At 72.1% G+C, this 57,353-nt stretch carries 53 protein-coding genes (2 of these 53 cut by a window edge); 37 read left to right on the top strand and 16 right to left on the bottom strand.

All coding sequences use genetic code 11. From position 1 onward, the window contains the following. The 9 genes from P696_RS0128970 to kynU all read left to right on the top strand — a co-directional run. Positions 1 to 802, top strand: partial view of a 2-keto-4-pentenoate hydratase gene (locus P696_RS0128970; RefSeq protein WP_051468312.1) — the 3' portion only. It extends 35 nt beyond the left edge of the window; only the last 802 of its 837 coding nucleotides appear in the window; its start codon lies off the left edge, out of view; it ends in the stop codon at positions 800 to 802. Then, positions 799 to 1,548, top strand: coding sequence for a 2-keto-4-pentenoate hydratase (locus tag P696_RS0128965; RefSeq protein WP_026415065.1), 750 nt, complete (start codon positions 799 to 801; stop codon positions 1,546 to 1,548). Before P696_RS0128970 ends, P696_RS0128965 begins: the two co-directional genes overlap by 4 nt. Beyond that, a complete protein-coding gene (locus P696_RS0128960; RefSeq protein ID WP_051468311.1) occupies positions 1,545 to 1,997 on the top strand; it encodes a RidA family protein in 453 nt (150 codons plus the stop codon). Before P696_RS0128965 ends, P696_RS0128960 begins: the two co-directional genes overlap by 4 nt. Beyond that, positions 1,994 to 2,566, top strand: a complete 573-nt coding sequence (locus tag P696_RS0128955) for a 3-hydroxyanthranilate 3,4-dioxygenase (protein WP_034487514.1) — start codon at positions 1,994 to 1,996, stop codon at positions 2,564 to 2,566. The genes P696_RS0128960 and P696_RS0128955 overlap by 4 nt, the downstream gene beginning before the upstream one ends. 75 nt (positions 2,567 to 2,641) lie before the next feature. Then, positions 2,642 to 3,676, top strand: coding sequence for an amidohydrolase family protein (locus P696_RS56305; protein ID WP_026415062.1), 1,035 nt, complete (start codon positions 2,642 to 2,644; stop codon positions 3,674 to 3,676). Beyond that, a complete protein-coding gene (locus P696_RS54955) occupies positions 3,673 to 4,977 on the top strand; it encodes a carboxylesterase/lipase family protein (RefSeq protein ID WP_051468310.1) in 1,305 nt (434 codons plus the stop codon). The genes P696_RS56305 and P696_RS54955 overlap by 4 nt, the downstream gene beginning before the upstream one ends. Continuing rightward, positions 4,920 to 5,837: an acetaldehyde dehydrogenase (acetylating) gene (locus tag P696_RS0128940; RefSeq protein ID WP_026415061.1), complete on the top strand. Its 918-nt coding sequence runs from the start codon at positions 4,920 to 4,922 to the stop codon at positions 5,835 to 5,837. Before P696_RS54955 ends, P696_RS0128940 begins: the two co-directional genes overlap by 58 nt. Then, on the top strand, positions 5,834 to 6,850 hold the full coding sequence (dmpG, locus tag P696_RS0128935) for a 4-hydroxy-2-oxovalerate aldolase (protein ID WP_026415060.1): 1,017 nt from the start codon (positions 5,834 to 5,836) through the stop codon (positions 6,848 to 6,850). The genes P696_RS0128940 and dmpG overlap by 4 nt, the downstream gene beginning before the upstream one ends. Next, positions 6,847 to 8,145, top strand: coding sequence for a kynureninase (kynU, locus tag P696_RS0128930; RefSeq protein ID WP_084338334.1), 1,299 nt, complete (start codon positions 6,847 to 6,849; stop codon positions 8,143 to 8,145). Before dmpG ends, kynU begins: the two co-directional genes overlap by 4 nt. 94 nt (positions 8,146 to 8,239) lie before the next feature. On the opposite strand, the gene P696_RS48850 is transcribed toward kynU, so the two are convergent. Beyond that, complete coding sequence (locus P696_RS48850; RefSeq protein WP_157429977.1) at positions 8,240 to 8,626, bottom strand: luciferase domain-containing protein; 387 nt, start codon at positions 8,624 to 8,626, stop codon at positions 8,240 to 8,242. Between the two features lie 148 nt (positions 8,627 to 8,774). Then, on the bottom strand, positions 8,775 to 10,217 hold the full coding sequence (locus P696_RS0128920; protein ID WP_245627848.1) for a threonine/serine exporter family protein: 1,443 nt from the start codon (positions 10,215 to 10,217) through the stop codon (positions 8,775 to 8,777). 281 nt (positions 10,218 to 10,498) lie between these two features. Between P696_RS0128920 and P696_RS0128915 the strand changes: the two genes are divergently transcribed. Next, entirely contained in the window at positions 10,499 to 12,001 is a 1,503-nt protein-coding gene (locus tag P696_RS0128915) for a CocE/NonD family hydrolase (protein WP_026415057.1), read from the top strand. Here the strand turns inward: P696_RS0128915 and P696_RS0128910 are convergent. Both P696_RS0128910 and P696_RS0128905 read right to left on the bottom strand, forming a co-directional pair. After that, positions 11,995 to 12,681 carry a TetR/AcrR family transcriptional regulator gene (locus P696_RS0128910; RefSeq protein ID WP_026415056.1) on the bottom strand — a complete coding sequence of 229 codons (687 nt, stop codon included), beginning with the start codon at positions 12,679 to 12,681 and terminating at the stop codon, positions 11,995 to 11,997. The genes P696_RS0128915 and P696_RS0128910 overlap by 7 nt on opposite strands. Beyond that, the gene (locus P696_RS0128905) at positions 12,678 to 13,901 is read right to left on the bottom strand and encodes an acyl-CoA dehydrogenase family protein (protein ID WP_026415055.1); all 1,224 of its coding nucleotides are present in this window, start codon (positions 13,899 to 13,901) and stop codon (positions 12,678 to 12,680) included. The genes P696_RS0128910 and P696_RS0128905 overlap by 4 nt, the downstream gene beginning before the upstream one ends. Before the next feature lie 46 nt (positions 13,902 to 13,947). Between P696_RS0128905 and P696_RS0128900 the strand changes: the two genes are divergently transcribed. Together P696_RS0128900 and P696_RS0128895 are read left to right on the top strand one after the other, a co-directional pair. Beyond that, complete coding sequence (locus tag P696_RS0128900) at positions 13,948 to 14,793, top strand: SDR family oxidoreductase (protein WP_084338330.1); 846 nt, start codon at positions 13,948 to 13,950, stop codon at positions 14,791 to 14,793. 25 nt (positions 14,794 to 14,818) lie between these two features. Beyond that, positions 14,819 to 15,775, top strand: a complete 957-nt coding sequence (locus P696_RS0128895; protein WP_026415053.1) for a quinone oxidoreductase family protein — start codon at positions 14,819 to 14,821, stop codon at positions 15,773 to 15,775. A 9-nt stretch (positions 15,776 to 15,784) separates the two neighbouring features. Here P696_RS0128895 and P696_RS0128890 read toward each other — a convergent pair whose 3' ends face one another. After that, positions 15,785 to 16,453 carry a response regulator gene (locus P696_RS0128890; protein ID WP_026415052.1) on the bottom strand — a complete coding sequence of 223 codons (669 nt, stop codon included), beginning with the start codon at positions 16,451 to 16,453 and terminating at the stop codon, positions 15,785 to 15,787. A gap of 144 nt (positions 16,454 to 16,597) precedes the next feature. Further along, a complete protein-coding gene (locus P696_RS48845) occupies positions 16,598 to 17,203 on the bottom strand; it encodes a TetR/AcrR family transcriptional regulator (RefSeq protein ID WP_051468325.1) in 606 nt (201 codons plus the stop codon). A gap of 62 nt (positions 17,204 to 17,265) precedes the next feature. Between P696_RS48845 and P696_RS48840 the strand changes: the two genes are divergently transcribed. After that, on the top strand, positions 17,266 to 18,411 hold the full coding sequence (locus P696_RS48840; RefSeq protein ID WP_034487512.1) for an FAD-dependent monooxygenase: 1,146 nt from the start codon (positions 17,266 to 17,268) through the stop codon (positions 18,409 to 18,411). 190 nt (positions 18,412 to 18,601) lie between these two features. Here P696_RS48840 and P696_RS0128875 read toward each other — a convergent pair whose 3' ends face one another. The 4 genes from P696_RS0128875 to P696_RS59410 form a co-directional block, all read right to left on the bottom strand. Next, entirely contained in the window at positions 18,602 to 19,345 is a 744-nt protein-coding gene (locus P696_RS0128875) for a response regulator transcription factor (protein WP_051468307.1), read from the bottom strand. Further along, entirely contained in the window at positions 19,342 to 20,490 is a 1,149-nt protein-coding gene (locus tag P696_RS48835) for a sensor histidine kinase (protein ID WP_211245885.1), read from the bottom strand. The genes P696_RS0128875 and P696_RS48835 overlap by 4 nt, the downstream gene beginning before the upstream one ends. Before the next feature lie 150 nt (positions 20,491 to 20,640). Continuing rightward, on the bottom strand, positions 20,641 to 22,740 hold the full coding sequence (locus P696_RS48830) for an MMPL family transporter (RefSeq protein WP_084338326.1): 2,100 nt from the start codon (positions 22,738 to 22,740) through the stop codon (positions 20,641 to 20,643). A 126-nt stretch (positions 22,741 to 22,866) separates the two neighbouring features. After that, positions 22,867 to 23,199, bottom strand: coding sequence for a CPCC family cysteine-rich protein (locus P696_RS59410; RefSeq protein WP_084338324.1), 333 nt, complete (start codon positions 23,197 to 23,199; stop codon positions 22,867 to 22,869). A gap of 468 nt (positions 23,200 to 23,667) precedes the next feature. Here P696_RS59410 and P696_RS56300 point away from each other — a divergent pair, with 468 nt between their 5' ends. Next, a complete protein-coding gene (locus tag P696_RS56300; RefSeq protein ID WP_157429976.1) occupies positions 23,668 to 24,153 on the top strand; it encodes a hypothetical protein in 486 nt (161 codons plus the stop codon). 26 nt (positions 24,154 to 24,179) lie between these two features. Here P696_RS56300 and P696_RS48825 read toward each other — a convergent pair whose 3' ends face one another. Next, a complete protein-coding gene (locus P696_RS48825) occupies positions 24,180 to 25,502 on the bottom strand; it encodes a sensor histidine kinase (protein WP_084338342.1) in 1,323 nt (440 codons plus the stop codon). A 163-nt stretch (positions 25,503 to 25,665) separates the two neighbouring features. Here P696_RS48825 and P696_RS48820 point away from each other — a divergent pair, with 163 nt between their 5' ends. The 4 genes from P696_RS48820 (at position 25,666) to P696_RS0128835 (ending at position 30,990) form a co-directional block, all read left to right on the top strand. Continuing rightward, complete coding sequence (locus P696_RS48820) at positions 25,666 to 27,138, top strand: sugar porter family MFS transporter (protein ID WP_051468306.1); 1,473 nt, start codon at positions 25,666 to 25,668, stop codon at positions 27,136 to 27,138. 360 nt (positions 27,139 to 27,498) lie between these two features. Beyond that, on the top strand, positions 27,499 to 29,466 hold the full coding sequence (thrS, locus tag P696_RS0128845) for a threonine--tRNA ligase (RefSeq protein ID WP_026415049.1): 1,968 nt from the start codon (positions 27,499 to 27,501) through the stop codon (positions 29,464 to 29,466). A 130-nt stretch (positions 29,467 to 29,596) separates the two neighbouring features. After that, positions 29,597 to 30,205, top strand: a complete 609-nt coding sequence (locus tag P696_RS53065) for a hypothetical protein (RefSeq protein ID WP_051468305.1) — start codon at positions 29,597 to 29,599, stop codon at positions 30,203 to 30,205. A 164-nt stretch (positions 30,206 to 30,369) separates the two neighbouring features. Continuing rightward, positions 30,370 to 30,990, top strand: coding sequence for an HIT family protein (locus P696_RS0128835; RefSeq protein WP_245627847.1), 621 nt, complete (start codon positions 30,370 to 30,372; stop codon positions 30,988 to 30,990). 63 nt (positions 30,991 to 31,053) lie between these two features. Here P696_RS0128835 and P696_RS48810 read toward each other — a convergent pair whose 3' ends face one another. Both P696_RS48810 and P696_RS0128825 read right to left on the bottom strand, forming a co-directional pair. Further along, positions 31,054 to 31,920 (bottom strand): polysaccharide deacetylase family protein, encoded by an 867-nt coding sequence (locus P696_RS48810; protein ID WP_051468304.1) that lies wholly within the window; start codon positions 31,918 to 31,920, stop codon positions 31,054 to 31,056. A gap of 134 nt (positions 31,921 to 32,054) precedes the next feature. Beyond that, positions 32,055 to 34,223, bottom strand: coding sequence for an elongation factor G-like protein EF-G2 (locus P696_RS0128825; protein WP_026415047.1), 2,169 nt, complete (start codon positions 34,221 to 34,223; stop codon positions 32,055 to 32,057). 237 nt (positions 34,224 to 34,460) lie between these two features. Between P696_RS0128825 and pgsA the strand changes: the two genes are divergently transcribed. The 18 genes from pgsA (at position 34,461) to P696_RS48795 (ending at position 53,504) form a co-directional block, all read left to right on the top strand. Then, on the top strand, positions 34,461 to 35,204 hold the full coding sequence (pgsA, locus tag P696_RS48805) for a phosphatidylinositol phosphate synthase (protein WP_084338320.1): 744 nt from the start codon (positions 34,461 to 34,463) through the stop codon (positions 35,202 to 35,204). Next, a complete protein-coding gene (locus P696_RS0128815) occupies positions 35,201 to 36,175 on the top strand; it encodes a phosphatidylinositol mannoside acyltransferase (RefSeq protein WP_084338318.1) in 975 nt (324 codons plus the stop codon). Before pgsA ends, P696_RS0128815 begins: the two co-directional genes overlap by 4 nt. Continuing rightward, complete coding sequence (locus tag P696_RS0128810) at positions 36,172 to 37,374, top strand: glycosyltransferase family 4 protein (protein ID WP_026415045.1); 1,203 nt, start codon at positions 36,172 to 36,174, stop codon at positions 37,372 to 37,374. The genes P696_RS0128815 and P696_RS0128810 overlap by 4 nt, the downstream gene beginning before the upstream one ends. A gap of 9 nt (positions 37,375 to 37,383) precedes the next feature. Continuing rightward, a complete protein-coding gene (locus tag P696_RS0128805; protein ID WP_026415044.1) occupies positions 37,384 to 37,920 on the top strand; it encodes a hypothetical protein in 537 nt (178 codons plus the stop codon). Between the two features lie 97 nt (positions 37,921 to 38,017). Next, the gene (locus P696_RS0128800) at positions 38,018 to 39,049 is read left to right on the top strand and encodes a DUF3048 domain-containing protein (protein WP_245627846.1); all 1,032 of its coding nucleotides are present in this window, start codon (positions 38,018 to 38,020) and stop codon (positions 39,047 to 39,049) included. A 149-nt stretch (positions 39,050 to 39,198) separates the two neighbouring features. Then, positions 39,199 to 40,122 (top strand): pyridoxal 5'-phosphate synthase lyase subunit PdxS, encoded by a 924-nt coding sequence (gene pdxS, locus P696_RS0128795; RefSeq protein ID WP_026415042.1) that lies wholly within the window; start codon positions 39,199 to 39,201, stop codon positions 40,120 to 40,122. Positions 40,123 to 40,282: 160 nt separating this feature from the next. Next, positions 40,283 to 40,909 carry a DUF6928 family protein gene (locus P696_RS0128790; RefSeq protein WP_026415041.1) on the top strand — a complete coding sequence of 209 codons (627 nt, stop codon included), beginning with the start codon at positions 40,283 to 40,285 and terminating at the stop codon, positions 40,907 to 40,909. A 94-nt stretch (positions 40,910 to 41,003) separates the two neighbouring features. After that, on the top strand, positions 41,004 to 41,621 hold the full coding sequence (gene pdxT / locus P696_RS0128785) for a pyridoxal 5'-phosphate synthase glutaminase subunit PdxT (protein WP_026415040.1): 618 nt from the start codon (positions 41,004 to 41,006) through the stop codon (positions 41,619 to 41,621). Between the two features lie 2 nt (positions 41,622 to 41,623). After that, positions 41,624 to 42,373 carry a YebC/PmpR family DNA-binding transcriptional regulator gene (locus P696_RS0128780; protein ID WP_026415039.1) on the top strand — a complete coding sequence of 250 codons (750 nt, stop codon included), beginning with the start codon at positions 41,624 to 41,626 and terminating at the stop codon, positions 42,371 to 42,373. Positions 42,374 to 42,534: 161 nt separating this feature from the next. After that, on the top strand, positions 42,535 to 43,692 hold the full coding sequence (locus tag P696_RS0128775) for a GNAT family N-acetyltransferase (RefSeq protein WP_026415038.1): 1,158 nt from the start codon (positions 42,535 to 42,537) through the stop codon (positions 43,690 to 43,692). A gap of 128 nt (positions 43,693 to 43,820) precedes the next feature. After that, positions 43,821 to 44,432, top strand: coding sequence for a crossover junction endodeoxyribonuclease RuvC (ruvC, locus tag P696_RS0128770; protein WP_026415037.1), 612 nt, complete (start codon positions 43,821 to 43,823; stop codon positions 44,430 to 44,432). Then, positions 44,429 to 45,034: a Holliday junction branch migration protein RuvA gene (ruvA, locus tag P696_RS0128765; protein ID WP_026415036.1), complete on the top strand. Its 606-nt coding sequence runs from the start codon at positions 44,429 to 44,431 to the stop codon at positions 45,032 to 45,034. Before ruvC ends, ruvA begins: the two co-directional genes overlap by 4 nt. Next, complete coding sequence (gene ruvB / locus P696_RS0128760; protein WP_026415035.1) at positions 45,031 to 46,101, top strand: Holliday junction branch migration DNA helicase RuvB; 1,071 nt, start codon at positions 45,031 to 45,033, stop codon at positions 46,099 to 46,101. Before ruvA ends, ruvB begins: the two co-directional genes overlap by 4 nt. A gap of 245 nt (positions 46,102 to 46,346) precedes the next feature. Then, the gene (yajC, locus tag P696_RS48800; protein WP_064744143.1) at positions 46,347 to 46,862 is read left to right on the top strand and encodes a preprotein translocase subunit YajC; all 516 of its coding nucleotides are present in this window, start codon (positions 46,347 to 46,349) and stop codon (positions 46,860 to 46,862) included. 104 nt (positions 46,863 to 46,966) lie between these two features. Beyond that, complete coding sequence (gene secD, locus P696_RS0128750) at positions 46,967 to 48,739, top strand: protein translocase subunit SecD (protein ID WP_034487507.1); 1,773 nt, start codon at positions 46,967 to 46,969, stop codon at positions 48,737 to 48,739. Between the two features lie 2 nt (positions 48,740 to 48,741). After that, positions 48,742 to 49,917: a protein translocase subunit SecF gene (gene secF, locus P696_RS0128745; RefSeq protein WP_026415033.1), complete on the top strand. Its 1,176-nt coding sequence runs from the start codon at positions 48,742 to 48,744 to the stop codon at positions 49,915 to 49,917. A gap of 147 nt (positions 49,918 to 50,064) precedes the next feature. Further along, a complete protein-coding gene (locus P696_RS0128740; protein WP_026415032.1) occupies positions 50,065 to 50,589 on the top strand; it encodes an adenine phosphoribosyltransferase in 525 nt (174 codons plus the stop codon). A gap of 740 nt (positions 50,590 to 51,329) precedes the next feature. Beyond that, positions 51,330 to 53,504: a RelA/SpoT family protein gene (locus P696_RS48795; RefSeq protein WP_051468321.1), complete on the top strand. Its 2,175-nt coding sequence runs from the start codon at positions 51,330 to 51,332 to the stop codon at positions 53,502 to 53,504. A 30-nt stretch (positions 53,505 to 53,534) separates the two neighbouring features. Here P696_RS48795 and P696_RS0128730 read toward each other — a convergent pair whose 3' ends face one another. Further along, entirely contained in the window at positions 53,535 to 54,743 is a 1,209-nt protein-coding gene (locus tag P696_RS0128730) for an FAD-dependent monooxygenase (RefSeq protein ID WP_026415031.1), read from the bottom strand. Positions 54,744 to 54,841: 98 nt separating this feature from the next. On the opposite strand from P696_RS0128730, the gene P696_RS0128725 reads away from it, so the two are divergent. After that, complete coding sequence (locus tag P696_RS0128725; protein WP_034487504.1) at positions 54,842 to 55,312, top strand: MarR family winged helix-turn-helix transcriptional regulator; 471 nt, start codon at positions 54,842 to 54,844, stop codon at positions 55,310 to 55,312. An 87-nt stretch (positions 55,313 to 55,399) separates the two neighbouring features. Here P696_RS0128725 and aspS read toward each other — a convergent pair whose 3' ends face one another. Continuing rightward, entirely contained in the window at positions 55,400 to 57,175 is a 1,776-nt protein-coding gene (aspS, locus tag P696_RS0128720; RefSeq protein ID WP_026415029.1) for an aspartate--tRNA ligase, read from the bottom strand. Then, positions 57,172 to 57,353, bottom strand: the end of a protein-coding gene (hisS, locus tag P696_RS0128715; protein WP_026415028.1) for a histidine--tRNA ligase. 1,105 nt of this gene lie beyond the right edge of the window; 182 of the gene's 1,287 nt are visible here — the last part of the coding sequence; its start codon lies off the right edge, out of view; it ends in the stop codon at positions 57,172 to 57,174. Before hisS ends, aspS begins: the two co-directional genes overlap by 4 nt.

Raw genomic sequence — 57,353 nt, 5'->3', positions numbered from 1 at the left:
CGCGGGGTCCGCCGTCGAGCGGGCGGCCGACCGCATCCTCGCGGCGTACGCGAGCGGAACGCCGTGCGAACCCGTCCGTGACCTGGTCGCCACGCCGGACGAGGCGTACGCGGTGCAGGAGCGGCTGACCACGAGGTGGCTCGGCGAGGGCCGCCGCCTGGTCGGCCGGAAGATCGGCCTGACGTCGGAGGCCGTGCAGCGGCAGCTCGGCGTGGACACCCCGGACTTCGGGATGCTGTTCGCCGACATGGCCGTCCCGGACGGCGCGGAGATCCCGGCGGGCGCGGTCATGCAGGCCAGGGCCGAGGCCGAGGTGGCGCTCGTCCTGGAGCACGACCTGACGCACGAGCGGCACACCGTCGCCGACCTGCTCCGCGCGACCGCGTTCGCGCTGCCCGCGATCGAGGTCGTCGGCAGCCGGATCCGCGACTGGGACATCACGCTCGCCGACACCGTCGCCGACAACGCCTCCTGCGGCATGTACGCGCTGGGCAGCCGTCCCGTCCGGCTCGCGGACGTGGACCTGCGGCTGGCCGGGATGGTGCTGGAGCGGCGCGGCGAGCAGGTCTCGACCGGCACCGGGACGGCCTGCCTCGGGCACCCGCTGAACGCGGCGCTGTGGCTCGCCGACATGCTCGTCCGGGTGGGCCGCCCGCTGCGCGCGGGGGACACCGTGCTCACCGGCGCGCTCGGCCCGATGGCGGCGGTCGCGCCCGGCGACGTCCTGGAGGCCCGCATCGACGGACTCGGCGACGTGCGCGTCGCCTTCCAGAAGGAATCGGCGAAGGAGGACGCGTCGTGACCGACGTGAAGGAGCTGGCCGCCCGGCTGGACGAGGCCCGCCGCGACGGCCGCGCGATCGGGATGCTCAGCGCGTCCGAGCCGGGGCTGGACGTGACGACGGCCTACGACGTGCAGCGCGCGGGCATCGAGCTGCGGCGGCGGCGCGGCGAGCGGTTCGCGGGCGTCAAGATGGGCTTCACCAGCCGGGCGAAGATGATCCAGATGGGCGTGGACGACGTCATCTGGGGCCAGCTGACCGACCGGATGCTGGTCGAGTCCACGGCCGAGGTGTCCGGGATGATCCACCCGCGCGTCGAGCCGGAGATCGTCTTCCTGATCGGCCGGGACGTGACCCGCCCCGCCGACGTGGACACCGCCGTCGCGGGGATCGCGGTCGGCTACGAGATCCTCGACTCCCGCTACGCCGACTTCAAGTTCACCCTCACCGACGTGATCGCCGACAACGCCTCGGCGTCCGGGTTCGGCGTCGGTGCCTGGCACAGCCCGCGGGACGTCGCGAACGTCGGCATGGTCCTGGAGATCGACGGACGCCCCGTCCAGACCGGTTCGTCGGCCGCCATCCTCGGCGACCCCGTCCGGGCGCTGCGCGCCGCCGCGCGGCTCGCGACCGAGGCCGGGATCGTCCTGCGCGCGGGCGACATCGTCCTCGCCGGAGCCGCGACCGCCGCCGTCCCGCTGCCCAAGGACGCCCACGTCCGCGTCACCGGCGCGGGCCTCGGCTCCGTGGAGGTGACCACGCGATGAGCGACGCGGTGAACGAGGCGAAGGGCGACGCCATCCTCGTCGAGGGCAAGGCCAGGCCGCGCGGGAGGTTCCCGCACCTGAGGCGGGCCGGGGACCTGGTGTTCGTGTCGGGGACGAGTTCGCGGCGTCCGGACGGCACGTTCGCCGGGGCGAGCGCCGACCCGATGGGCGTCACCGACCTGGACGTCCGCGCGCAGACCCGCGCGGTGATCGAGAACATCCGCGACCTGCTCGAGGCGGCGGGCGGCGGCCTGTCCGACGTGGTGAACGTGACCACCTACCTGGTGAGCATGAACGACTTCGGCGGCTACAACGAGGTCTACGGCGAGTTCTTCGACGAGACCGGCCCCGCCCGCACCACGGTCGCGGTCCACCAGCTGCCGCACCCGCATCTGCTGATCGAGATCTCGTGCGTCGCGCACATCCCCCAGGAGGAGACCGGGACATGACGCTTCCGAAACTGGCGCACGGAACGCCGTTCAACTTCCAGGCGTGGATCGCCGAGCACGAGCACCTGCTGAAGCCGCCGGTCGGCAACAAGCAGGTGTTCGAGGACGCCGGGATGATCGTCATGGTCGTCGGCGGCCCGAACCAGCGCACCGACTTCCACGTCGACCCGCGCGAGGAGTTCTTCTACCAGCTCAAGGGCAACATGGTGCTGCGCGTGATGGAGGAGGAGGGCAGGCCGCCGGTCGACGTGCAGATCAACGAGGGCGACGTGTTCCTGCTGCCCCCGAACGTCCGGCACTCGCCGCAGCGGCCCGAGACCGGATCGGTCGGGCTGGTCGTGGAGATCGCCCGTCCCGAGGGCGAGCTGGAGTCCTTCGAGTGGTACTGCACCGAGTGCCACCACCTGGTGCACCGCGCCGAACTGCAGGTCCGCTCGATCGTGGACGACCTGCCGCCGGTGTTCCAGTCCTTCTACGACGGCGACCGCAAGTGCCCGAACTGCGGCGCCACGCACCCGGGCAGGCAGTGGCCCGATGCGATGGTCCCGACGACGGCGCCCCGCGCCTGACCTGACGAGAACGTCCCTCCCGGCGGCCCGCGCCGCAGGGAGGGGGCGCGAGCACGCCCGGAAACGGAGGTCCCCGTGAGCGTCTTCGATGTCCACGCGCACGTCTTCCCGCGCATCACCCGCGCGGAGGGACGGCTGCTGAGCGACGCGGACGAGCCCTGGCTGCGCGACGACGGCGACGGCACCGGCATGATGATGTGCGGCGGAGCCGAGTACCGACCGGTCGAGGAGGGCCTCTGGGAGCCCGCCCGCCGCCTCGCCGACATGGACGCGTCCGGGGTGGACGTCCAGGCCGTCTCGTCCACGCCCCTGATGTTCGGGTACGAGGCCGACCCGTCCCGCGCCGCCGCGTGGTGCGACCTGGTCAACGACCGCATCATGGGGTACTGCGACGCCGATCCCGCGCGGCTGCTGCCGCTCTGCCAGGTGCCGCTCCAGCACACCCCGACGGCCTGCGAGGTCGCGACGCGCGCCGCCGCGGCCGGGCACCGTGGCGTGCACATCGGCAACCACGTCGGCGAGCGGAACCTGGACGACGGGGCGATCGCCGAGTTCCTGGCGCACTGCGCCGGGCTCGGGCTGCCCGTCCTGGTCCACCCGTGGGACATGATGGCGACCGACCGGATGCGGGGCCACATGCTGCCGTGGCTGGTCGGGATGCCCGCCGAGACGCAGCTCAGCATCCTCGGCATGATGCTCGGCGGCACGTTCGAGCGGCTCCCGGAGACGCTGCGGATGTGCTTCTGCCACGGCGGCGGCAGCTTCGCGTTCCTGCTCGGACGCGCCGACAACGCCTGGCGGAACCGCGACATCGTCCGCGCCGACTCGCCGCGCCCGCCGTCGGAGTACACCGACCGCTTCCACGTGGACTCGGCCGTGTTCGACCCGCGCGCGCTGCGGCTGCTCGTGGACGTCATGGGCGTCGAGCGCGTCATGCTCGGCACCGACTACCCGTTCCCGCTGGGCGAGCAGGAGCCGGGCGCGGCCGTCCGCGCCTGCGCGGACCTCACCGACGCCGACCGCGCGGCGATCCTCGGCGGCAACGCGGAACGGTTCTTCGCGCGCGTGGACGCCCCGGCGGGTCGTCCGGCGGCGGGGCTCGCCTCGTGACGGCGGTCGCGACCGCCACCGGGATCGTGCGCGGTGGCCCGGACGACGGGACCACCCTGTTCGCGGGCATCCCGTACGCCGCCCCGGCCCGCAGGTTCGCGCCGCCGGAGCCGCCCGTCCCGTGGGACGGCGTGCGCGAGGCCCGGACATTCGGCCCGCCCGCCGCGCAGCGCCCCGGCCGGATGGCGTGGGTGCCGGGCCTGGAGATCGACCCGGAGACGGGCCGCGAGAACTGCCTCACCCTGAACGTCTGGACGCCCGGCGCGTCCGGCACGTCTGGTGTGGCCGGTGGGCGGCCGGTGCTGGTGTTCCTGCACGGCGGCGCGTTCGTGTTCGGGTCCGGCGCGCAGCCGATGTACCGCGGGACGGTCCTCGCCCGTGACCACGGCATGGTCGTCGTGACCGTCAACTACCGCCTCGGCGTCCTCGGCTTCGGGTACGACGACGAGATCCCGGCCAACCTCGGGCTGCGCGACCAGGTCGCCGCGCTGGAGTGGGTCCGCGCCAACATCGCCGCGTTCGGCGGCGACCCGGACCGGATCACCCTCGCCGGGCACTCGGCGGGCGGGATGAGCGTGCTCGCGCTGATGGCCGCGCCCAGCGCGCGAGGTCTGTTCCACCGGGCCGCGGTGATGAGCGCCCTGCCCTACGGCTTCGCCACCGAGACGCGCGCCCGCGCGTTCACGACCGCGTTCCGGCGGGCGCTCGGACGGGCGCAGCCGCGGTCGGCGCCGCTGCGGGCCGTCCTCGCGGCCGAGGGGGAGGCGGCGAAGTCGCTTCCGCCCGTCGAGGGCGTCCTGCCCGTGGCGCCCGTGGTGGACGGCTCGTTCCTGCCCCGGCATCCGATGGACGCCGTCCGGTCGGGTGCGGTCCCGGCCGTCCCGCTGCTGGTCACGACCACCGCCGAGGAGATGCGGCTGTTCGCCGCGATCGACCCGGCCACGCTGTCGGCCTCCGACGCCCGCACCGAGCTGGTGTGGCGGCGACCGGCGGACGAGCTGGCCCGCTGGCACGCCGCGCACGGCGGCGAGGTCCACCGGGTCACGTTCACGCACCGCTCGCCCCACGTCCACCGGGGCGTGCCGATCGGTGCCGCGCACCTGGCGGACGTCCCGTTCCACCTCGGCACCCTGCACGACCGGCGCCTGGCCCCCCTCACCGGGGCGGGCCCGGACGTCACCGCGCTCGGCGCCGAGATCACCGCGGCCTTCGCCGATTTCTGTCACGGAAGGGAGACTGTGCCATGCCGGACGCGCAGCGCGTCGCGATCATCGGATCGGGCAACATCGGCACCGATCTGATGATCAAGGTGCTCCGGACGTCGGACCTGCTCGACGTCGCGGTGCTCGCGGGGATCGACCCGGACTCCGACGGGCTCGCCCGGGCGCGCCGGCTCGGCGTCGCCACGACCCACGAGGGCGTCGAGGGCCTGGTCGCGATGCCGGAGTTCGCCGGCGTCACGGTCGTGCTGGACGCCACGTCCGCCAAGGCCCACCGGCACAACGCCGAGGTCCTCGCGCCGTACGGGAAGCGGATCGTCGACCTGACCCCGGCGGCGATCGGCCCCTACGTCGTCCCGCCGGTCAACCTGGACGAGCACCTCGACGCCCCCAACGTCAACATGGTCACCTGCGGCGGCCAGGCGACCGTGCCGATCGTCGCGGCCGTGTCGCGGGTGACGCCCGTCCGGTACGCCGAGATCGTCGCGTCCATCGCCTCGAGGTCGGCCGGGCCCGGGACCCGCGCGAACATCGACGAGTTCACCGAGACCACCTCGCGGGCGCTGGAGGAGGTCGGTGGCGCGGCGAAGGGCAAGGCGATCATCGTGCTGAACCCGGCCGAGCCGCCGTTGATCATGCGGGACACGGTGTACTGCGTGACCGGCGAATGCGACCCCGAGCAGGTCACCGCGTCGATCGAGAAGATGATCGGCGAGGTCGCCGCGTACGTGCCGGGCTACCGGCTCAAGCAGAAGGTGCAGATCCGCCCGCTGGACGCCGCCGACCCCCTCGCCGCGCTCGCCGGGGGCGGGCCCGGGAATCTGGTGTCGGTGTTCCTGGAGGTCGAGGGCGCCGCACACTACCTGCCCGCCTACGCCGGGAACCTCGACATCATGACGTCCGCCGCGCTGCGCGTGGCAGAGAGGCTGGCGACCCGATGACCGTCGAGCTGTACGTCCAGGACGTGACGCTGCGGGACGGCATGCACGCCATCCGGCACCGCTACACCGTCGACCAGGTCCGGGAGATCGCCGCCGCGCTGGACGCGGCGGGCGTCGACGCGATCGAGGTCGCGCACGGCGACGGCCTCGCGGGATCGAGCGTCAACTACGGCCCCGGCGCGCACCTGGACGAGGAGTGGATCGCGGCGGCGGCCGAGGTCATGCCCAACGCGAAGCTCACAACATTGCTGCTGCCCGGCATCGGCACGATCGCCGAGCTGAAGCGCGCGCACGAGCTCGGCGTCCGGTCGGTGCGCGTCGCCACGCACTGCACCGAGGCCGACATCTCCGCCCAGCACATCGCGACGGCCCGCGAGCTCGGCATGGACGTCGCCGGGTTCCTGATGATGTCGCACATGGCCGACGCCGAGACCCTCGCCGGTCAGGCGAGGCTCATGGAGTCCTACGGCGCGCACTGCGTCTACGTGACCGACTCCGGCGGACGCCTGACCATGGACGGCGTCCGCGACCGCGTTCGGGCCTACCGGGACGTCCTGTCCGACGAGACCGAGATCGGCATCCACGCCCACCACAACCTCGGCCTCGGCGTCGCGAACTCGGTCGTCGCCGTCGAGAACGGCGTCCGCCGCGTGGACGCGTCGCTCGCCGGGATGGGCGCGGGCGCGGGGAACTGCCCGCTGGAGGCGTTCGTCGCGGTCGCCGACCTCATGGGCTGGAAGCACGGCTGCGACGTGTTCCGGCTGATGGACGCCGCCGACGACATCGTCCGTCCGCTGCAGGACCGGCCCGTCCAGGTGGACCGGGAGACCCTGACGCTCGGCTACGCGGGCGTCTACTCGTCCTTCCTGCGGCACGCTGAGGACGCCGCCCGCCGCTACGGCCTCGACACCAGGGAGATCCTGGTGGAGGTGGGCCGCCGGGGCATGGTCGGCGGCCAGGAGGACATGATCGTGGACGTGGCGCTCGACCTGATCGAAGGAAAGAAGAAGTGACCGACGAGGCTGTGACCCTTGAGGCTGTGTCTTACGAGGAGACGGCCCTCGAGCTCCGGGCCCGGAGCCTCGACGCGGCCGATCCGCTCCCGACGCTGCGCGCCGAGTTCCTGATCCCGCCCGCGCCCGGCGGCGACCACGAGGAGGCCGCCTACTTCGCGGGCAACTCTCTCGGCCTCCAGCCGAAGGCGACCGCCGCGCGGCTCGCCGAGGAGCTGACCGACTGGTCGCGGCTCGGCGTGGAGGGCCACACGCAGGCCCGGCGTCCGTGGGTGTCGTACCACGAGCTGCTGACCGAGCCCGCCGCGCGGCTGGTCGGCGCGCTCCCGCACGAGGTCGTAGCGATGAACTCGCTGACGGTCAACCTGCACCTGATGATGGCCAGCTTCTACCGTCCGGCGGGGGAGCGGACCCGCATCGTCATCGAGGACTCGGCGTTCCCGTCCGACTCGTACGCGGTCGCGAGCCAGGCCGTCCACCACGGGCTGGACCCGGCCGAGACGGTCGTGCGGCTCAGGCCCCGTCCCGGCGAGGACACCCTGCGCACCGAGGACGTCGCCGACTACCTGCGCCGCGAGGGCCACCGCGTCGCCCTGCTCATGCTCGGCGGCGTGAACTACCTGACCGGCCAGCTCATGGACATGGAGGCGCTCACACGCGCGGGCCACGAGGCGGGCGCGGTCGTCGGCTGGGACCTCGCGCACGCCGCCGGGAACGTCCCGCTGAGCCTGCACGGCTGGGACGTCGACTTCGCCGCCTGGTGCACCTACAAGTACCTGAACAGCGGTCCGGGCGCGGTCGCGGGCGCGTTCGTGCACGAACGGCACGTCCGGGACACCTCGCTGCCCCGCCTGGACGGCTGGTGGAGCACCCGCGCCGACATCCGCTTCCGCATGGACCCGGACGTCGACCACCCGCCCACCGCCGACGCCTGGGCCCTGTCCAACCCGCCGATCATGGCCCTCGCGCCCGTGCTGGTCTCGCTGGAGATCTTCGACCGGGTCGGCATGGCCGCGCTGCGCGCCAAGAGCGAGCGCCTCACGGCCTACCTGGCCGAACGCCTCGCCCCGCTCGGCGGCGTCCAGATCATCACCCCGGACGACCCGGCGCGGCGCGGCACGCAGCTCTCGCTGCGCGTCAAGGACGCGGGCGCCCTGGTGAAGGCCCTCGCGGACGAGGCGGGCGTCATCGCCGACGCCCGCGAGCCCGACGTCGTCCGGTTCGCCCCCGTCCCGCTCTACTGCACCTTCCACGACTGCCACCGCGCCGCCGAGGCCCTGGCGAAGCTCACCTGAGCGGGGCTCACCTGAGCAAGCCCTCACCTGGGCGGGGCTCACCAAGCCCCGCCTCACGCGGTTCGGCCGGGCGGTTCGGCCGAACCGCCGGACCTCAGTAGGGCTGGGACGCCGCGCCGCACGGCGCCGCGTCCCGGACCGTGCCGGTCGCCTTGATCGCCACGCTGGTCAGGGACAACGCCAGAGCGAGGTCGGAGTCGGTGTCCAGGCGGACCGCGGCCCACTCGCCGCCCGGCCGCACCCGCACCCGGCCGGACCCGGCGAGCGCCTCGCCCAGCCGGTCCAGCACCGGACGGGTCAGCCGGAACTCGGCCTCGTCCCCGCCGTGCAGGTGCAGGACCTGCCGTCCGCCCGCCGCCAGCGCCGTGCCGAGCCCGCAGTCGGCCCGCACCACCGCCACGTCGGGCCAGGACCCCACCTGGGCGAGCAGACGGCCGCCGATACCCGCTGTCGTCGTCGCGCCACTCCCGTTGGCTGCCACGCACGCATCGTCCCGCCGCCGCGACGCCGAGGGGAACCGCCCGAGTCGAAATCGTTACGCCCAGACGGCCGTCAGGTGCCTTGTCACGTGCCAGGACACGGCCACGGGACGTCTGTGACGCGAGCGGCCGGGGCAGCCGCGAGGGACGTCAGCGGACGCGTCGCGGCGTCCGCAGCACGCGGCGCGCCGGATGGGCCATCCGGAGCAGTTCCCCGCCGATGTAGACGCCCGCGCCGATCGCGAGGGCCGTCGCGAGCGCCTCGGCGAGCACGATCGCGGCGGGGCCGGTCCGTCCGGCGGTGAGTTCCAGCATGCCCCGGTACATCAGCGTGCCGGGCATCAGCGGCGCGATGCACGGGGTCACGCAGACCAGGGCCGGGACGTGCGTGAGCCGCGCGTAGGCGGTGCCGAGCAGCCCGACGACGGTGGCGGCGATCGCCGTGGCGGGCGCGGGGGGCAGGTCGATCCCGCGCATCTCGACCAGGACGGCCCAGGAGAGCATCCCGCCGACCGCGACCGGCGGCAGGAACCGCCACGACACCAGGTGGTAGACGGCGAACGTCACCGCGATCGCGGCGGCGCCGAGCGTCTGCGGCGCGGCGATCAGCGTCGGGACGGTCGGCAGGTGCGCCAGCGAGATCGCCACCCCGGTGCGGGCGGCGAGATAGGTGACCGCGCCGATGCCGCTCAGGATCGCGACGATCACGAACAGCACCTCCACCAGCCGGGTGGTGCCGGTGACCAGGTCCCCGGCGATGCCGTCCTGCATGGACACCACCAGCGCGCGCCCGGGGATCAGCGCGATGACCACGCCGATGATGACCGTCCCGGCCCGTACCGGCGCGTCCGTCGCGACGAGCAGCACCGTGACCAGCGTCCCGATCGCGGCGGCCACGGTCATCTGGAAGAAGTCGGCGATGCCGCGGCGGCCGAGCCACGCGCCCGTCCGGTCGCCGAGCAGCGTCGCCACGAACGCCGCGAGCGTCGCGTACGGGCCGCCGCCGACCAGCACCGCGCCCGCCCCGCCGAGCACCGACAGCGCCACGGTCTGCGCCCACGGGGGATAGGCGGTCGGCTGCCCGATGATGTCGCTGAGCCGGAACTTGGCCTGCTGGAAGCCGAGCAGCCCGGTGGCGGCCTCGCGGACCATCCGGTCGACGGCGATGAGTCGCGTGTAGTTCGGCGTCCGCCGCCGCACGCGCCGTTCCGCCGTCACCGGAGGACGGTCCCCACGCGGCAGGTAGGACATCCCGACGGCGGCGAGCGTCACGTCGTTCTCGGTGTGCGGCAGCCCGTACGCGCGCGCGATGCGGGCCATGGCCAGGTCCACCGACGCGGCGGTGTCACCGCCCGCGAGCATCAGCTCGCCGATCCGCAGCGCCAGGTCGAGCGTGGCGTAGGCGTCCGCCCCGACGCCGGGCTCGCGCGAGCCGCGCAGCGCCGCCTGCATCGCGGCCAGCGGGTTCTCGCCGGTGGTGGACGAGCCGGACCCGCCGGTCGGGGACGGGTCGGTCCAGGGCGGCTCGGCGTCGCCGTTCCCGGCAGCGGGGGCCTCGGCGGGGTCGCCGGGCTCGCCGTTCTCCTCGTCCACTGACCCTCCGGACTCCGCTGCGACCTGCGGCGACGCTAAGCCGCCGAGCCCCGGCGGAGGCGCCGGGACGCGGGGGAGCGACCGACTCTTTGCCCGCGCATGATCGCCGGTCGGGCCGCGTCACCGCCGCGCCGCGACCGGGAGGGCGAGATGTGGTGGTTGATCCGGTATTGCCGGGCGAGTCGGCGGTGGTGTAGCTACTGGGATCTCCGAATCAGTGACCGATTACCCCCTGGAACACCGGAGTTCCCATGCCACGTGCCTCTCGCCCGCGTTCACCGATGTCACGTGGGCCCCGCCGGTCCGCCGCCGTCGCGGCGACCGCGCTGACCGCGGCCCTGCCCCTCGTGACGGCCGTGCCCGCGCACGCCGACGACGCGCCCGCGTCGCGGACGGTCCAGCTCGCCTCCTTCGACGGCGTGCGCATCACGACCAACTTCTTCCCGGCCAGGGGGCTGGCCGCCGGGGCGAAGGCCCCGACCGTCCTGCTCGGCCACGGCTGGGGCGGACGCGCCGAGAGCGACCCCGCCAAGGGCCAGCTCGCGCTGCTCACCGGAGCCGGGTACAACGTCGTGACCTGGAACGCCCGCGGCTTCGGCTCCGAGGGCGAGGCGAACGTGGACACCCCGGCCGTCGAGGGCCGCGACGTCGTGAAGATCATCGACTGGACGGCCGCGCAGCCCGAGGTCCGGCTCGACCGGCCCGGCGACCCGCGGCTCGGGATGGCCGGCGGCAGCTACGGCGGCGGCATCCAGCTCGTCGTCGCCGGGATGGACCGCCGCGTCGACGTCATCACCCCGACCATCGCGTTCCAGAGCGTCGAGCGCAGCCTCTACCGGGACGAGATCTACCGCGCGGGCTGGGGCTCCCTGCTGTGCCTCGGCGGCGTCGCCAACGGCAACCGGATCGCCGGGAAGGTCCTGGAGGGCTGCGCGTCCGGCGCGCTCAACGGGACGCTGTCACCGGCCGTCCAGAAGTGGTTCATGCAGGCGGGCGCGGGCGACCTGGTCGACCGGATCAGGATCCCGACCCTGGTCATGCAGGGCACCGTCGACACGCTGTTCACCCTGCGCGAGGGCCTGTCGTTCTACAAGCCGATCAAGGCGCACGGCGCGCCGGTGAAGATGATCTGGTTCTGCGGCGGGCACGGCACCTGCTCCACCAAGCCCGGCACGGCCGACCACATGGCCAAGGCCACGCTCGCCTGGTTCGCCCGCTACCTCAAGCGGGACGCCTCGGTGAACACCGGCGCGGGCTTCGAGTACATCGACCAGGACGGCGTCTACCGGACCGCCGCGTCCTACCCGGCTCCGGCGAAGGCGCCGCTGCGCGCGTCCGGCAAGGGCCACCTGAACCTCAGCCCGCTGGACTCCTCCGGCACCCAGACCGTCGCGCAGCCCGCCAAGAACGCCCTGACCGTCACGATCCCGTCGCCGGAGGCGGACGGCCAGGCGGTCGGCGTCCCGCACCTGAAGCTGACCTACCAGGGCCGCGCGCTGCACCCGAGGACCGCCGTCTACGCCCAGATCGTGGACCTCGACACCGGCCTGGTCGTCGGCAACCAGGCCACCCCGGTCCCGATCACTCTGGACGGACGCCGCCACACCGTCGACCGCGACCTGGAGGCCGTGTCCTGGAAGGTCGGCCCCGGCCACCGGCTGGCGCTCCAGATCACCCCGGGCACCGCCCTGTTCACCTCGCAGAAGGCGCTGGGCTGGCTGGACGCCTCGAAGGCGACCCTGACCGTCCCGACCGTCCAGCCGGGCCCCGTCGCCGACTACTGATCCCCGGCGGGTTCCGAAGCCTCGGAGGCGCGCAGGCGCTCACCGGTGCGGAGGCGGTCCAGGCCGAGCCAGATGAACTCGACCGCCATCGCCTCCGCCCGGTCGCGCGGGGTGTCGGGATGCTCCAGCCACCACGACACCATCGACAGCATCGACCCGTACATCAGCGGGACGAGCAGCCGCGCCCGGTGCTCGTTCACCGCGAGCGCGGCGGGGGACAGGGCCGGGTCGACGCGGCGGCGGATCAGCAGCAGGTCGGCGAACGACGCGCCCAGCCGGTCGCGCAGCTCGCGCAGGCCCGGACCGACCTCCGGCTTGTCCAGGTGCCGTATGACCAGCGACCAGGCGTCCGGCTCGTCGGTGGCGTAGTCGAACAGCACCCGCACCATCGCGCGGATCCGGTCGACCGAGTCGTCCTCGGCGCGCACCGCGGCGCCCAGCCGTCCGGTCAGCTCCGCGACGACCGAGCCGACGACCTCGGCGAACAGCTCCTCCTTGGACGCGAAGTGCTGGTACAGCAGCGCCTTGGAGACGTCCGCCGCGGCCGCCACGTGCTCCATCTGGGTCAGGTGGTACCCGCGTCGCCCGAACTCGCGCAGCGCCAGCCCGAGCAACTGCTCCCGCCGCTGCGCCTGGGGCATCCGCCGCCGCGTGCCCGTTTCCCCCGTGGTCCTGTTCATTTCTGAGTGAACTTACCCAACTCCGCGCGCGCGACGGACCGGACGTGCACCTCGTCGGGACCGTCCGCGAGCCGGAGGGTGCGCAGCCCGGCCCACATCGCGGCGAGCGGGGTGTCGTCGGAGACGCCCGCGCCGCCGTGCACCTGGATGGCGCGGTCCACGACCTCCAGGGCGACCCGCGGCGCGATGACCTTGATCGCGGCGACCTCGGACCGGGCGGCCTTCACACCGTGCCTGTCGATCAGCCACGCGGTCTTCAGGGTCAGCAGCCGCGCCTGCTCGATCGCCATCCGGGACTCGGCGATCTGCTGCCGGACGACGCCCTGCGCGGCCAGCGGCCTGCCGAACGCGACGCGGTCCAGCGCGCGGCGGCACATCAGCTCCAGCGCCCGCTCGGCGATGCCGAGCGCCCGCATGCAGTGGTGGATGCGGCCGGGCCCGAGCCGCGCCTGCGCGATGGCGAACCCGCCGCCCTCCTCGCCGACCAGGTTCTCCACCGGGACGCGCACGTCGGTGAGCCGGATCTCGCAGTGCCCCTCCTGGTCGTGGTACCCGAAGACGGGCAGCGCCCGGACGATCTCGACGCCGGGGGTGTCCATCGGCACCAGGACCATGGACTGCTGGAGGTAGGGGTGGCCGTCCGGGTCGGTCTTGCCCATCACGATCATGACCTTGCAGCGCGGGTCGGCCGAGCCGGTGATCCACCACTTGCGGCCGTTGATCACGTAGTGGTCGCCGTCGCGCTCGATCCGGGTGGAGATGTTGGTGGCGTCGGAGCTGGCCACGTCCGGCTCGGTCATCGCGAACGCCGACCGGATCTCCCCGTTCAGCAGCGGCTTGAGCCACCGCTCCTTCTGCTCGGGCGTGCCGAACAGGTGCAGCACCTCCATGTTGCCGGTGTCGGGCGCGGAGCAGTTGATCGCCTCGGGCCCGAGCTGCGGGGACCGTCCGGTCACCTCGGCGAGGCTGGCGTAGTCGGTGTTGGTGAGGCCGTGCGCCGGATCGGTGCTGTCGGGAAGGAACAGGTTCCAGAGGCCACGCCCGCGCGCCTCGGTCTTCAGTTCCTCGACGACGGGCGGCAGGTCGTGCTCCCGCCCGGCGGCGATCAGTTCCCGGCGCTGCGCGGCGTACACCGGCTCGGCGGGGTAGACGTGGGCGTCCATGAAGTCCTGGAGGCGGCCGAGGTACTCCTCGGCGCGGGGGCTCAAACCGAAGTCCATGGAGCTATAGTAACTGACGGGTCAGTTACTTATGGATCGAGGTGCCATGACGGCGTTTCCAGGACCAGCGGACTCCGGCGCGGGCGGGCGCGCGGGCGGGCGCGCGGGCGGGCGCGCGGGCGGGCGCACGGGCGGGCGCACGGGCGGGCGCGCGGGCGGGCGCACGGGCAGGGTCGCGCTCATCACCGGCGGCGCGAACGGCATCGGCGCGGCGGTCGCCCGGCGGCTCGCGGACGAGGGCGTCCACGTCGTCCTGGCCGACGTGGACGAGGACCACGGCCGGGCCCTGGCCGAGGAGCTGGACGGCGCGTTCGTCCGCTGCGACGTGCGCGAGCCCGCCGACAGCGCGCGGGCCGTCCAGACCGCCGTCGACCGCTTCGGCGGCCTCGACCTGGCGTTCCTGAACGCGGGCGTCGCCAGCGGCTTCGGCCTCGGCGACGACTTCGATCCCGAGCGCCACCGCCGCGCGATGTCCATCAACGTGGACGGCGTCGTCTACGGCGTCCACGCGGCCCTGCCCGCCCTGCGCGCACGAGGCGGCGGCGACATCGTCGCGACCGCGAGCATGGCCGGGCTCACCGCGACGCCCTTCGACCCGGTCTACGGAGCGAACAAGGCGGCCGTGGTCGGGCTCGTCCGGGCGCTCGGGCCCGCGCACCTGCCCGACGGCATCCGGGTGAACGCGCTGTGCCCCTCGTTCGCCGAAACCGACATCATCATCCCGATGAGGGACGAGCTGGAACGCCAGGGGTTCCCCGTCCTGCCCCTCGCGGACGTGGTCGAGGCGTTCATGGCAATCTTGGACGGGGACGGCGCCGGGGAGGCCTGGTACGTGGTGCCCGGCCGCCCGTCCGAGCCGTTCCGGTTCCGCGGCGTCCCCGGGCCCCGCTGAGCCCGCCGAAAGGGAGAACGAAGAGATGCGCGCCATCCAGATCAGCGAGTTCGGCGGACCCGAGGTCCTCACGCCGGTCGAGCTGCCCGACCCGGTCCCCGGCGACGGGCAGGTCCTCATCGAGGTCGACCGCGCCGGAATCAACTACGCCGACACCCACCAGACCGAGGACAGCTACCTGTCCAAGCAGGTACTGCCCCTGGTCCCCGGCGGCGAGGTCGTCGGACGCGCCCCCGACGGCCGCCGCGTCGTCGCGCTGCTCGGCACCGGCGGCTACGCCGAGAAGGCCGTCGCGCCGACCGCGACCACCTGGGACGTCCCGGACGACATCGACGACGTCACCGCGCTCGGCATGGTCGTCCAGGGCGTCAGCGCCTGGCTGCTCCTGCGCCGCAGCACCCACCTCGCACCCGGCGAGTCGGTCGTCGTCCACGCGGCGGCGGGCGGCGTCGGCACCCTCGCCGTCCAGCTGGCCAAGGCCTGGGGCGCGGGCCGGGTCATCGCGACCGCCTCGTCCCCGGAGAAGCGCGCCCTCGCGCTCGACCTCGGCGCCGACATCGCCGTGGACCCGAAGGAGCCCGACCTCAAGACCGCGCTGATCGAGGCCAACCACGGCCGCCGCGTGGACGTGGTGCTGGAGATGACCGGCGGACGCGTCACCGACCAGAGCCTCACCGCGCTCGCCCCGTTCGGCCGCCTCGCCTTCTACGGCATGGCGTCCCGGGAGCTGCCCAAGCCCGTCCAGCCCGCCACCCTGATGTCGCACTCGACGACCGTCGCGGGCATGTGGCTGGCGCACGTGTTCCAGCTCCCCGGCGACGTCATGGGCACCGCGCTGGACGAGCTGTTCGGCCTCGTCGCGGCCGGACGGCTCAAGGTCGTCGCGGGCGGCGAGTACGGGCTGTCCGAGGTTCAGCGGGCCCACGAGGACCTGCGTTCCCGCCGCTCGACCGGCAAGCTCGTCCTCGACCCGTCCCGCTGACCCGGCGGATCAGTCGCCGACGAGACCGTTCTCGTAGGCGAACACGACGGCCTGGGTACGGTCGCGCAGACCCAGCTTGGTCAGGACGTGCCCCACGTGCGTCTTGACGGTCTGCTCGGCCAACACCAGCTCGGCGGCGATCTCGGCGTTGGACATGCCGCGCGCGATGAGCCGCAGCACGTCCCGCTCGCGCGGGGTGAGCGCCGCCGACGCCGCCGGGCTCGGCCGCTCGTGCCTGCGCCGCCGCGCGAAGTCGGAGATCAGCCGCCGGGTGATGGACGGCGCGAGCAGCGCGTCCCCGGACGCCACGACCCGCACGCCCTGCACGAGGTCGGCGGCCGGGGCGTCCTTCAGCAGGAACCCGCTGGCCCCCGCGCCGAGCGCCTCGTAGACGTACTCGTCCAGGTCGAAGGTCGTCAGCACCAGCACCTTCGGCGCCTTGGAGTCCTCCTCGGAGGCGTCGCCGACCAGCTCGGCGGTGGCGGCGAGGCCGTCCATCTCGGGCATCCGGATGTCCATGACGACCACGTCCGGGACCAGCTCCCGGGCGAGGTCGACCGCCTCCCGGCCGTTCCCGGCCTGCCCCACCACCTCGATCTCCGGATCCGACGACAGCAGCGCCGCCAGCCCGTCGCGGATCATCACCTGGTCGTCGGCGATCAGCACCCGAATCGTCACGGGATCACCCTAAGCCGTCCCACCCCCAAGATCACCCCACGAACCCGGAACGAGGGAGCTCAAGCGCTGGGGCCGGTCCGCGCGCCGCGCCAGGACTCCCCAAGGCGTGGACATGGTCATCAACGAGCGTTGTGACGAGCGCGTCTACCGAAGCTCCCCGCGCTCGGAAGCCTCTTCGGGCACGTCGCAGCCGTGCACGATGGCCTGGGCCAGGTTCTGGACGGCATCCCTGGTGACGCTCTCCGGCGGGGAGGTGACCAGGGTGTGCAGCGCGCCTCCGTAGAGCGAGATCAGCGTGGCGATCGTCGCGCGGGGGGTGGTGAGGCCGAGTTTGCCGTGGTGTCCGGCGGTGGTCCGCATCGCGGCGTCCTGCAGGTTCGCGAGTACCGAGGCGAGCGCCGGTCGGCGGGTGGCCTCCAGTTGCAGTTCGAAGATCGCCAGGTAGCGGTCGCGCAGCCTTGTCGCCGCCGTGAACAGCGATTCGGCCAGCAGGTCGACCAGGGACGCGGGCTGCCCGGTGGCTTGGTCGGTGGCGCGGTCGGTGTCGGCGTGATGCAACTCGATGATTCGCTCCGCGGCGGCCACCAGCAGTGCTTCCCTGCTGCGGAAGTAGTTCGAGGCCGTTCCCGGCGGAAGGTCCGCCTCCCTCTCCACCGCGCGGTGGGTCACTCCATGCACACCCGAGGACGCCAGTAGCTCGATGGCGGCATCGGCGACTGCCCGGCGACGGGCCTGGTTGAGGGGCGGCATGAACCCCATGATACCAATATTCGTACTAGTACGATCGTAGTGAATGTCGACGAGGAGGTCGCATGAGGATCGTTGTGGTCGGCGCCGGACTCGGGGGAGTGGCGGCCGCGGTGGGGCTGCATCGCACGGGCCACGAGGTCACGCTCTTCGAACGGGCCGCCGAGTTGCGGGAGGCGGGCACCGGCATCGTGGTCATGCCCAACGGGCTTCGCGCGCTGGACACGATGGGACTGGCCGCGGACGTCCGTGGGCGGGATATGCAGGCCGGTCTCTGGGGATTGCGGGACAGGCTCGGACGGCCGCTGCTGGTCACCGACACCGCCCAGGTGCAGCAGGTCGTCGGCACACCGGCCATGATCGACCGGGCGGACCTGCACCGGGCGCTACGAGCCCCGCTGCCCCCTGGCCTGGTACGAACCGGCAGCCCGGTCGAGCGCCTGGAATCCGGCGACACCGAAGTGACCGTGATCAGCGACGGCGAACCCGTCGCGAGAGCGGACGCCGTGATCGTGGCCGACGGCATCGGCAGCACGCTGCGCGCCCAGCTCTTCCCCGATCACCCCGGGCTGCGGCGAACCGGCCGGATGGACCTGCGCGGCATGCTGCCCCGCCCTCCCGGCATGGCCCCGGACCTGCTCGTCAGCCAGCTGGTCGACCGTCGCAGCGGCGCGATGTTCGGCCTGTTCCCCGTCGGCGAGGACCGCCTGTACTGGTTCACCGACTCCCTCCTGGACGGCACGCCACCCGACGCGGACGAGGCACGCGCGCAGATGCTGTCCCTGATGGCCGACTGGCATCCCCTCGTCCCCGAGCTGATCGAGGCCACCCCGCCCGCGGACATCCACGTCGACCCGATCACCCGCCTGGCCGAACCCCTGCCCTCGTTCGCGTCCGGCAGGATCGGGCTCCTCGGCGACGCCGCGCACGCCATGCCACCCGACCTCGGCCAGGGCGCCAGCCAGGCCTTCGAGGACGCCGCCGCGCTGACCCGCCACCTGACGGGCGGGGAACCGGCCGACGTCCCCCAGCGCCTCCTGAGCTACGACGCCGAACGCAGGCCCAGCACCAGCCGCATGATGCGGGCGGCGTCCCGGCAATCGCGCCTGACCTCCCAGACCGGCGTGAGCGCCTGGCTACGTGACACCCTGCTCCGCGCCGTCCCGTCCCGCCTCGCAACCCGCCAACTAGCCACCCTCTGGCAAGCCTGACCCCCACCCCGCCGCCCGACTTGAGAGCCAGCCGCGTCGCCCGAATGTCGCCAAGACCATGACCGGGTACAACTAACCGGAAGTCCGGCCCTATCTGCGATCTCCTTTTGCGGCGTGGCTACCAACGCTGTGCGGCACGCCTCCATGCCAGTCGTCTCCACGTGTGTGGGGCAGCGTTGGATTTCGACCGTCATCCCTCTGAGGGCGCGATCGAGCCGCCATGGCGACCGGGGACGACCAGGCCCGTCTCATAGCCGACGATGACCAGCTGTGGCCGGTCACGGGCATCCAGCCGGTTCATGATCCGGCTCACGTGGGTTTTGGCGGTGAGCGGGCTCAGGTGCAGCGCCTGGGCGATCTCGGTGTTGTTCAGACCTTTGGCTACCAGGGTCAGGACCTCCCGCTCGCGTGGAGACAACACGGCCAGGCGGTCCGAGGCGAGGCGGCTGTTCGGGCGCGGGGCCGTGTCCGGCAGGCGCAGGGCGCGGGCGATGACGCGGGCCGTGGGGCCCGGCGAGAGGAGCGCCTCGCCTGCGGACACGGTGCGCACCGCCCGGAGCAACTCGGCTGGGAGGGCGTCCTTGACGATGAAGCCACTGGCGCCCGCCCGCAGTGCGGCGATGATGTGCTCGTCGGTGTCGTAGGTGGTCAGGACCAGCACCCGGACGCCGGCCAGGTCCTCGTCGGCGGCGATCAGCCTGGTGGCCTCGATGCCGTCCAGGTCGGGCATGCGGACGTCCATGATGACGACATCGGCGCGGGCTTGACGGGCCAGTTCGTAGGCGTCGCGTCCGGTGGCCGCCTCGCCGACCACTTCCATGTCCGGAGCCGAGCCTATGAGCAGTGCGAACGCGCCGCGGACCAGGGCCTGGTCGTCGGCCAGCAGAACGCGGATGGGCGGCTTGTCGTCGTTCGGGTGCTGCTTGTCGGTCATCTGGTGGCCTCCAGCCCCTCGTCGAACGGCAGTTCGGCCTCGATGGCGAATCCGCGTCCGGGCGGACGCGGGCCGGCCGTCAGGGTGCCGCCGACGCTTCGGGCCCGCTCGCGCATCCCGACCAGACCGTAGCCGGTGGGACCGGGCGAGCTCACCGGCGCTCGGCCCGGTGCAGGGCCGTGATCCTCCACAATGACGCGCAGGTGCCTGTCGTCGGTGGTGAGCCGCACCCGGATGCGGCAGCCGGGGGCGTGCCGCACGGCGTTGGTCAGGGCCTCCTGCACGATGCGGTAGGCAGCTACTGCCACCCGCGCCGGCACCTGAGGTAGCTGGGGAGCGTCAAGGTCCACCTGGACACCGGCAGCCTCGGCCGCTCGGGCCAGGGCGGGCAGCCCGGCAAGGCCCGGCACCGGCTCGCGCAGGTCGTCCGGTGCGTCGCCGCGCAGCACGCGAAGGGTGGTGCGCAGTTCGGTGCGTGCGTCTCGGCAGGTGTCGGTGATGGTCGTCAGCGTGCGGGCCAGGGCCTGGCGGTCCAGCAGTTCAGGGTCCTCGACCAGCACGTGTGCGGCGACCGACGCTTGTACGCCGATCAGCGTGATGCTGTGGGCGAGCAGGTCGTGCAGGTCGCGGGCGATGCGCATGCGTTCCTCCGTCACCCGCCTGGCGGCCTCCTCCTCGCGGGTCCTTTCGGCGTGCTCGGCGCGCTGGACGATGGCGGTGATGTACCGGCGATGGATCCGCACCGCGTCCCCGATCACCACGATGGCCAGGACCCAGCCCGCGTTGCGCAGGATGTCCCAGGCCGTGCCGGCGTGGGACCTGGCCGAGAGGATGCCGGTCATGAGCGCGACGACCACGGCGACGATCGGGTACGTCCGCCGTGAGGGGCCGGACAGCGCCAGCCCGTACAGCGCCACCATGCAGGCCGGTACGGAGGCGAGGTGCAGGTAGCCCATGGTGTTGTACGCGGCGAGGATCGTGACGACCGCCAAGACCGTGCTCACAGGGGCCCTCCGCCACCCTGCCAGCATCAGTGCGGCAGAGGTCAGCAACGCCAGGCCGACGGCGTCCGGCCGGGTACCGTCGAACCCGTTCGGCGCGACGACCAGCACCGACTGCACCGCGAGCGTGGAGAGGGGAAGCACGATTTCCGATCGGGTGAGCGGCAGGACACGACGAAGATGCGACGTGGCCAACATGGCGTCACCCCCTTTCTCTCCGCAGAGCGGGTAGACCTGCCGTTGGGATGGATTCTGCTCCGCGCCGGATGCCGTGGTCACCCTCTCGCCGCGGGCTCAGGTCCCGGTACCGGGCATGTTCGCGGAGCCGCCGGCCGCGCCTGTGGTGGCCGGCGCCCCCGGCCACCACAGGTGGCGTCCCAGGAGCAGGGCGCAGGCCGGGACCAGGAACGTCCGCACCAGGAAGGTGTCCAGCAGGACGCCGACCCCGATCACGAAGCCCAGCTCCACCATCGAGACCAGAGGCAGAACGGTCAGGACGGCGAAGGTGGCGGCCAGGACCACACCGGCCGAGGCGATGACGCCGCCGGTGGCGGTGAGGGCGGGCACCACGGCCCGTTCTTCGCGCATCCGGTGGAGCAGGAAGATGCCGTAGTCGACGCCGAGCGCGACCAGGAACACAAAGGCGAGCAAGGGCAGCGTGGGATCGTTTCCCTCGAAGTCGAGCAGCGGGCCGAAGACCAGTCCGCCCAGGCCGAGTGCGGCCGCCCAGACCACCGCCACCGCCGCCAGCAGCAACGCGGCGGCCACCAAACTCCGCAAGAGCGCGGCGAGCAACAGAAGGACTGCGGCCAGCACCAGCGGGATCACCACGACCCGGTCGCGTGCGGTGGTGTGCTCGGTGTCCATGCGCTGGGCGCTCCTGCCACCGACCAGCGCCTGGTCTCCCAGCGCGGCACGCAGTCGCTTGATGCTCGCCGTCTCTGCCCGGCTCTCCGGCTGGCCCATCGTGGTGACGTTCAGCTCGGTCCAGCCGTTCGCCGTGCGACCCCTGCTCACTGCGGCGACACCGGGGATACCCCGGGCCGTCGCGGCCACAGAGTCGACGTCGGGCGTGTGCGCGAGCACCGTGACGGGCTGGCTGCTCCGCCCGGGGAACGCTGCGGCGACCTCCCGCATCGCGATGACGGATTCGGGTCGCCGGGTGAAGGCGTCCTCTTGCCGCAGGTGACCAGAGAGGTTCAGCGTGCCCAGCGTGAGCGCGCCCAGGGCCGCCATGCCGCTCACCAGCGTCACCATTCGGCGACGGGTGACCAGCGCGCCGACGCGGTGGTACATGCCGTGCCGGGCGGACGGCTCGCTCCCGTAAACCGGGACCAGTGGCCAGAACATCCGCCGCCCGAGGAGCACCAGCACCGCAGGCAGCAGGGTCATCATCGCGGCCAGGGCACAGATCACCCCGACCGCGCCGATCGGGCCGATGGCACGGCTGCTGTTCATGTCGGCCAGCAGCAGCACCGTCAGCCCGGCGACCACGGTCCCCGCCGAGGTCACCACGGCCGGTCCCGCGCGCCGCAACGCCCGGACCATCGCATCGCCCGTGGACCGGGCCGTGCGCAGCTCGTCGCGGTAGCGGGCGATGAGCAGCAGCGCGTAGTCGGTGCCCGCACCGAAAATCAGCACGGTCATGACGCCGCTGCTCATCGCGTTGACGGTCAGCCCGGACGCCCGGACCAGCAGATCGGCCACCGCCATCCCGGCGACCGCGGCCACTCCGGTGCACACCAGGGGGACCAGCCACAACAGCGGACTGCGGTAGGTGACGATCAGCAGGACGGCCACCACGGAGACCGTGACGACCAGCAGCAGGCCATTGATCGAACCGTAGGTCCTGTCCATGTCGGCGGCCAGCGCGCCCTGCCCGCCGAGCCTGACGCTGAGCCCGCCATGCCGGTCCTCGGTCGCCTGTGCACGGACCTCGGGGACCACCGTCTTGGCGTCGCCGTCCCGCTGGGCGACCGCCAGGGGGATCATCATGGTCTGCCCGTCCCCCGCCGGGATGGCACGGGGTGGCCCGCCGACCAGTTGGAACTTCTGGCTCAACGCGGCCGCCCGGTTCCGGACCACATGCCAGTCGGCGGCGGTCAGCCCGCTGGGACGTTGGTAGACCAGCACCAGGTCGGTGGTCCCGCCGCCGGGCATGGCGTCCAGGAGCCGGGCCACCTGCGTCGACTGGGCGCTGGCGGGGAGATAGTCGACCTGCCGGTCGGTGGTCGCCCCGTGCAATTTGCTGGCGAACGGCAGGGCGAGCATCAACAGCACCGTCCACAGGCCGAGCACGGCCCACGGAATCCATGCGCGGGGACGCCAAGCCGATGGGTTGGACTCGGCGGGTTCACTCGGCAGCGACCAGGCTGTGGTTCGTATTTTGTCCATGGCAGCAAGGCTTCCGCTCCACCCTCGCTGTTACATCGCGCCGACGTCGTAAAACGCCACTACTCCAGCGGATGCGCCAGCGAGGGATTTACTCCCACGGGAGTACATCGTCCGGGTGAGGCGCGCTCACGACGTGGACGACGTTTTGTCGGGTGGCCGCTGGTTAGGCGCTGAGGCCCTGGAGGGGTATTCCTCTGGCCGCGGGTCCCGGACATGCTGGAGCCATCGGCGGTCCACGACTCCGAACCCTGTGAAGTTGCGTCGTGCGGCGGTGAGGCTGAGTTGGTTGCTCGGAGCGACTCGTACCGTGTCGGCGTCGTCCTCACAGAAACAGACCTGGCAGATCTCGTACGCGCCGTGTTCGGCAAGGGGCAGAAACCCGCAGCAGGGACAAGGACAGGGGCGGTCGCGTGGTCCGAGCCGGACATCGGTTGTCGCCGCAGCACAAGCGACGGGTATATGGAGCGCTTGGGGCGGGGGGAGTTGGCGAAGGGCGTGCTGTCTTGCGCCAGGCAGTGAATGTGATCGCTGCCTCCTTTGGTCAGATCCCTCCCATCGCCGAGTTCGATGAGATCTTCTTGAGCATGGATCGAGAGTTTGTGGAAGATGGTGGCCTTATTGCCAATCGCCCCGGTAGCTGGTCGGACGGGTGAATTCTGAGCAGACTCTGGATGGTGTCGTACGTGACGTTGGCTCATATTGAAAGGTCCGAGAGTCTGGGGCTTGATATGGAGGAGGCGCGGGAATGCCTGAATCAACTTGCTTCGGTGCTGGACAGGATTTGTAACGAGCTGTGTGGCGAAGGCTCCCGTTCTCCCCTGCCGTTCTGAAGGTTGCATGCGCCTGAGCGGCGGGCCGTGAGGGTGTCGCCCTGGCGACGACCAGCGGCTGCACCGGCGTTGACCTTCGCGACCCGACGAAGTCCCTATGACCAGCAGCAACACGAATTATTGCCACGCGGTGTTCCCAGCGCCCGAGCTGGATGAAGCCGCGCCCTGCGGGGTGTGCGGCGGTCACGGCGTCACCAACGAGCGCGTGTCCACCGAGTGGAGCCCCGATCCGCTCACGGGCCGCGCCCGGCTGTTGCTTGCCGCGGTGTTCTGCCCCGCCTGCGGTGGTTGCGGACGAAGCGGGCATGTGGGGTGCACGCTGGCGGCGCGCGGCTATCCGTCCGGGGTCCTTGACGAACTCGGGGACGTCCCGGCGGAAGGGGTTCGGCGGGTGTGGGAGGAGCTTGGTGCCGACCCAGCCGAGGAGGACCCCTCGCGGTGCCCGGCGTGTGATGGTCGCCAATGGGTGCCCATTCAGGCGTTCCGCGACGACCTTCCTCAGCCCGTTCGGATCTTCGCGCGTATGCCGTGCGGCTGCGCCCGGGACCTCGTCCAGCCCGTGCCCGCCGAGGACCTCGAATGACCTCGCTGAGCGGTTGACCCGCCCGATCAGTCGGGGGTGCCGTAGGGGAGTTCGGCTGTGACCGACCAGCCCGGGCGGCCGTCTTCGCGTGGGCCGGTCGTCAGGGAACCGCCCAGCATCGTGGCCCGCTCGCGCATCCCGACCAGGCCGTGGCCGCCGCCGGACGACTCGGGCGTGCCGTCCGGGCCCGGCCCCTCGTCGCGGACGGCCACGCCCAGCGCGTCGTCCCCGTAGCCGATCTCCACCCGGACCGTCCCACGCGGTGCGTACCGGGAGGCGTTACTCAGGGACTCCTGGACGATCCGGAACGCCGACAGGTCCACGCCCGTCGCGAGCGGACGCGGCATTCCGGTCACCGTGCTCGTCACCGTCAGCCCGGATCGCCGCGCCGCCTCCAGCAGCTCGTCCAGCCGGGCGAGGCCGGGCTGCGGGGCGCGCTCGGCGGTCTCGTCCTCGGACCGCAGCAGCCCGACGACCCGCCGGGTCTCGGCCAGGGCCTGGCGGGCCGCGTCGCGCACCACCACGAAGGTCGCGCGGGCCTGGTCCGGCAGCTCCGGGATCTTGTACGGCGCCGCCTCGGCCTGCATCGCGATCACCGACATGTGGTGCGCGACGACGTCGTGCAGCTCCCGCGCGATCCGGGCGCGCTCCTCCAGGACCGCCTGCCGGGCCAGGTCGCGGCGGTGCAGTTCCTCCTGCTCGCGCAGTGCCCGCTCGGCGATCCGGCGACCGCCCACGGCGTCCCCGAACACCAGCGCCAGCAGCGCCACCGTGGACAGGATCACCCCGAACCAGATCGGCATCGCCACCAGCGAGGCCGGGCCGACCACCCCGACCGCGCTGACCAGGCCGACGCCGACCGTGACCGTCCGGTCCCCGGACAACCCGACGCAGAACAGCACGATCGTGAAGGCCAGCCACGCGGTCGGCGACCAGGGCCACCAGGCGGCGTCCCGGATCGCCAGCGCGCCGAGCAGCAGCCCGACCGCCATGATCCGCCACGCCAGCAGCGGCCGGAACAGCGCCACCACCAGCGGAGCCGCCTGGAGCAGGCCGATCGGCACGCTCTCGTCCGCCGACCGGTGCAGCGACGACGACATCGGGATGGCGATGGACCCGGCGCTGAACCCGATCGCCAGGAGCGTCAGGAGCACGATCAACGGCACGCGCACCCACAGCCCCCGGGGCAGCGGCGGACGGACCGCGTTCGGACCGGTCGCGACGCCGGGCAGCACGGCGCGCCGCCACGCCGCGCGCAGGAGGTCGCCGCCGGACGGAGGTTCAGGCGTGGAGCCGGACGAGGCGGCGGGCCCGGAAAGGGGGCCGGGGGAGGAGGACTGGTCGCTCATTTGCCAGGAGAGTATGCCGCCCGCGGCCATGGCCGCCTGCCTCCGCAGAGGGAGATCGGCGCCGCCACCTCCGGTATCGGACGCCGCCCGTTCGGGGGCGGACCCGGCCGAACCTTGATCCTCCCCGGCGAATGACCGATCTTTTCCGGGGAAGGTCCCCGACATGACCAGGGAGGACAGGGACACCGCGACGTCGACCAGCACCGCCGCGCACGGACACTCGGCCGCCGTCGCCGTCATGCTCGCCGGGGCCGCGGCGCTGGGCGGCTTCCTGTTCGGCTACGACTCCTCGGTGATCAACGGGACGGTCGGGGCGCTCAAGGCGCAGTTCCACCTGAACTCGTTCTGGATCGGGTTCGTGGTCTCCTCGGCGCTGCTCGGCTGCGCCGTCGGGGCCTGGTTCGCCGGCCCGATCGCCGACCGCGTCGGCCGGATCAAGGTCATGGTCGGCGCGGCGGTCATCTTCGTGGTGAGCGCGACCGGCTCGGCGCTGTCGCTGAGCGCCTGGGACCTGACGTTCTGGCGGGTGTGCGGCGGCCTGGCCATCGGCACCGCCTCGGTGATCGCCCCCGCCTACATCGCCGAGATCGCCCCGGCGAACCTGCGCGGACGGCTCGGCTCGCTCCAGCAGATGGCGATCGTGCTCGGCATCTTCTCCGCGCTGGTGGTGAACTACATCATCGCCCGGGTGTCGGTGGGCGGCGCGACCGGCCACGTCCCCTGGGGCGGCTCGGCCTGGCGCTGGATGTTCGCCGCCGCGACGGTGCCCGCCATCCTGTACGGCGTGCTCTCGCTGGTCATCCCCGAGTCACCGCGCTACCTGGTCAAGAAGCGGGAGCTCGGCCGGGCCCGGCAGGTGCTGCGGAGGGTCACCGGACGCAGCGACGTGGACGTGAAGATCGGCGAGATCGTCCGGTCGATCGCCTCGGACCGGCCCGTCCACCTGCACGACCTGCGCGGCAACCGGTTCGGGCTGCTGCCGATCGTCTGGGTCGGCATCATGCTGTCGGTGTTCCAGCAGTTCGTCGGCATCAACGTGATCTTCTACTACGGCACCACGCTGTGGCAGGCCGCCGGGTTCGGCGAGAACGACGCGATGCTCACCTCGGTGATCAACTCGCTGGTGAACGTCGGCTCCACGCTCGTCGCGATCGCGCTGGTGGACAGGATCGGCCGCCGTCCGCTGCTGCTGTTCGGCGCCGCCCTGATGGCCGTCACGCTCGGCACGATGGCGGTCTGCTTCGCCACCGCCCCGGTCGTGGACGGCAACCCCAAGCTCGGCGACGTGGCCGGGCCGATCGCGCTGGTCGCCGCCAACCTGTACGTGTTCGGCTTCGCCTCCACCTGGGGCCCGGTCGTCTGGGTGATGCTCGGCGAGATGTTCAACAACTTCATCCGGGCCTCGGCGCTCGCGGTCGCGGCGGCCGCGCAGTGGATCGCCAACTGGCTGATCACCGTGACGTTCCCGGCGCTGTCGGCGCTGTCGCTCGGCGTCGCCTACGGCCTGTACACGCTGTTCGCGGTCCTCGCCTTCATGTTCGTCTGGCGCAGCGTCCCGGAGACCAAGGGCAGGGAGCTGGAGGACATGGACAAGCTCCAGTCGCCGACACGGAGGGCCAGACCGTCCACCACCTAGCGCCCCCGCCCGCCCCCCGGGCGCCCCTCCACCGGACGGCCGCCCCCGCGCGGCCCCTCCACGGCGTAGCCCCCACCGGACGGCCGCGCTCGCACGGCCCTTCCGCCGCGCAGCGCCCCTCCACCGGACGGTCGGGGACCGCGTGGCCTGTCCGGCGCGTAGTACACTCGGCCTCGTGAGAGCCGTGCTCGCCGCCGTGAAGGCGCTGACGACCACGCCGGGCCCGTCCCGGCGTCACGGCCGCACGTCCTGATCTTCGAACTGCGGTGAGGCCCCGGGAGCTCGCTCCCGGGGCCTCACCGCGTTCCGGGGTCCCGCTCGATACCATTCCGAACCCGACCAGAAACGCGAGGAGACACCGTGTCAGAGCTGCGCATCACCCTCGACGGGAGCGAGCGGGTGGTGCCTGCGGGCACGACCGCCGGCCAGGCCCTCGAGGCCGACGGCCGCACCGTGATCGCGGCGCGGGTGAACGGACAGCTGCGCGACCTCGAGCACCGGGTGGCCGACGGCGACCTGGTCGAGCCGGTCGAGATCGGCTCGGTGGACGGCCGCGCGATCATGCGGCACTCCGCCGCGCACGTGATGGCCCAGGCCGTGCAGGAGCTGCACCCCGAGGCCAGGCTGGGCATCGGCCCGCCGGTCGAGAACGGCTTCTACTACGACTTCGACGTCGCCGAGCCGTTCACCCCGGACGACCTGAAGCGCATCGAGAAGCGCATGCGCGAGATCGTCAAGCAGGGCCAGCGGTTCTCCCGCCGGGCCGTCTCCGACGACGAGGCGCGCGCCGAGCTCGCCGCCGAGCCGTACAAGCTGGAGCTGATCGGCCTCAAGGGCTCGGCGTCCGCCGAGGACGGCGCGAACGTCGAGGTCGGCGCGGGCGAGCTGACCATCTACGACAACCTCGACGCCAAGTCCGGCGAGCTGTGCTGGAAGGACCTGTGCCGGGGCCCGCACGTGCCGACCACCCGGGTCATCCCGGCGTTCAAGCTGATGCGGACCGGCGGCGCGTACTGGCGCGGCAGCGAGAAGAACCCGCAGCTCCAGCGCATCTACGGCACCGCGTGGGAGTCCCGCGAGCGGCAGGACGAGTACCTGGCGATGCTCGCCGAGGCCGAGAAGCGCGACCACCGCAAGCTGGGCGCCGAGCTCGACCTGTTCTCCTTCCCGGCCGAGCTGGGCAGCGGCCTGCCGGTCTTCCATCCCAAGGGCGGGATCATCCGCAAGGAGATGGAGGACTACATGCGTCAGCGGCAGATGGAGGCGGGGTACGAGTTCGTCAACACCCCGCACCTCACCAAGTCGTCGCTGTTCGAGATCTCCGGGCACCTGCCCTACTACGGCGAGGACATGTTCCCGGCCTTCGAGCTGGACGGCGTCGACTACCGCGTCAAGCCGATGAACTGCCCGATGCACAACCTGATCTTCCGGGCCCGCGGCCGGTCCTACCGCGAGCTCCCGCTGCGGCTGTGCGAGTTCGGGTCGGTGTACCGGTACGAGAAGTCCGGCGTCGTGCACGGCCTCACCCGCGTCCGCGGGATGACCCAGGACGACTCGCACATCTACGCCACCAAGGAGCAGATGGGCGACGAGATCAAGTCGCTGCTCCAGTTCGTGCTGAGCGTGCTGCGCGACTTCGGCCTCCGCGAGTTCTACCTCGAGCTGTCCACCCGCGACGAGTCCGACAAGTTCATCGGCGACGACGCGGACTGGGCGGAGGCCACCGAGGCGCTCCGCCAGGCCGCCGTCGACTCCGGCCTGGACCTGATGGACGACCCGGGCGGCGCGGCGTTCTACGGCCCGAAGATCTCCGTCCAGGCGCGCGACGCGATCGGCCGCACCTGGCAGCTGTCCACCATCCAGCTCGACTTCAACCAGCCCAAGCGGTTCGGCCTGGAGTACCAGGCGGCCGACGGCACCCGCCAGCAGCCGGTGATGATCCACCGGGCGCTGTTCGGGTCGGTCGAGCGGTTCATGGGCGTGCTGATCGAGCACTACGCGGGCGCGATGCCGCCGTGGCTCGCCCCGGTGCAGGTCGTCGGCGTCCCGATCGGCGACGCGCACGTCCCGCACCTGGAGAAGGTCGCCGCCGCGCTGCGCGAGCACGGCATCCGGATCGAGGTGGACTCCTCGTCCGACCGGATGCAGAAGAAGATCCGCAACGCGCAGAAGCAGAAGATCCCGTTCATGCTGCTCGCGGGCGACGACGACGTGAACGCCGACGCCGTCTCGTTCCGGTACCGCAACGGCGAGCAGAAGAACGGCGTCGCGATCCAGGACGCCGTGGACGAGATCGTCAAGGCCGTGCGCGAGCGCGTCCAGGTCTGATCACGGTGAAGGGGCCTCCACGCGGAGGCCCCTCCGCCGGGCGGTGCTCCGTCCGGCGGAAGCCCGGCCCCGGCCCGGCAGCGGCCTCGGGCGCTCCCCGCACGTCAGCACCCCCCGGAGAGTACGAAGCATGAAGACCAGCAGCCCGCCCTCGGCCGGACCGGGCGTGACGGTGGCCCGGTTCCTCGGGTACGGGGGCGCGGCCCTGCTGGTCTCGGCGGCCCTGGCGGTGTTGGTGTTCCAGGCTTTCGGCGGACGGCACGGATCCGGCGCGTCCGCGTCCGCGTCGGGAGGCCCGGCCTCGTCGGACGGCACGTCCGGCGGCCCGGTCGGCACCGTCTCCTCGGGCCCGGCGCAGCAGCCGCAGACCGGCGGCGGACGCTCGCCGTCCAAGCCCGGGACGTCCCCCGGGACGGGTTCGCAGCCCGGCGACCAGGGCGCGCCCATGCCGGGCACGGGCGGCGGTGTCGGCATCGACTTCTGCCCGGCGGGCACGGCCGTCTACCGCGCCGGACGCACCGCCGGAGTCGAGGTCGCCGTCACCGTCGGCGGCGCGGGCGTGGTGAAGGCCGAGGTCACCGTCGCGGGCCACGGCCCCCTCAGCGACCAGGCGACCGTCCGGAAGGCGGGCACCCAGAACTTCCACTTCGCCGTCGCGCCGACCCTGGTCCGCCGCGTCAAGATCACCACGCTGTCGGTCGGCGTGGACATGCAGACCTGCTACGCCCGCCCTGCCTGACCGCCCGCGCGCCTGACCGCCCGCCCCGCCCCTCCCGGGCGCCGTGCTCGGTGAGGCGGCCGGCCACGCCGCCTGACCTGGGCGGCCGCGACCCGGCGTCGGGCCGTCCGGTGGTCCTCTCTATGCTGGCTGGTCAGGCCGTCAGCACGAAGGAGAGCGCCGCCTTGAGCGTAGAGCCGGAGGGGTTCGTGGTGCCGGAGGTGCGCGGGAACGCGCCCGGGACGGGAGCGGCGGGCCCGCCCGGACCCGAGATCGAGGAGGAGCGCGGCGGCGTCGGCGTGGCCGACGCCTTCCAGCGCCTCTGGACGCCGCACCGGATGGCCTACATCAAGGGTGAGAACAAGCCCGCCGACAAGGCCGGCTGCCCGTTCTGCGACATCCCCCTGATGGACGACGAGGACGGTCTGGTCGTGGCGCGCGGTGAGCGCGTCTACGCGGTGCTGAACCTCTACCCGTACAACTCCGGGCACCTCATGGTCGTCCCGTACCAGCACGTCGCGGACTACACCGGGCTGGACGAGGAGCAGTACACCGAGCTGGCCGTCTTCACCCGCCGAGCGATCACCGCCCTGCGCGCGGCGAGCGGCGCCCAGGGCTTCAACGTCGGCATGAACCTCGGCCAGGTCGCGGGCGCGGGCATCGCCGCCCACCTGCACCAGCACGTCGTGCCGCGGTGGGGCGGGGACACCAACTTCATGCCGGTCGTCGGCCACACCAAGGTGCTGCCGCAGCTGCTCCGCGAGACCCGGCGGCTGATCGCCGACGCCTGGCCGGACAAATCCTGACCGAGCGTCCGAACCGGGGCGTTCCGACCGGACGGGACACCCCCAACCGATGCGCCCCGGGCGTCAGGGGCGGGCGAGCGGGGACGGCGCCCTGGACGGCTCCTGTGACGGCGGCGCGGGCGGCGCGGACGCGGCGACCAGCTCGGAGACCGTGACGAACTCGAAGCCCTTCGCGCGCAGCCCCTGGATCATCTTCGACAGGTTCCGCAGGGCCACGAGCCGGTCGGGGTTGCCGTGGTCGTGCGCGAGGACGATCGTCCCCGGCGTCACGTTGTTCACGATGTAGTCGACCAGGCCCTGCGGGTGGTGCTCGTAGGTCTTCTCGAGCATCTTGATGCTCCAGAGCGTCAGGTCGTAGCCGAGCTGGCCCGCCGCGCTCAGGGTCGTCCCGCCGAGCTGCCCGAACGGGGGCCGCAGGTGCCGGGGCTCCTTGCCGGTGATCTGGGCGATCGCCTTGTGCGCCCGGTGGACGGCGTCCACGGCCTCGGCGTGGGTCAGGCGGGACATGTCCTGGTGCGCCCAGGTGTGGTTGCCCGCCTCGTGCCGGTCCATCCGGCCGTGGATGATCTTCGCGTTGGCGACCGCCCGCTCGCCGACCATGAAGAACGTCGCCTTGGTCTTCTCGGCGTCCAGGATGTCGTGGACCATCCCGGTCCAGTTCGGCATCGGGCCGTCGTCGAAGGTCAGCGCCACCAGCTTCTGCGAGGTGTCGACCGACCAGGTCACGTCCACGTGCCCGTGCGCCGGACGCCACGGCCCCGCCACCGGGATCGCCATGGCCGACTTCGGCGTCCCCTCCGGGACGGCCGCCATGGCGCCGGCCCCGCCCGCCGCCCCCACGGCCAGGCCGCCCACCGCCAGGCCCGCGCTCTTGATGATGTTGCGGCGGTTCGGCCTGGCCGAACCCCGCTCGTCCCCCGTGATTGTCACAGCTGAAAAGAATCTCACAGTTCACCGAGAATCCCCCAGCGGGGTGACCAAGCTGTGAGAAAGCGGGTAAAAGGGGCCGTCCGGACGGTCAGGTGGGGACGGCCCCCTTCACAGGCGACGTCACTGGCCGCCGGTCAGTCCGCCTTCTCCTCCTCGGCGACCTTGCCCGCCAGGTGCGACGGCAGCGGCTCGTACCGCAGGAACGTCCGGTGGAAGCTGCCCGTGCCCTGCGACATCGACCGCAGGTCGATCGCGTACCGCGTGATCTCCAGCTGCGGGACCTCGGCCCGGATCACCGTCCGGCCGCCCGGGGCGAGGGCCTCGGTGCCGAGCACCCGACCGCGCCGGGACGTCAGGTCCGACATCACCACGCCCATGTACTCGTCCGCGATCAGCACGCTGACCTCGTCCACCGGCTCCAGCAGCAGCACCGGCACCTTGCCCGCCGCGTCCTTCAGCGCGAGCGCGCCCGCCGCCTGGAACGCCATGTCGGACGAGTCGACCGAGTGCGCCTTGCCGTCGTGCAGCGTCACCCGGATGTCGACCAGCGGGTACCCCGCCGAGACGCCGCGCTCCATCTGCTGCCGGACGCCCTTCTCCACCGACGGGATGAACTGCCTCGGGACCACGCCGCCGACGATGCGGTCCACGAACTCGAAGCCCTCCCCGGACGGCAGCGGTTCCACCTCGATGTGGCAGATGCCGTACTGGCCGTGCCCGCCGCTCTGCTTGACGTGCCGCCCGAGCCCGTCGGTCTTCCCGCCGAACGTCTCGCGCAGCGGCACCCGCAGGTCGATCCGCTCGACCTCGACGCCGTAGCGGGCCGCCAGGCGGTCGATCAGCACGTCCGCGTGCGCCTCGCCCATGCACCACAGGACGAGCTGCCGGGTCTCGGGGTTGTTCTCCAGCCGGAGCGTCGGGTCCTCGGCGACCAGCCGTGCCAGGGCCTGGGAGAGCTTGTCCTCGTCGGCCTTGGACCGCGCCCGGATCGCGACCGGCAGCAGCGGGTCGGGCATCGACCACGGGGCCATGACCAGCGGGTTCGACGGATCCGACAGGGTGTCGCCGGTCTCCGCGCGCACCAGCTTGGCGACCGCGCACACGTCGCCCGCGCGGCACTCGGTGACCGTCCGGGGGGTCTTGCCGAGCGGCGAGCTGATCGCCCCGACCCGCTCGTCCACGTCGTGGTCCTCGTGGCCCCGGTCGGTCAGGCCGTGCCCGGAGACGTGCACGGTGGTGTCGGGACGCAGCGTCCCGGAGAACACCCGGACCAGCGAGATCCGGCCCACGTAGGGGTCGGACACCGTCTTCACGACCTCCGCGACCAGCGGCCCCTCCGGATCGCACCCGATCCGCCGCGGCGGCCCGCCCGCGACCGGCGCGACCTCCGGGCACGCGTGCTCCAGCGGGGACGGGAACGCCTCGGTGACGACCTCCAGCAGCTCGGTCATCCCGATCACCGGGCCGGGCTGCTGCCCGTGCGGCACCGAGGTCGCCAGCACCGGGTAGAAGCTGCCCCGCGCGACGGCCTTCTCCAGGTCCTCGATGAGGGCCTTGACGTCGATCTCCTCACCGCCGACGTAGCGCTCCATGAGCGACTCGTCCTCGCTCTCCTGGATGACCCCCTCGATCAGCGAGGCCCGCTGTTCGGCGATCCGGTCCAGGTGGGCCGGGTCCGGGGCGCACTCGACCCGCTCCCCGGACGAGTAGTCGAAGCACCGCTGCGTCAGCAGCCCGACCAGCCCGGTCAGCTCCTCGCCCTTGGAGATCGGGAAGTAGCAGGGCAGCACGCCCTCCCCGAACGCCTCCTGGAGGTGCAGGAGCGTGTCGTCGAAGTCGCCGCGCTGCTGGTCGATCTTGGTGACCACGACCGCGCGCGGCATCGACACGGCCGCGCACTCGTCCCACAGCATCCGGGTCAGCCCGTCGACGCCGTCCACGGCCGAGACCACGAACAGGGCGGCGTCGGCGGCGCGCAGCCCGGCCCGCAGGTCCCCGACGAAGTCGGCGTACCCGGGGGTGTCGATGAGATTGACCTTCACGTCGCCGTACTCGAACGGGGCGAGGGCGAGGTTCACCGAGCGCTGCTGGCGCACCTCGACCTCGTCGAAGTCGCTGACCGTGGTCCCGTCCTCGACCTTCCCGGCGCGCTGGACCGTGCCGGTCGCGGCGAGCAGGGCCTCGGTCAGCGTCGTCTTCCCCGCCCCGGAGTGGCCGACCAGCACGACATTGCGCACCCTGTCGGGCCGGTCGGCCTCCGGTGCCCTGCCGTGGCCTCCCGGGTGGCTTGCTCTGTCCGTCATGACACACCTCCTCGGGCGGGCTCCCGCCATGGGAGCCCGTCACGCTCCTCCTGGTGGTTCTGCCCGGAGTGAGCGGCGTCACATCCGTCTCCTCACCCTTTCCCGTGTCGACGCGGATCACAAGAGCTGAGCTGGTATTGATGAGCACTACGATGGGCCCGCCGCGCGGCGCGCGCGGGGCCGCGCCTCCGGCCCCCGGAGATGCCCGGCTCTCGAACTCTCGATGAACGGACGGCGATGCTCAACAAACTGCGGCCCGCGCTGGGCCGCGTCCTGACGCCCATCGGACGTGGAGTGGCGCGCACCGGCGTGACGCCCAACGCGATCACGGTCGTCGGCACGGCGGGCACCGTCACGGGGGCGCTGGTCTTCTTCCCCCAGGGGCACTACTTCTGGGGCACGATGGTGATCACCGCCTTCGTGCTGTTCGACATGCTGGACGGCGCGGTCGCCCGCGTCACCGGCAAGTCCTCCAAGTTCGGCGCGTTCCTGGACTCCACCATGGACCGGGTCGCCGACGCGGCGATCTTCGCCGGGCTCATGGTCGGCCTGTCCAGGGACGACCAGGACGGCCTCGCCGCCGTCGCCCTGTACTGCCTGGTCGCCGGGGTCGTGGTGTCCTATGCCAAGGCCCGCGCCGAGGGCCTCGGCTACACCTGCAACGTCGGCATCGCCGAGCGGTCCGAGCGGCTGATCATCGTCCTGGTCGCGGCCGGGCTCGACGGGCTCGGCGTGCCCTACATCCTGACCTTCGCGCTGTGGCTGCTCGCCGTGCTCAGCACGGTCACCGTCGGGCAGCGCCTCGCGACCGTGTACAAGCAGGCCAACGCCCGTCCGGCCGAGCCCGCGGCGCGCCCCGCGCCCGGATCGGCGTCCGCGGCGGGCCGCAGGCCCGCCGGGGAGCGGCCGGAGGCTCCGGAGCCGGTCGTGGAGACCGCCGAGGTGGACGAGGAGCGGCACGCGCCGGGACGGCGCGCATGACCGCCACCGGGACGGAGGGGGACCGTCCCGGCGTCCGGCCCCCCGGACTCGGCGAGCGGGCGCTGTCCCGGCTCACCGACGCGGCGTACGCGCTCGGCTGGACGGTCGTCCGCAAGATGCCCGAGCGGCCGGCCCGCGGCCTGTTCACCCTGATCGCCGACCGCGCCTGGCGGCGGCGCGGCGCGGGTGTGCGGCAGCTGGAGCGCAACCTGTGCCGCGTCCTCGGCCGGGACGAGCCGGACGCCTACGTCCGGCTGACGTCCAGGCGGGTCATGCGGTCCTACTTCCGGTACTGGTTCGAGGTGTTCCGGCTGCCCGAGTACTCGCGGGAGCGGATCCTCGGCCACATGCGCGTCTCCGGCCACGAGAAGATGCTCGCGACCCTCGACTCGGGCCGCGGCGTCATCCTGGCCCTGCCCCACATGGGCAACTACGAGCAGGCGGGGGCCTGGCTCGTGCACATGGGGCACCCGTTCACCACGGTCGCCGAGCGCCTCAGGCCCGAATCCCTCTTCGACCGGTTCGTCGAATTCCGTGAGAGCCTGGGAATGGAGGTCCTGCCGCACCAGGGCGCGTCCGCCTTCGGACGGCTCGCCCAGCGGCTCCGCGCCGGACGCCCGGTCTGCCTCGTCGTCGACCGCGACCTCACCGACTCCGGGATCGACGTGGAGTTCTTCGGCGAGACCGCCCGGATGCCCGCCGTCGCCGCGACCCTCGCCCTGCGGACCGGCGCGGCGCTCCATCCGGTGACACTCTGGTACGAGGGCGAGGACTGGGGGGCCCGGGTGCACGACGAGATCACCGTCCCCGGCGCGGGGGACCGGCGGGAGCAGGTCCAGGCCATGACGCAGGAGCTCGCGCGGGCCTTCCAGGAGGGCATCGCCGAGCACCCCGAGGACTGGCACATGCTCCAGAAGGTGTGGGTCGCCGACCTCGGCCGGCCGGCCCGTCCGGCGGAGGACGCGCGGTGAGGGTCGGGATCGTCTGCCCGTACACCTGGAACGTCCCCGGCGGGGTCCAGCAGCACATCCGCGATCTCGCCGAGGCGCTGATCGGGTACGGCCACCACGTGTCGGTGATCACCCCGGCCGACGACGACGCCCGGCTGCCGGACTACGTCGTGTCCGCCGGACGCGCCGTCCCGGTGCCCTACAACGGCTCGGTCGCCCGGCTGGCGTTCGGGTTCCTGTCGGCGAGCCGGGTGCGCCGCTGGATCCACGACGGCGCCTTCGACGTGCTCCACGTGCACGAGCCCGCCGCGCCGTCCCTCGGCCTGCTGGCCTGCTGGGCCGCCGACGGCCCCATCGTCGGGACCTTCCACGCGTCCTACACCAAGTCCCGGGTGGTGTCGGTGACGGCGCCGATCCTGCAGTCCGCGCTGGAGAAGATCACCGGCCGGATCGCGGTGTCCGAGGCGGCCCGCAAGACCCTGGTCGAGCACCTCGGCGGGGACGCGGTGCTGATCCCGAACGGCGTCGCCACCGAGCGGTACGCGATGGCCGACCCGCTGCCCGGCTGGCCCGGCCGCGACACCACCGGCACCGGCGCGCTCACCGGCGCGGGCGCGGGCCCGGACGCGGACGGCGGCGTGCTCGGCTTCCTCGGCCGCATGGACGAGCCCCGCAAGGGCCTCCAGGTCCTCCTGCGCGCCTTCGAGATCCTCGGCCCGCGGCGTCCCGGCCTGCGGCTGCTGCTCGCCGGGCCCGGCGACGCCGACGACGTCGTCGCCCGCGTCTCGCCCGGACTGCGCGACCGGGTCGTGGTCCTCGGCATGGTCAGCGAGGCCGACAAGATCCGCGCCTACCACTCGGTGGACGTGTTCGTCGCGCCCAACCTCGGCGGCGAGAGCTTCGGGATCGTCCTGGCCGAGGCCATGTCGGCGGGCGCCCCGATCCTCGCCAGCGACATCGAGGCGTTCGACCGGGTGCTGCTCGGCGGCCGCGCCGGGGCCCTGTTCCCGGTCGGCGACGCCGCGGCGCTGGCCGCCTCCGCCGCCGAGCTGCTGGACGACCCCGCCCGCCGCAAGCAGCTGTCCGCAGAGGCCCGCGCGGCCGTCCGCCGCTACGACTGGTCGGCGGTCGCCCGGGACGTGCTGCGGGTCTACGAGACCGTCGCCCTGCCCGGCCGGACCGTCGTCGAGTCGCCCGGACGCGGGGCCCAGGGAGCGTAAGGACGCCCGATGCTGCCCGACTGGATCTACGACGCAATCTTCCTCACCGCCGTGGTCTTCCTCCTCGGCGTGTACGTCTCGTGGCGGGCCACCCGGCTGGACCGCCTGCACGTCCGGGTCGAGACCGCGCGCGCCGCGCTGGACGCCGCGCTCGTCCGCCGCGCCGCGGTGGCGCTGGAGCTGGCCGCGTCCCGGCTGCTCGACCCGGCCACCAGCCTCGTCCTGGCGACCGCCGCGCACGAGGCCCACACCGCCGACGCCGAGGCCCGCGAGTTCGCCGAGAGCGACCTGTCCCGGGCCCTGCGCGCCGTGATGGACCAGCCGGACTTCGCCGCGACCGTGTCGGCCCGGCCCGAGGGGCAGGCCGTCCTGGAGGAGCTGACGGCGGCGTCCGCCAAGGTCGTCTACGCCCGCAGCTTCTACAACGACGCCGTCGCGTCCGCCCGCACCGCCCGCAGGAAACTGCTGGTCAGAGTGCTGCCGCTGGCCGGACGCGCCGCCTGGCCGGGCTTCTTCGAGATCGACGACGACCCGCCCCGCCCCTGACCCGGGCCTGCGTTCCGGGACGGAACAGGGGAGACGCGTCTCCGTCGACCGTCGGCTACCCTCGGGGGCCGATTGGTCGTCAAAATGAGGAGAACGCGTGGGTTTCGTCCAAAACCGGACCCTGCGAACGTGGACGGCCGCCGGGATCGGCGGTGTGCTGGTCTGCGGGACCCTCGCGGCCTGCGGCGGGGGCGGGAAGGGCAAGTCCCCCTCCTCGGAGTCCCTCAAGGGGAGCCCGGGCGCGTCGCCGACGGCGCTCGGCTACCACCCGCTCAACGGCGGCAGGACCGGCCTGCGCAACCCGGTCCTCGCCGTGAAGATCGAGAACACCTCCTCGGCGATGCCGCAGAGCGGCGTGTCCGCCGCCGACCTGGTCTACGTCGAGCAGGTCGAGGGCGGCGAGACCCGGCTGATGGGCGTGTTCTCCTCGCACCTGCCGAAGCGGGTCGGGCCGGTCCGCAGCGCCCGCATCTCCGACCTGCACCTGCTGCCGCAGTTCGGCCGTCCGGCGTTCGCGTTCTCCGGCGTCCAGAGCAAGATGAAGAAGTACATCCGCAAGGCGCCGGTGTACGACATCTCGCAGGACAACGGCGGGCGGGCCTACGTCCGCGACAACTCCCGCAGGATCCCCTACAACCTGTACGCCGACCCCAAGGACCTGCTCAGGCAGGCCCCCAAGGCCCAGGCCCCGCAGGACGTCGGGTTCCGCTTCGGCCCTGCCCCGGACGGTGGCAGGCCCACCACGTCCTTCACCGCCAAATGGCCCGCCGCCGACATGGAGTTCACCTGGTCGGTCAAGGAGAAGCGGTGGCTGGCGTCCTTCCACGGCCGTCCCGACATGGACGCGGGCGGCGGCCGGATCGGCGGCCGGACCGTCGTCGTCCAGCGCGCCAAGACCACCCGCTCCCAGTTCCACGACTTCCTCGGCTCGTACACGCCGCTGATCCACACCACCGGGACCGGCACCGCCACCGTCTACCGCGACGGCAAGGCGTTCGACGCCAAGTGGTCCCGTCCGAGCGAGGACAAGGGCACCACCTTCACCACGGCCGACGGCAAGCCGCTGAACTTCGCGCCCGGACAGGTCTGGATCGTCCTCGTGAACGACGGAAAGCCCTACATGCCGTAGGAGGCTTACAGGGTGTCAGTCGTGTTCGCGGGATGGCTGTCGTACACGCCGTAACGCGGCGCCGGGCGCCGTTGACACTCTGCCGGGTCGAGGGGCGTCCCTAGCAGGCAATATCATGTGATCAGACTTGTCGTCCGTCCACGTGAGGAATGCCCGTGTCCACTCCCAGCAACGCCCCTGAGACCACCGCCCCCGCGACGGGCACCGCCCGGGTCAAGCGCGGCATGGCGGAAATGCTCAAGGGCGGCGTGATCATGGACGTCGTCACGCCCGACCAGGCCAAGATCGCCGAAGACGCCGGCGCGGTCGCCGTGATGGCGCTCGAGCGCGTCCCGGCCGACATCCGCGTCGAGGGCGGAATCTCCCGGATGAGCGACCCCGACATGATCGACGGGATCATCAACGCGGTCTCCATCCCGGTCATGGCCAAGGCCCGCATCGGCCACTTCGTCGAGGCCCAGGTGCTGCAGTCGCTCGGCGTCGACTACATCGACGAGTCCGAGGTGCTCACCCCGGCCGACTACGACAACCACATCGACAAGTGGGCCTACACCGTGCCGTTCGTGTGCGGCGCCACCAACCTCGGCGAGGCCCTGCGCCGCATCACCGAGGGCGCGGCCATGATCCGCTCCAAGGGCGAGGCCGGCACCGGCGACGTCTCCAACGCCACCACCCACATGCGCAAGATCCGCGCCGAGATCCGCCGCCTGCAGAACATGCCCGAGGACGAGCTGTACGTCGCGGCCAAGGAGCTCCAGGCCCCGTACGAGCTGGTCAAGGAGGTCGCGCAGGCCGGCAGGCTGCCCGTCGTGCTGTTCACCGCGGGCGGCATCGCCACCCCGGCCGACGCCGCGATGATGATGCAGCTCGGCGCCGAGGGCGTGTTCGTCGGCTCCGGCATCTTCAAGTCGGGCAACCCGTCCCAGCGCGCCGAGGCGATCGTGAAGGCCACCACCTTCCATGACGACCCCGACGTGATCGCCCGGGTGTCCCGCGGCCTCGGCGACGCCATGGTCGGCATCAACGTCGCCTCCCTCGGCGAGGACCAGAAGTTCGCCCACCGCGGCTGGTGATCTCCACGGGCGGCCGGTGATCGTTCCGGCCGCCCGTCCCGCGCTCCCACTTCCCCGTCCGGCCTCCCCGCGCCCCGCGGGAGGGTTTACGCTGGCCGCGCGGCCGGTGGGACCCGGAACCCCCGTGGGCGGCGACCGGCCGCGGGAGGGGATGACGAGCATGGGGTGGACCGTCGCTCTGGCCTGCGCGACCACCGGTGATCCCGCCGAGCTGTTCCGGCCGGGCCTGACCCCCGACGCCGCCGCCGGCGCGGACCTCGCCCGGCGGCTGTACCCGGACGCGACCCTGGTCGAGACCGGCGAGACCGTCCTGGACTTCGCGCTCTGGCCCTACGAGGACGAGCTGTTCGTCGGCGCGTTCGACGGCGCCCTGCTGGTCTGCGACCGGCGGCTGTTCGGCCTGGACGACGACGCCCGCAGGATCGCCGACACCGTCGCCGCGGCCCTGCCGGGCGCCCGCTGCGGCGTCTTGGTCCTGCAGAACGTCGCGTCCGGCTGCTGGTTCCGCTGGTACGAGGCGGGCGGCCTGCGCCGCGAGGTCTTCGTGACCAGCGAGGACGGCGTGGTCATCGACCAGGGCGGCCGGATGCCCGCCGAACGCCCCTACTGGGCGGCGATCGACGGCGGCGCGTCCGACGTCCCGCTGCCGTTCTCGCCCGAGGAGTTCGGCCTGGCGATCGCCCGCGAGCACATGGTCGGACGCGACCTGGCGTCGCTCGGCCCGGACGGCTTCCTGCCGCTCGAACTGCCGCTGCGCCGCTTCCGGCTCCGCCGTCAGGCCTCCTGATCCGTCCCGTCCGGGAAGGGAGTGCGGAGCCGGAGGCGTTGTAAGGAACGTCTAGGGTTGTGACGACCCCCGAATCTCCCCGGAAGGATCATTGGTGACCACTGAGCCGACGATCGGCGTGCTCGCCCTGCAGGGCGACGTGCTCGAGCACGCTCGGGCGCTGGAGGGCGCCGGGGCGCGGACCCTGACCGTCCGCCGCCCTGAGGAACTGGAGCGCGTGGACGGCCTGGTGGTGCCCGGCGGCGAGTCCACCACGATGTGGCGGCTCGCCCGCGCCTTCGACCTGCTCGAACCGCTGCGCAAGCGGATCGAGGCCGGGATGCCCGCCTACGGCTCCTGCGCGGGCATGATCATGCTCGCGGACCGGATCGAGGGCGGCGTCGAGGGGCAGGAGACGCTCGGCGGCATCGACATGACGGTGCGCCGCAACGCCTTCGGCCGCCAGGTCGACTCCTTCGAGGCGCCGGTCCCGCTGACCGGCATGGGGGACACGCCGTTCCACGCCGTGTTCATCCGCGCCCCCTGGGTGGAGGGCGTCGGAGACGCGGTCCAGGTACTCGGTCGTGCCGAGAGCGGCCCGAACGTCGGTAGGATCGTCGCCGTCCGCCAGGGCCGCCTCATGGCGACCTCGTTCCACCCTGAACTGACGGGCGACCACCGTGTGCACCACTACTTCGCCGATCTGGTGCGCCGGGCGATGGAGGAGGATTAAGCATGTCCGGCCACTCCAAGTGGGCGACGACCAAGCACAAGAAGGCCGCCCTCGACGCCAAGCGCGGCAAGCTCTTCGCCAAGTTGATCAAGAACATCGAGGTCGCGGCGCGCACCGGCGGCGGTGACCCCGATTCCAACCCGACGCTGTACGACGCCATCTACAAGGCGAAGAAGAGCTCGGTCCCGAACGACAACATCGAGCGCGCGCGCAAGCGCGGCGCCGGTGAGGAGGCGGGCGGCGCCGACTGGCAGACCATCACCTACGAGGGCTACGCGCCCGGCGGCGTCGCGGTGCTCATCGAGTGCCTCACCGACAACCGCAACCGTGCGGCCTCCGAGGTCCGCGTCGCGCTCACCCGCAACGGCGGCTCGCTCGCCGACCCGGGCTCGGTCTCGTACATGTTCAACCGCAAGGGCGTCGTGATCGTCCCCAAGGAGGGCACCTCCGAGGACGACGTCATGATGGCCGTCCTGGAGGCGGGCGCCGAGGAGGTCAACGACATCGGCGACCAGTTCGAGGTGGTCTCCGAGGCGGGCGACCTGATCGGGGTCCGCAAGGCCCTGCAGGAGGCCGGCATCGACTACGAGTCGGCCGAGAGCAAGTTCCTGCCGACGATGTCGGTCCCGCTCGACGAGGACAACGCCAAGAAGGTGTTCCGTCTCCTCGACGCGCTGGAGGACTCCGACGACGTCCAGGAGGTCTATGCGAACTTCGACGTCTCGGACGAGGTAATGGAGCTTCTGGGTTAGCCTCGGAGCGTGGCGCTCTGCTCACGTGGAGCGAGGATCGCAACGACATGTCCGACGAGGTGCTCGCCACCCTCGACGATTGTCTTTGATCGCACGAAGGACGCCGTCTCCCGGACATCGGGAGGCGGCGTCCTTCGTTTCGTCCACCTAGGGTGGGGATCATGGAGATTCGTGAGCTGACCACCGACGACCTCGACGCCGCCCTGGACAACCGCGTGCGGTCCTTCGGGCCCGTGCCCGAGGCGGACGTCAACTCGTGGCGGGACGGCTCGGCGAGCGTGATGGCCGCCGGACGGCAGCTCGGCGGCTTCGACGGCGACCGGCTCGTGTCCACCGCGCGCGTCCTGAAGTTCCGGCAGTGGTGGGCGGGACGGGCCGTCCCGATGGGTGGCCTGGCGGGCGTCACGGTCGCTCCGGAGGACCGGGGGCGCGGCGCGGGCCGCGCGATCGTGACGGCCGCCCTGCAGCGGGCCGTGGAGCTGGGCGACGCGCTCTCGGCGCTGCACCCGGCCACCACGACGCTGTACCGGGGCCTCGGCTGGGAGCACGCGGGCGGGTTGCACAAGGTGACGCTGAAGACCGAGGGCCTGCGCGGCATCCGCGCGGAGCGGGTCCCGGTGCGTCGTGTCGGCCCGGAGGACGCCGAGGAGGTCGCGGCGACGATCGCGCGCGTGCACGAGGGCGCCCGTGACTGCGGCCCGGTCGACACCGGCGCCGACCTGTGGCGGACGCGGCTGACGCACAGCGGCCTGTTCGCCTACCTGGCCGAGGACGGCTTCCTGGCCTACCGGTGGGCCGCCGACAACGCCTCGCTGGTGATCGACAAGGTCGTGGCGGGCTCGGAGCGGACGGCGCGGGCGCTGTGGGCGATCGTCGGGTCCGGGGCGTCCACGGCCGAGACGGTGACGGCGAACCTCGCCCCGTACGACCCGGTGCTGTGGCTGCTCGGCGAGCGCGAGCACGACATGATCGACCGCACCCAGTGGATGCTGCGCGTCCTGGACGCGCCGAAGGCGGTCGAGCTGCGCGGCTACCGTCCCGGGGTGGGCGCGGAGGTCCCGATCCAGATCACCGACGAGATCCTGCCCGCCAACGCCGGTTCCTGGATGCTGACGGTCAAGGACGGCGAGGGCCGTCTCGAACCGGCCTCGGAGGAGGCGACGGCCGTCCGCGTGGGCCCGCGCGGCCTGGCGGCGTTGTACGCGGGCGTTCCGGTGAGCACGCTGCGCCGGGCGGGCCTTCTGCACGGCGGGGACGTCCGCGCCGAGGCCCTGGACGCGGTGTTCGCCGCGCAGCCGTTCGCACTCGACTACTACTGACGGCGACGCCGCGCGGTCGGCCGTCGGACGCGGTCGGCCGTCGGACCGGCGCGGCACGGCCTGCGAGCGCTCGTCGCCGGTGTCCGATAGCGTGGCGTCGGCCGAACACATGATCGAAGGGCGGGGCCGTGCGGGTGATGGGCGTGGACCCCGGGCTCACCAGATGCGGTGTCGGCGTCGTGGAGGGCGTTCCCGGAGCGCCGCTGAGCCTGGTGCACGTGTCGGTCGTCCGCACCGCGCCGGACGAGGACGTCGCGCTCCGGCTGCTCGGCATCGAGCAGGGCATCGAGGCGCTCATGGACGAGCTGTGCCCCGAGGTCGTCGCGGTGGAGCGGGTGTTCGCGCAGCACAACGTCAGCACGGTCATGGGCACTGCGCAGGCGGCGGGGCTGGCGATGGTCGCGGCGGCGCGCCGGGGCCTGCCGGTGGCGATGCACACGCCGAGCGAGGCGAAGGCCGCGATCACCGGCAACGGGCGCGCCGACAAGGCGCAGGTCACATCGATGGTGACGCGGCTGCTGCGGCTGGACGCGCCGCCGAGGCCCGCCGACGCCGCCGACGCGCTCGCCCTGGCGATCTGCCACGTGTGGCGGGGCGGTGGGCAGGCGCGGCTGGCCGCGGCCCGCACCCGTCCGGTCCCCGGCCAGGCCGGTCCCAGCCAGGCAGAGATCAACGCCGCCCGGATCGCCGAGGCGCAGAGGGCGGCGCGTTCCCGTAGTCGAGGAGGTTTCCCGAGGTGATCGCGTTCGTCAGCGGCAAGGTCGCCGCCGTAGGACCGGACGGCGCGGTGATCGACGTGCACGGCGTCGGCATGGCGGTGCAGTGCGCCCCGGCGACGCTCGCCGGTCTCAAGATCGGTGAGGACGCGCACGTGCCGACGTCGATGGTCGTGCGGGAGGACTCGCTCACCCTGTTCGGGTTCGCCGACGACGACGAGCGGCAGATCTTCGAGCTGCTGCAGACGGCGAGCGGCGTCGGTCCGCGGCTGGCGCTGGCGATGCTGGCCGTCCACCCTCCGGACCGGCTGCGTCTCGCGGTCGCGCAGGAGGACGTGACCGCGCTCACGCAGGTGCCGGGCATCGGCAAGAAGGGTGCGCAGCGCATCGTCCTGGAATTGAAGGACCGGCTGGGCAGCCCGGTCGGGGCGCCGGAGGCGCCCGGGCGCCGTCCGGGCGCGGGCCAGGCGTGGCGCGCGCAGGTGCAGACCGGCCTGGTGAACCTCGGCTGGACGGTCAAGGACGCCGACGCGGCCGTGGACGCGGTCGCCGCCGACCTGGACGGCACCGAGGTCCCGCCGGTAGGTGAGCTGCTGAAGGCCGCGCTGAAGAAGCTGAGCCGATGAGCGAGTACGACGAGCGCCTGGTCGGCGGGGGAGCCGAGGGGCCGGAGGAGCAGGTCATCGAGGCCGCGCTGCGGCCCAAGCGGCTGGACGACTTCGTCGGGCAGGAGCGGGTCCGCGAGCAGCTGTCGCTGGTGCTGCGCAGCGCGCTGCGGCGCGGCCGCACGCCCGACCACGTGCTGTTGTCGGGCGGACCGGGACTCGGCAAGACCACTCTCGCCATGATCATCGCTGCCGAGCTCGGGCAGCCGCTGCGGATCACCTCGGGCCCCGCGATCGAACGCGCCGGGGACCTGGCCGCCGTGCTGTCGACGCTGGCCGAGGGGGAGGTGCTGTTCCTGGACGAGATCCACCGGATGGCCCGTCCCGCCGAGGAGATGCTCTACATGGCGATGGAGGACTTCCGCGTCGACGTGATGGTGGGCAAGGGCCCGGGGGCGACCGCCATTCCGCTCGACATCGCCCCGTTCACGCTGGTCGGCGCGACGACGCGGGCCGGGATGCTGCCGGGCCCGCTGCGCGACCGGTTCGGTTTCACCGGGCACATGGACTTCTACGGCCCGGCCGAGCTCGAGGTGATCGTCCAGCGGTCGGCGCGGCTGCTGGAGGTGGAGATCACCGACGAGGGCGCCGCGGAGGTGGCGTCCCGGTCCCGGGGCACGCCGCGTATCGCCAACCGCCTGCTGCGGCGCGTCCGTGACTACGCCGAGGTGCGGGGCGACGGCAGGGTGACGCACGAGGCCGCCCGCGCCGCCCTCACGCTGTACGAGGTGGACGAACGAGGGCTGGACCGTCTCGACCGGGCGGTCCTGGCGTCGCTGCTGCGCAAGTTCGGCGGCGGTCCGGTCGGCCTGTCCACCCTGGCCGTGTCGGTGGGGGAGGAGCCGGAGACCGTCGAGGTGGTGGCGGAGCCCTTCCTCGTCCGGCAGGGGTTCCTGGCCCGCACGCCCCGGGGACGCATCGCGACCCCCGCGGCGTGGGCGCATCTGGGACTCACCCCGCCCCCGACCGCCCCGCTGGCGGGCGCGGCCCTGTTCGATCTCGACGAGGGCGCCGAACAGCCCGAGTAGACGGGGTTCCGGAGGCGTGGGCGGGCGGTGTGACGGCCGGGCCGGCCGGGGTGACATGATCACGGCGGCGTGATCGGGGCGTAACGGGTTGGGAACTTCCCGAGAGTGCCGCTCGTCACGTCGTTGCCGGGGTCTCGCGTACTCTCTAGACTCCGGGACTTGGTCACACCGTCCACCAGCCGGCGGTCCCGAGACACGGCCTACCGGCCACAGGCTGGGCAAATCAATCGGAAGGACGCCCCGTAATGGGCAGCGACACACACATCCTGGCGGCGAGCTCAGGGGGCAGCGGTGCATTCAACCTGCTGCTCCTCCTGGCCGTGCCGCTGGTCTTCTATTTCCTGCTGATCCGGCCGCAGAGCAGGCGGCGCAAGGAGCAGATGCAGCTGCAGAACAGCATCGCGCCCGGCACCCGGGTCATCACCACCGCCGGCATGCACGCCACGGTGGTCGAAGTGCAGGACGACGGCATCGTGCTGGAGATCGCCCCCGGCGTGGAGGCCAAGTTCGTCAAGCAGGCGGTCATGACCGTCCTGAAGGACGAGCCCGCCGACGAGGAGCTCGACGGCGACGAGCAGGACGACGCCCCGGCCGAGACCGACGCCAAGGGCGACGACGAGTCGCCGGCGAAGGCCGTCGACGTCGAGGACGACGCCGACAAGGACGGGAAGACCGCCGTGAAGGCGGGCGTTAAGGCCGACGCGAAGGACGAGGACGAGGCCCCCGCCCACGCGGGCAAGGCCGACAAGCCCTCCGCCTAAAACCCGCGGCGGCACCGACAAGACGGGAAGTTCGACGACCAGTGGCATCGTCTCGTAGCAATGTCCCCAGGCCGGGGCGCACACTTCTGGCGCTCTTCGTGGTCATGGCGGCCCTGACCGGCGTGATGTTCATGCAGGGGAAGGGGACCCCCAAGCTGGGGCTCGACCTCGCGGGCGGGACGACCGTCACGCTGACCGCGCACACCGAGAACGGCAAGACCCCGCCGAGCAGCCAGATGGACCAGGCCGTCAAGATCATGACGCAGCGGGTCAACGGGCTCGGCGTCTCGGACGGCGAGGTCGCCAAGCAGGGCGGCAACAACATCGTGGTGAACCTGCCCGGCCAGGGGCAGAGCCGCGCGGCGGAGACCATCGGCTCCACCGCCAAGCTCCAGTTCCGGCAGGTGTTCGCCGAGTCGAGCGGGCTGCCGGCGCAGACTCCGGCGACCACGCCGACCGCGACCTCCAGCCCGAAGGCGGGCGCCACGCCGTCCGGCAAGGCGACGATCCCGGGCGCCGCGAGCCCGTCGGCCAAGCCGTCGGGTTCGGCCACGCCGAAGCCGTCCGACTCGTCCACGCCGCGCGGGCGGGCGCTGTCGCAGGCGCTGACGGCCCCGACGCCGTCCGGGTCGCCGAAGGCCAAGCCGACCGGTTCGGCCACGCCGAAGCCGTCGGACACCCCGACCGCGCAGACGCCGCCGGTCGGCGCCGACGGCAACGACTTCGCCGGTGTCGAGGACAAGGACGCCATCGCCCTGTTCCAGCAGACCGTCTGCGGCGCCAAGGGCGGCCCGACCGTCAAGGGCTCCAACGACGTGAACCGCAAGTGGGTCGTGGCGTGTGACGACAAGGCCGAGAAGGGGCAGGTCACCAAGTACCTGCTGGGCCCGGTGCGGGTGCTCGGCGAGGACGTCAAGTCCGCGACCGCGATGCCGCCGGACACCTCGCAGGGCCAGTCGAGCTGGTCGGTGAACCTGACCTTCACCGGCAAGGGCGGCAACCAGTTCTCCCAGACCACCAGCGAGGCGTCCAAGGCCTACCAGGCCAACCCGTCGTCCCCGCAGGCGCAGGTCGCGATCGTGCTGGACGGCCAGGTCGTGTCGGCCCCGTCGATCAACCAGGGCCCGATCACCGGCGGCAGCGCCCGGATCGACGGCCCGGCGGAGAGCTTCACCCAGACCTACGCCGAGGACCTGTCCAACAAGCTCAAGTACGGCGCTCTCCCGCTCGAGTTCAAGATGAGCGCGATCGACGAGGTGTCGTCCACGCTGGGCGCCGACCAGCTGCGCGGCGGCCTGATCGCCGGCGGTATCGGCCTGGCGCTGGTCCTGCTGTACTGCATGGTCTACTACCGGGGCCTCGGCCTGGTCGCGGTCGGCTCGCTGGTCATCGCGTCCTGGATGACCTACGTGGCCGTGGTCATCCTCGGTGAGAACATCGGCTGGCGGCTCAGCCTGCCGCACATCATCGGTCTGATCGTGTCGATCGGCATCACCGCGGACTCGTTCATCGTCTACTTCGAACGAATCCGCGACGAGCTGCGCGCCGGACGGGCCCTTCGGCCGTCGGTCGAGGTCGCCTGGAAGCGCGCGCGGCGTACCATCCTGGTGGCGGACGCGGTGACCTTCCTCGCCGCGGTCGTGCTGTACTTCCTCGCCGTCGGCGGCGTCGCTGGCTTCGCGTTCGCGATGGGCCTGACCACGCTGATCGACGTCGTGGTGGTGTTCTTCTTCACCAAGCCGCTGGTGGCGCTGCTGAGCCGGACCAAGTTCTTCGGCCGGGGCCACAAGCTGTCGGGGCTGGACGCCGCGCGACTGCGCCGGACGACGCAGTCCCGTGCGACCGGCGCCGCCCGCCCGACGAGCCAGGAGGTCTGATCATGGGACTGCGTGCGATCATCTCCCGGATCTACCGGGGCGAGATCAGCGCCGACATCGTCGGCCGGCCGAAGGTCTGGTACTCGATCTCCGGCCTGCTGATCGTGTTCTCCCTGGTCGGCCTGCTCGTCCAGGGGCTGACCTTCGGTGTGGAGTTCAAGGGCGGCTCGGTCTTCACCATCGCCAAGGCCTCGCACCACTCGATCGAGGACGTGCGCGGCGCGGTCACCTCGGCCGGTGTGCACCAGACGACCGTGCAGAAGGCGGGCGGCAACTGGCGCGTCACCACCGAGAGCCTCGACCCCAAGCAGGTCAACGAGGTCAAGAAGGACGTCTCGGAGAAGCTGGGCGTCTCGGAGAACGACGTCAGCAGTCAGATCGTCGGCGCGTCCTGGGGCGGTGAGATCACCAAGAAGGCGTGGCAGGCGCTCGTCGTCTTCATGATCCTGATCATCGCCTACCTGTCGGTCGCCTTCGAGTGGCGGATGGCGGTCGCCGCGATGGTGGCGCTGCTGCACGACCTGATCATCACGGCCGGCATCTACGCCTGGTCGGGGTTCGAGGTCACCCCGGCGACCGTGCTGGGCTTCCTGACCATTCTCGGATACTCGCTGTACGACGCGGTCGTGGTGTTCGACATGATCAAGGAGGTCACGCGGCCGCTGAACGCCAAGTCGAAGATCACCTACAGCGAGGCGGCCAACCAGGCGCTGTCCAGCACCCTGGTCCGGTCGCTGAACACCTCGCTGGTGGCGATCCTGCCGGTCGCGGCGATCCTGTTCATCGGCACCACGCTGTTCGGGGCGGGCACCCTGAAGGACCTGTCGCTCGCCCTGTTCGTCGGCATGATCGTCGGCACCTACTCCTCGATCTGCGTGGCGACGCCGCTGCTGGTCCAGCTGAAGGAGCGGGAGCCGAGGTTCAAGGAGCTGCGGGCGAACATCGCCAAGCGCGAGCAGAGCCCGAAGCAGCAGGCGAAGGTCGCCAAGGCGACGGCCCGCTCGGCCTCGGACGACGACGACACTCCGCCGTCCGACGACGTGCCGGAGGACGGCGCGTCCGCCGCGGGCACGGCACAGGGCGGAGTGCCCGCCGGTGTCACGCTGAAGAAGGTGGTGCAGCAGGGGCCGCGTCAGCAGCCCAAGCGCGGTACCCGGCAACAGCGTCGCGGCAAGTAGGCTGCTGGGACGACCTGCTCGAACGAGCATGACGGCCGTGTCGGTCCCCCCGGTCCACCGGGGTGGGCGGGCACGGCCGTCGCACTGTGCCCGGACGGCCGCCCGCCGATCGTCCGGGCCCCGGAAGAAGACGCAAGAGGGAGACCCGTGGACCTCGACAAGCTGATCCAGGACCGGATTCGCGACGTGAGCGACTACCCGAAGCCGGGCGTGCTGTTCAAGGACATCACCCCGCTGCTGGCCGACCACGTGGCGTTCGCCGGCGTGGTCGACACGGTGGTCAACCACTACGGCCGAGGCACCGTCGACAAGATCGTCGGAATCGAGGCGCGCGGGTTCATCCTGGCCGCCCCCGTCGCCTACCACATGGGCGCGGGCTTCGTCCCGGTGCGCAAGAAGGGCAAACTGCCCGCGCAGACCTACGAGCAGAGCTACGAGCTCGAGTACGGCACCGAGACGATCGAGATGCACACCGACGCCTTCGTCCCGGGCGACCGGGTGCTGATCGTGGACGACGTGCTCGCGACCGGCGGCACCGCTCGCGCGGCGGCCGAACTGGTCCGGCGCGGCGGCGGCGAGGTGGTCGGGCTGTCGGTGCTGATGGAGCTGTCCTTCCTCAACGGACGCGACAAGCTGGACGGCCTGGACGTGCACGCAATGGTGACCGTCTGAGTCCGCAGCCCTTCAGGACTTCGCTCGAACCTCCTCACCTACCCCGCCGGAACCCTCCCGGAACATACGGAATGTCCCAACCCGCAAGAATGTTCTACTGATCACGCACCCGAGATCGTGGTTTGGGCCGGGTGCGAAATGGGGGCCGGATACACTGGCCGAATCAGGGGACCGGCGGGTACGGGCGCACCCGCCCGGCGACCAGGCGAGACGCGCCCGCACGGCTTCGAGGAGGCTGGGTGCCCGGTGAGGTGGTATCAACCGACGCGGTGATCGGAACACGGGCGGACGCCGGACGTCCGGCCGCTCCGAGCGGGGCCGCGGTGCGCGCTCCGGCCGCGCCACCGAGCGCGCCCGCGCCGTCCGGTGGTCCCACGCCCGCCGACCCGCCTCCGGCACTCCCCGCGTCCGCGGCCCCGGCGTCCCACGAGCCTCCGGGCCGAGTTCGGGCCAAGGGCGACGCGAAGCCCGGCGGCACCGAGACCAACCCCGCGGGCAAGGGCCAGACGCCCGCGCCGACCGCGTCCGGAGACCCGGCGAAGCCCGCCGGAGCCGGAGATCCGGCGAAACCCGCCGGATCCACTCCCGCGAAGCAGGCCCCCGCCGGAGGCGGCGGGGCACCGGCCGCGGGCACGCCGTCCGATCCCGCCCCGGCGGGCTCCGGAACGGCCCCGATCCCACCGTCAGCGGCCAGGGTGCGGCGCAGGCTCGCCCGGCTCGGATCCCAACGCGGTCCCGCCATGAACCCGGTACTCGAACCACTCATCAAAACCGTCCGCAACACCCATCCGAAGGCGGACCTCCGGCAGATCGAGCGCGCCTACGACGTGGCCGCGCACCATCACCGGAACCAGAAGCGCAAGAGCGGCGACCCGTACATCACGCACCCGCTCGCCGTCTCGACCATCCTCGCCGAGCTCGGCATGAACACCGAGACGCTGTGCGCGGCCCTGCTGCACGACACCGTCGAGGACACCGAGTACACCCTGGAGGAGCTGCGCGCCGACTTCGGCGACGAGATCGCCGCCCTGGTGGACGGCGTGACCAAGCTCGACAAGGTCAAGTACGGCGACGCGGCCGAGGCCGAGACCGTCCGTAAGATGGTCGTCGCGATGTCCCGGGACATCCGGGTCCTGGTGATCAAGCTTGCCGACCGGCTGCACAACATGCGCACGCTGCGGTACATGCCCCGGCACAAGCAGGAGAAGAAGGCCCGCGAGACCCTCGAGGTCTTCGCCCCGCTGGCGCACCGGCTGGGCATGAACACGCTGAAGTGGGAGCTGGAGGACCTGTCCTTCGCGACGCTCTACCCCAAGCGGTTCGACGAGATCGCCCGGCTGGTCTCCGAGCGGGCCCCGCGCCGCGACGTGTTCCTGCAGGAGGTCATCGAGGCCGTCTCCGCCGACCTGCGCGAGGCCAAGATCAAGGCCACCGTGGTCGGACGGCCCAAGCACTACTACTCGATCTACCAGAAGATGATCGCCCGGGACGTGGACTTCGACAAGATCTACGACCTGGTCGGCATCCGGATCCTGGTGGACAGCGTCCGCGACTGCTACGCGGCGCTCGGCACCATCCACGCGCGGTGGAACCCGGTCCCCGGCCGGTTCAAGGACTACATCGCGATGCCGAAGTTCAACATGTACCAGTCGCTGCACACCAGCGTGATCGGGCCCGAGGGCAAGCCGGTCGAGCTGCAGATCCGCACCTGGGGCATGCACCGCCGGGCCGAGTACGGCGTCGCCGCGCACTGGAAGTACAAGGAGGAGACGGTCGGCGGCCGCAAGGCGGCCGACATGCAGTGGCTCCGGCAGCTGCTCGACTGGCAGAAGGAGACCGCCGATCCGGCCGAGTTCCTGGAGTCGCTGCGCTTCGACCTGTCGGTGTCGGAGGTGTTCGTCTTCACCCCGAAGGGCGACGTGATCGCGCTGCCGCAGGGCGCGACGCCGGTCGACTTCGCCTACGCCGTGCACACCGAGGTCGGGCACCGGACGATCGGCGCGCGGGTGAACGGGCGCCTGGTGCCGCTGGAGTCGGTCCTGGACAACGGTGACACCGTCGAGATCTTCACCAGCAAGGCCCCGGACTCCGGGCCCTCCCGCGACTGGCTGAACTTCGTCAAGTCGCCGCGCGCCCGCAACAAGATCAAGCACTGGTTCTCCAAGGAGCGGCGGGACACCGCGATCGAGTCCGGCAAGGACTCCATCGCCCGCGCGATGCGCAAGCAGAACATGCCGCTCCAGCGCATGATGTCGGGGGAGGCGCTGCTCGTCCTCGCCCGTGACCTGCGCTACCCGGACATCTCGTCGCTGTACGCGGCGGTCGGCGAGGGGCACATCTCGGCGCAGAGCGTCGTCCAGAAGCTCGTGGAGGCGCTCGGCGGCGTCGAGTCCGCCGACGAGGACATGGCCGAGATCGCCCTCCCGACGCGCCGCAAGCGCACCCGGCCCGCCGGGGACCCGGGTGTGGTGGTCGCGGGCGACCCGGACGTGTGGGTGCGGCTGTCCCGCTGCTGCACCCCGGTTCCGGGCGACGACATCGTCGGGTTCGTGACCCGCGGGCACGGCGTGTCGGTGCACCGCGCCGACTGCGCGAACGTCGCGCAGCTCAAGGAGCAGCCGGACCGGCTCATCGACGTCCGCTGGTCGCCCGGCGAGGACTCGGTGTTCCTCGTCGCGATCCAGGTCGAGGCGCTCGACCGTCCACGCCTGCTGTCGGACGTCACGCGCGTGCTGTCCGACCAGCACGTGAACATCCTCTCGGCGTCGGTCACCACCACCCGCGACCGGGTCGCCGTCAGCCGGTTCACCTTCGAGATGGGCGACCCGAAGCACCTCGGGCACGTCCTGAAGGCCGTCCGGTCCATCGACGGCGTGTACGACGTGTACCGCGTCACCAGCGGCACCAACCGCTGACCCCGGCTCCGGGCGCCCCGTCCGGCCCGCTCAGGGCCGGACGGTGTCGTTCCAGTCGATGTGGTGCTCGAACATCCACGCCATCCTCGCCATCTCCTTGGGGCTGTCGGCCTTCCTGAGGATGAGGGGGAGCGCGAGGTCGCGCAGCGCGCGGCCGACGAGGCCCTGCTTCTTGGTGTTGTTCATGCCGGAGCCCCACGTGACGATGCGCTCGACGCGATCGCGGCGCAGGGACTCGTAGCGGGCGAGCGCGTCCGGGACGGCGGGGAGGTCGCGGAGGCAGCGGGCGAGGACGACCGCGTCCTCGGCGGCCAGCGAGGCGCCCTGTCCGGAGGACGGGGAGACCGCGTGCGCGGCGTCGCCGATCACGACCATCGCGCCGTCGTGCCAGGTGGGGATGCTCGGGAGGTCGTACTGGTTGGTGAGCCGGATCTCCCCGCCGGTGTCCCGGACGATCCGCGCGGCGGGCCCCTTGTCGGGGGACAGCAGGTCGATCAGCCGGCTCTTCAGGTCGGCGCCGGTCAGGCGGCGTAGGTCGGCGCGGGACGGCTCCTGCCGTGCGGGCGGGTTGGCGAACCACCAGACCTCGCCGTCGGGGGCGACGGTGTAGCCGAAGAAGCAGTCGCGGCCCCAGATCATCACGTAGTCGCCGGGCTCGGCGTCGATGTCCGCCGTCCGGGTGAAGCCGCCGATGTTGCCGAGGCCGGTGTAGCGCGGGCCGGGGTTGGACGGGTCGATGGCGGTGCGGGTGACCGAGTGGACGCCGTCCGCGCCGACCAGGACGTCCCCGTCCGCGCTGGTGCCGTCGGCGAAGTGGGCGCGGACGCCGCCGGGCAGGTTCTCGGCGCGGACGAGGCGCTTGCCGTGTTCGATCGGGATGTTCCGCTCGGCGACCAGCTTGTAGAGGCCGCCGTAGAGGTCGGAGCGGCGGATGGTGCGGGTGACGGAGTCGTCGTCGAGGGCCGGGCCGAGGGGGATCGAGCCCAGGTGCTTGCCGGTGCCGCTGTGGAACCGGATGCGGCCGCTGGGGAATCCCGCGTCGAGGACGACGTGGTGGGCGTCCACTGCGCGCAGCGCGTCCATGCCGTTGGCCGCGACGGTCAGGAAGACGCCGTGCTCCAGGCCCGCGCTCTCGTCGTAGGCCTCGAACAGCCGGGGCTCGAGGCCGGCCTTGTCCGCCGCCAGCGCCGCGGCCGTTCCGGCGACCCCGCCACCGATGATCAGAACTCGCATCGTCATGCCTCCATATATTTCGTTCGGCCGAACGAAATATATGGAGGCGCGGATGGCCGGTCAAGTTTTTTGTTCGGCCGAACGAAATAGATAGGCTGGGCGGCATGACGGACCGGGACGAGCTGGTGGGACGGCTGCTCGCGGGCGGGCGCGAGCTGAGCAACGCGGCGGTGATGTTCCACACCGCCCTGGCCGGGCACCAGGGCCTCACCGCCACCGAGGAGAAGGCGCTCGACCTGCTGGATCGCTTCGGCCCGCTGACCGCGCGGCAGCTGCGTGAGCGCTCGGGCCTCGCGCCCGCGTCGGTGACCGGGCTGATCGACCGGCTGGAGCGCAAGGGGTTCGCCCGGCGCGTCCCCAACCCCGGGGACAAACGCAGCGTGCTGGTGGAGACCGTCCCCGACCGCCTTGCCGAGCTGGCGCCGCTGTTCGAGGACTACGTGGCGTCGCTGATGGAACTGATGAGCCGCTACGACGACCGGGAGCTGGCCGCGATCGTCGACTTCCTCGGCGAGGCCGCGGCCCGGCAGCGCGAGGCGACCCAGCGCCTGGGGGACGGGCGGCCCGAGACGTAGACAGCGCGAAGCCGACGCCGTCTCGGCCGCGAAACGGCGAAAGGGCCGGTCCGAGAATCGGACCGGCCCTTTCTCATGCTCTGGGCGTCACGCCTTGGCGTTCTCCTCGGCGTTCTCGTCCTCGTCCTCGGGGACGAAGTCGATGCCGGCCTCGGCGCGCTGCTCCGGCGTGATCTGCGTCGGGGCGGCCGTCAGCGGGTCGTAGCCGGACGCGGCCTTCGGGAACGCGATGACGTCGCGGATGGACGACTCGCCCGCCAGCAGCATGGCCATGCGGTCCCAGCCGAACGCGATCCCGCCGTGCGGCGGCGGGCCGAACTTGAACGCCTCCAGCAGGAAGCCGAACTTCGACTCGGCCTCCTCCTTGGACAGGCCGAGGACGTCGAACACCTGCTGCTGCATCTCGGCCTGGTGGATACGGATCGAGCCGCCGCCGATCTCGTTGCCGTTGCAGACGATGTCGTAGGCGTTCGCGAGCACCGCGCCCGGGTCGGTCTTGACCAGGTCGGCGTGCTCGGGCTTCGGCGCGGTGAACGGGTGGTGCACCGACGTCCAGCCGATGTGCTCGCCCTTGTCGTCCTCGACGGACTCGAACACCGGGGCGTCCACGACCCAGCAGAACGCCCAGGCGTCCTCGTCGATCAGGCCCCTGCGGCGGCCGACCTCCAGGCGCGCCGCGCCGAGCAGCTCGCGGGTGGCGTGCGGCTTGCCGGCGCCGAAGAAGATCGCGTCGCCGGGCTCGGCGCCGACCTTGGCGGCCAGGCCCGACTTCTCCTCGTCCGACAGGTTCTTGGCGACCGGGCCGCCGAGCGTGCCGTCCTCCTGGACGAGGACGTAGGCGAGGCCGCGCGCGCCGCGCTGCTTGGCCCAGTCCTGCCAGCCGTCCAGCTCCTTGCGGGTCTGGGAGCCGCCGCCCGGCATGACGACCGCGCCCACGTAGGGGGCCTGGAACACCCGGAAGGAGGTGTTCGCGAAGTACTCGGTCATCTCGGTCAGCTCGAGGCCGAACCGCAGGTCGGGCTTGTCCGAGCCGTAGCGGGCCATGGCGTCGGCGTAGGTGATGTGCGGGATCTCGCCGATCTCGTGGCCGACGATGTCGCGCCAGAGCCGCCGGACGAGGTCCTCGGCGACGGCCAGCACGTCGGACTGCTCGACGAACGACATCTCGATGTCGATCTGGGTGAACTCCGGCTGCCGGTCGGCGCGGAAGTCCTCGTCCCGGTAGCAGCGGGCGATCTGGAAGTACCGCTCCAGGCCGCCGACCATGAGCAGCTGCTTGAACAGCTGCGGCGACTGCGGCAGCGCGTACCAGTGGCCCGGACGCAGCCGGACCGGCACCAGGAAGTCGCGCGCGCCCTCGGGGGTGGACCGGGTCAGCGTCGGGGTCTCGATGTTGACGAAGCCGTGGTCGCGCATGACGTCGTTGATGATGTACGAGCCCTGCGAGCGGATCCGGATGTCGCGGGCGACGGTCTCGCGGCGCAGGTCGAGGTACCGGTACTTGAGCCGGATCTCCTCGTTGACGTTGACGTCGCCCTCGATCGGGAACGGCAGCGGCGCGGACTCGCTCAGCACCTCGATCTCGGTCGCGGCGACCTCGATCTCACCGGTGGGCAGCTCGGGGTTCTCGTTGCCCGCGGGACGGACCCGGACCTCGCCGGTGATCTTGACGCAGAACTCCGACCGCAGGTCGTGCGCGGTGTCCTCCTCGCGGAACACGACCTGGGCGGTGCCCGAGGCGTCCCGCAGGTCGATGAAGGTGACACCACCGTGGTCGCGGCGCCGCGCCACCCAGCCGGCCAGCGTCACCTGCTGCCCGGCGTGCTCCCTGCGGAGCGTCCCCGCCTCGTGCGAGCGGATCATCGTGAAAGCCTTTCCTTCAACGTCGAAGTGGTGTCGGCGAGCGGGACGGGAGTCTGCTCCCCGGACGTCAGGTCTTTGAGCTGGACGACCCCGCCCGCGATGTCGCGCTCGCCGAGGATCAGCGCGAACCGCGCGCCGGACCGGTCCGCGTCCTTCATGGCGCCCTTGAGCTTCTTGC

Origin of the sequence: Actinomadura oligospora ATCC 43269 (assembly GCF_000518265.1) — a bacterium.
GTDB classification, from domain to species: Bacteria; Actinomycetota; Actinomycetes; order Streptosporangiales; family Streptosporangiaceae; genus Spirillospora; species Spirillospora oligospora.
Note: the sequence above shows the minus strand (reverse complement) of the source record. Positions and strands in the feature narration are given on the sequence as shown.

Excerpts from the sequence above, each read along its gene's own strand:
- P696_RS48840 (WP_034487512.1), top strand. The coding sequence starts at position 17,266 with ATGAGGATCGTTGTGGTCGGCGCCGGACTCGGGGGAGTGGCGGCCGCG.
- P696_RS0128730 (WP_026415031.1), bottom strand. The coding sequence starts at position 54,743 with ATGACGATGCGAGTTCTGATCATCGGTGGCGGGGTCGCCGGAACGGCC.
- P696_RS0128915 (WP_026415057.1), top strand. The coding sequence starts at position 10,499 with ATGTCACGTGGGCCCCGCCGGTCCGCCGCCGTCGCGGCGACCGCGCTG.
- P696_RS0128780 (WP_026415039.1), top strand. The coding sequence starts at position 41,624 with ATGTCCGGCCACTCCAAGTGGGCGACGACCAAGCACAAGAAGGCCGCC.
- P696_RS53065 (WP_051468305.1), top strand. The coding sequence starts at position 29,597 with ATGAAGACCAGCAGCCCGCCCTCGGCCGGACCGGGCGTGACGGTGGCC.
- P696_RS0128790 (WP_026415041.1), top strand. The coding sequence starts at position 40,283 with ATGGGGTGGACCGTCGCTCTGGCCTGCGCGACCACCGGTGATCCCGCC.
- P696_RS48845 (WP_051468325.1), bottom strand. The coding sequence starts at position 17,203 with ATGCCGCCCCTCAACCAGGCCCGTCGCCGGGCAGTCGCCGATGCCGCC.
- ruvB (WP_026415035.1), top strand. The coding sequence starts at position 45,031 with ATGAGCGAGTACGACGAGCGCCTGGTCGGCGGGGGAGCCGAGGGGCCG.
- P696_RS48830 (WP_084338326.1), bottom strand. The coding sequence starts at position 22,740 with ATGGACAAAATACGAACCACAGCCTGGTCGCTGCCGAGTGAACCCGCC.
- P696_RS0128815 (WP_084338318.1), top strand. The coding sequence starts at position 35,201 with ATGACCGCCACCGGGACGGAGGGGGACCGTCCCGGCGTCCGGCCCCCC.
- P696_RS48820 (WP_051468306.1), top strand. The coding sequence starts at position 25,666 with ATGACCAGGGAGGACAGGGACACCGCGACGTCGACCAGCACCGCCGCG.
- P696_RS0128900 (WP_084338330.1), top strand. The coding sequence starts at position 13,948 with ATGACGGCGTTTCCAGGACCAGCGGACTCCGGCGCGGGCGGGCGCGCG.
- pdxS (WP_026415042.1), top strand. The coding sequence starts at position 39,199 with ATGCCCGTGTCCACTCCCAGCAACGCCCCTGAGACCACCGCCCCCGCG.
- P696_RS0128960 (WP_051468311.1), top strand. The coding sequence starts at position 1,545 with ATGAGCGACGCGGTGAACGAGGCGAAGGGCGACGCCATCCTCGTCGAG.
- secD (WP_034487507.1), top strand. The coding sequence starts at position 46,967 with ATGGCGGCCCTGACCGGCGTGATGTTCATGCAGGGGAAGGGGACCCCC.
- P696_RS0128895 (WP_026415053.1), top strand. The coding sequence starts at position 14,819 with ATGCGCGCCATCCAGATCAGCGAGTTCGGCGGACCCGAGGTCCTCACG.
- P696_RS0128775 (WP_026415038.1), top strand. The coding sequence starts at position 42,535 with ATGGAGATTCGTGAGCTGACCACCGACGACCTCGACGCCGCCCTGGAC.
- aspS (WP_026415029.1), bottom strand. The coding sequence starts at position 57,175 with ATGATCCGCTCGCACGAGGCGGGGACGCTCCGCAGGGAGCACGCCGGG.
- P696_RS0128910 (WP_026415056.1), bottom strand. The coding sequence starts at position 12,681 with ATGAACAGGACCACGGGGGAAACGGGCACGCGGCGGCGGATGCCCCAG.
- P696_RS0128940 (WP_026415061.1), top strand. The coding sequence starts at position 4,920 with ATGCCGGACGCGCAGCGCGTCGCGATCATCGGATCGGGCAACATCGGC.
- P696_RS56300 (WP_157429976.1), top strand. The coding sequence starts at position 23,668 with ATGACCAGCAGCAACACGAATTATTGCCACGCGGTGTTCCCAGCGCCC.
- P696_RS0128725 (WP_034487504.1), top strand. The coding sequence starts at position 54,842 with ATGACGGACCGGGACGAGCTGGTGGGACGGCTGCTCGCGGGCGGGCGC.
- P696_RS0128955 (WP_034487514.1), top strand. The coding sequence starts at position 1,994 with ATGACGCTTCCGAAACTGGCGCACGGAACGCCGTTCAACTTCCAGGCG.
- P696_RS0128805 (WP_026415044.1), top strand. The coding sequence starts at position 37,384 with ATGCTGCCCGACTGGATCTACGACGCAATCTTCCTCACCGCCGTGGTC.
- P696_RS48825 (WP_084338342.1), bottom strand. The coding sequence starts at position 25,502 with ATGAGCGACCAGTCCTCCTCCCCCGGCCCCCTTTCCGGGCCCGCCGCC.
- dmpG (WP_026415060.1), top strand. The coding sequence starts at position 5,834 with ATGACCGTCGAGCTGTACGTCCAGGACGTGACGCTGCGGGACGGCATG.
- pgsA (WP_084338320.1), top strand. The coding sequence starts at position 34,461 with ATGCTCAACAAACTGCGGCCCGCGCTGGGCCGCGTCCTGACGCCCATC.
- P696_RS0128825 (WP_026415047.1), bottom strand. The coding sequence starts at position 34,223 with ATGACGGACAGAGCAAGCCACCCGGGAGGCCACGGCAGGGCACCGGAG.
- P696_RS0128875 (WP_051468307.1), bottom strand. The coding sequence starts at position 19,345 with ATGACCGACAAGCAGCACCCGAACGACGACAAGCCGCCCATCCGCGTT.
- P696_RS48795 (WP_051468321.1), top strand. The coding sequence starts at position 51,330 with ATGAACCCGGTACTCGAACCACTCATCAAAACCGTCCGCAACACCCAT.
- P696_RS0128905 (WP_026415055.1), bottom strand. The coding sequence starts at position 13,901 with ATGGACTTCGGTTTGAGCCCCCGCGCCGAGGAGTACCTCGGCCGCCTC.
- yajC (WP_064744143.1), top strand. The coding sequence starts at position 46,347 with ATGGGCAGCGACACACACATCCTGGCGGCGAGCTCAGGGGGCAGCGGT.
- secF (WP_026415033.1), top strand. The coding sequence starts at position 48,742 with ATGGGACTGCGTGCGATCATCTCCCGGATCTACCGGGGCGAGATCAGC.